The organism is Pseudomonas sp. M5A4_2d (assembly GCF_053345295.1).
Window position 1 is genome coordinate 1 of sequence record NZ_JBKEZW010000011.1, and the last position, 57,671, is coordinate 57,671.

A 57,671-nucleotide genomic window follows, 5' to 3' on the forward strand; every position below is an offset into this window, starting at 1 on the left:
AGGGATGGCCCATTGCGGCGGCCCACGGATTCAAGCCGGAGTGCGGGCATACCGAGCCTGGGCGAGGTACCGAGTGGTGGGGCAAAGCGTTTTTTGGTTACTTTTTTAGGCGTTCCCTTGTAAAAAAGTGACCCGCCGTAAGGGCGAAACCCATAGCAGCCGTTACCGCAGCAACGGATATGTCCTCAATCTACCTAACCCCTCACAGGCTCAAAGCAACACAAAGAGTTACTTAGATACCTATGCGTTTCGCAGGCAAGCCAGCGCCCACATGCTGAATTGTGAACACAGTCAAATGTGGGGGCCAGCTTGCCTGCGATTGAATAACCGCGGTCTTACGCCCTACACCGAAAACCGCGCCACCATCGTGTTCAGATCCACCGCCAACCGCGACAACTCCTGGCTCGCCGCACTGGTCTGATTGGCGCCGGTCGACGTCTGATGCGCCAGATCACGAATATTCATCAAGTTGCGATCCACTTCTCGCGCCACCGCCGCCTGCTGCTCCGAGGCACTGGCAATCACCAGGTTGCGCTCGTTGATCAGGGTAAATGCCGACGCAATTTCTTCCAGCGCCGTGCCCGCCGACTTGGCGATATCCAGCGTGGAGCGCGCCCGGGTATTGCTCTGCTGCATCGAACTGACGGCCTGATCGGTGCCCTGCTGAATGCCGCTGATCATCAGCTCAATTTCCTGGGTCGACTGTTGCGTGCGATGGGCCAAGGCCCGCACCTCATCCGCCACCACGGCAAAACCGCGCCCGGCATCCCCGGCCCGCGCCGCTTCGATCGCGGCATTCAGCGCCAGCAGGTTAGTCTGTTCGGCAATCGAGCGAATCACGTCCAGCACCTTGCTGATGCCATAGACCTTTTGCGCCAATTCTTCGACCTGAGTGGCATTGGCGGTCACGTCCGTGGCCAACGCCTCAATCGACTCCACTGTCTGGTGCACCTGAGCACGCCCGCGCTGGGCGATGCGGTCGGACTCGCGCGACGCCTGCGACGTGGCCACCGCATTGCTCGCCACTTCTTCCACCGCCGCTGTCATCTGGTTGACCGCCGTGGCGGCCTGTTCGATTTCCTGGTTCTGCTGGTGCAGGCCACGGGTCGCATCCTCAGTGACGCAACTGAGTTCTTCGGAAGCCGAAGCCAACTGGTTCGAGGATTCGCCAATACGCCGGATGGTGTCGCGCAGGTTTTCCTGCATGCCCTTTAGCGCCTGCTGCAAGCGCGCCGGCTCATCATTGCCGGTCACGTTGATCTCACCGGTCAGGTCGCCACTGGCGACGCCCTGCGCGACTTTCAGTGACTGTGCCAACGGCAGCACGATGCTGCGGGTCAGCCACACCGCCAACCCAATGGTAATCAGCGCCGTGAGCACGATCATGCCGACCACCCAGGTACGCGATTGAGTGAACACGCTTTGCGCCAGGCTTGCGGCCAGGTTGGCATTGGTTTTGTTCAAAATGACCAGATCATGCAGAGTGCCGGCCATCTGATCGGCCAGTTGATTCATCTCACCGTTGACGATCTTGATCGCATCGTCCAACTGGTTGGCCTTGGAGAGCGTCATCACCTGCTCTTGGCGTTGCAGGTATTGCTGCTCTTCGGTCTTGAAACGATCAAACAGCGTGCGTTCTTCGGGCAGGACGATCAGCCCCTCGTAAAGTGTCTGGGCGTGGGACATGCCATTTTTCAGATCGGTCAGTTTTTGCTCGTTCTGCGCCAGCGCCTGCGGATCACGGTTGACCACCAACCGCAGGGTCAGCGCGCGAACCCTTAACAGATCCTGGCTCATATCCCCCACCGCCATCACGCTAGGCAGCCAGTTGTTCTCCACCTGGTCCGACTGCTGGCGCATGTTGGCCATCTGCAGCAGTGCGAAGCCGCCCAAGGCGAACACCATCAACGCCAACACGCCAAAGCCCAAGCCGGCGCGGGGAGCGATATTCAGACTACGGATACTCATTGCCTGGTTCCTTCCAAATGCGCTGCATCCACCTGCAGCGGGTCTCCTGAAAGCTATCGGCCCTTCAGCCAAATTGCGTAAGACGAAAACGCGATATCAATGTGCCTGCTCATCGCGAGCGTGTTTCGGCAGAATAGCCAGGAAGTTATCGCGCGCAACCTTACGGGCCACGTCCTCCGGCAGCGCGTCCAGGAAAGGATCAAAGCGGCGCATTTCCTTACCGAGCTTATTGAAGCGCCCTACAACATCCGAACCCACCATGAAGCGCTCAGGGAAGCGTTCAACCAGCTTTAACCACTGCGCGCGGGGCTTGCCTGCCTCATCCAGCAAGTACGGCGTGAGCATGCTCCAAGAGAGGTCGATGTACAGATTGGGATAGGCTTGCAACATACGGCTCAAGGTAGGGAGCAAGAAGTCCATCTGCACCTGATGGCGATGGATCTCTTTACTGGTACCCGCATGCGCCCAGATAAAACGCGTGTGCGGGTGGTTGCGCAGCGATGTCTCCACCTCCGGCAGGTACAGTGGGTTGCGTTCGCGCTTGGAGGTGATGTTGGAGTGCAGCATCACCGGCAAATCGTTTTCGGCGGCGAGGTGATAGACGCGCGTCATGGCTTCATTGTTGGCCCGCGGGGTGTCACCTGCCGTCAAGGCCGTCAGGTCGTCGTGCCGTGTGAACACTTCACCAATGCCCTGCCAGAGCCCTGGGTTGAGGTCGAGCATGCGTTGGATATGCGCCGCCGAGTTCTTGTCGTTAGGGTTAAAGCCGGACAAAAACGGATGAAAATGCTGACGCTGCTCAGGGGTGAGTGTGTTCACCGCTGCCGCGACGATCACGTCGGTGGCGCTGTACCAATAGGCATCGGCATCGTCACCCGCGTAGTAACGCGGGCGCTTGGGTTCGTCTTCGTGCCATTTCTTGGCCACAGGAATGCCAGAAATCATCACATGCTCGATGCGATTATCCGCCATGGCCTTAAGCAGCGTGTCCATGCCTGCCGTTTCCTGGAAGAAGTCGACGTAATGCAGGTGCGCATCGCTGTAGGCATATTCGCGGGCCTGCACGACGAGGCTACTGGCAGCGAGCAACAGGGCAAGACTGAGGCGGGTCCAAGGCACGGTAAAATCTCATAGGGGTGAATTGCGGTAGACCTTGCGCGATGCAAACGGGTTCACAGGCAAAAAACGCGGAACACCCCAGTGCCAGCATGTTCTATAACTGCATGACCTTCATCCTGCCAATCTGTGAGGTTTACCATGCCTGTTACCGTCAACACCCTGAACCACGACAACTTTCGCCACAGTGTGAATATCAATAACCACGAACTGTTCACCGACTTACCCAAAAGCCTGGGCGGCGACGACTCGGCGCCCTCCCCCCACGATTATTTCGATGCTGCCCTGGCCTCGTGCAAGGCGCTGACCGTCAAACTGTATGCCCAGAAAAAAGACATTCCCCTCACCGGCGTCACCGTGGAAGTCACCCACGACAGCACCGAGGAGCAAAAAGGCAAATACACGCTCAACGTCAAGTTGACCCTCAAGGGCGTGCTCACCGATGAACAGCGCGACGAGCTGCACCGCGTGGCTGATCGCTGCCCCGTGCATAAACTGATGACCACCGCAGAAGTCACCATCGAGACGAAATTGTCCGAAGGCGCTTTCAGCCAGTAGCGCCATCCACCCGTCGAGCGGGTTATGCTCAGGGCCATCTAACCCGCTCAGACAGGGACGCACCATGACCACCCTCACCGTGATCCGCCCGCGCGCGGAAGATGTCGAAGGCCAGCCGATCCTGCGCCCGTTGCCGTCGCGCGAATGCCGCAGCGTCGGGCCTTTTGTGTTCTTCGACCACATGCTGCTGACGCGTTATGCGCCGGGCACCGGCATGAATATCCGCCAGCACCCGCATATTGGGCTGTCGACGCTCACTTATCTATTTGAAGGTGCCTTGCAGCACAAAGACAGCCTCGGCTCGGACCAGTTGGTGCAAGCCGGCGACGTCAGCTGGATGACGGCCGGCGGTGCGATTGCCCACGTCGAACGCACGCCCGAGGCGATCAAGGCTGAAGGTTTCAGCCTGCATGGCCTGCAAGTGTGGCTGGCCTCACCCAAAGACCATGAGACGGGGCCTGGGCATTACAGCCATCACTCGGCGGCGAGCCTGCCAGTCAGTGACAACCTGGGCGTGCAGATTCGTCTGATCGCCGGTAGCGGCTTCTGTCTCAAATCACCGGTGCCGGTGCTGTCGCCTACGTTGTATGCCGAGGTGCAGATGCAGACGGCCACGACGCTGTTGATCCCGGATGAGCACCAGGAACGGGCGGTGTATGTACTGGAGGGTGAGGCACAGCTGGACGGCGAGGTGTTGGCAGTGAACAGCCTGGTGGTGCTGCCTGCCGGGCAGGCAATGACGCTGTTTGCTGAAAGCGATTGCCGCCTGATGGTATTTGGCGGTGCGCCACTGGATGGGCCACGGCGGATCAACTGGAATTTTGTGGCGAGCGACCCGGCCATGATCGAACAGGCGCGGCAGCGTTGGGCGGCTCGGGATTGGCCGACGGTGCCGGGAGAGTCTGAAAGGATTGAGTTGCCTGTCAGATAGCTATCGCAGGCAAGCCAGCTCCCACATTTAACCGGTGTTCACCAATCAAAATGTGGGAGCGGGCTTGCTCGCGAAGAGGCCAGCACAGGCGCTAAAGGTTTAGCCCTTGAACACTTCATCCAACAAGTTATGCATCGACTGGAACGCCCGCGCAGCGGTCTTCGCGTCGTACATCATCTTGCCCGGCACATTGGCATGCGGGTCAGTGAAGGAATGCACCGCACCGCCGTAGCTCAGCAACTGCCAATCCACACCGGCCGCGTTCATTTCATCTTCAAACGCCGGCAACTGTTCCTTGGGCACCAAGGGGTCGGAAGCGCCGTGCAGTACCAGCACTGAACCTTTGATGTTTTTCGCATCCGCCGGGTTCGGCGTATCGAGAGTGCCGTGGAACGACACGGCGGCCTTCAACGCTGCGCCGGTACGCGCCAGCTCCAGGGAGCAGCAACCGCCGAAGCAGAAACCAAAGGTCGCCAACTTCGAGGTATCGACAGCGGCTTCGGTCTGGCCTTGCAGTTGCTCAAAGGCTGCCTGCATACGCTTGTTCAGCAATGGGCGGTCATTTTTCAACGGCATCATTGCCGCGCCCGCTTCATCGCCATTCGATGGGCGCACGGTTTGCCCATACAGGTCGGCGATCAGCACCACGTAGCCCTTGGCGGCGACGCTTTTGGCAATGTCTTCGGCACCCGCACTCACACCCATCCAGTTCGGTGCCATCAACAGACCCGGCAGCGGGCCCTTATGGCTGGCATCGAATGCCAGGCGGCTTTCATAAGACTGGCCATCAATCTGATAGACCACGGAACGCACAGTGACTTGGCTCATCATTTACTCCAGTTGAGGTGCACTAGAACGAAAAAACCCGCCGAAGCGGGTTTTTCTACAACGGTGTTAAACCGACAATTCAACCAACAGCTTGTTCAGTCGGCGCACGTAGGCGGCCGGGTCTTTCAAGCTGTCGCCAGCGGCCAGGGCCGCCTGGTCGAAGAGGATGTGCGACAAGTCGCCAAAACGCTCTTCGCTTTGCTCGCCGTCGAGTTTCTCGATCAGCGGGTGAGCCGGGTTGAATTCGAAGATCGGCTTGGAATCCGGAACCTTCTGACCGCTCGCTTCCAGGATCTGACGCATCTGCATGCCCAGGTCCTGCTCGCCAATGGCCAGAATCGCCGGGGAGTCGGTCAGACGGTGCGAAACCCGCACTTCGCTGACAGCATCGCCCAGAGCGGTCTTGATCCGCTCAACCAGCCCTTCTTTGGCCTTGGCGACTTCTTCGGCTTCCTTCTTCTCTTCTTCGGAGTCCAGGTTACCCAGGTCCAGGTCGCCACGGGCCACGTCGACGAAGGTTTTGCCGTCGAACTCGCTGAGGTAGCTCATCAACCACTCATCGATACGGTCGGTCAACAGCAGCACTTCGATGCCTTTCTTGCGGAAGACTTCCAGGTGCGGGCTGTTCTTGACCTGAGCGTAGGTTTCGCCGGTCAGGTAGTAGATCTTGTCCTGACCTTCCTTGGCGCGTGCCAGGTACTCGGCCAGCGACACAACCTGCTCACCGTCTTCACCTTGGGTAGACGCAAAACGCAGCAGGCCGGCGATTTTTTCCTTGTTGGCAAAATCTTCCGCCGGGCCTTCTTTCATGACCTGACCGAAGTTTTTCCAGAAGCCCTTGTATTGCTCAGGCTCGTTCTTCGCCAGTTTTTCCAGCATGTCGAGCACGCGCTTGGTCAGCGCCGACTTCATGGAGTCGATGATCGGGTCTTTCTGCAGGATTTCCCGCGACACGTTCAGCGACAGGTCGTTGGAGTCGACCACGCCTTTGATAAAGCGCAGGTACAGCGGCAGGAAGGACTCTGCCTGGTCCATCACGAACACGCGCTGCACGTACAGCTTCAGGCCTTTGGGCGCTTCACGCTGGTACAGGTCGAACGGAGCACGCGCCGGTACGTAGAGCAGCGAGCTGTATTCCAGCTTGCCTTCGACCTTGTTGTGGCTCCAGCTCAGCGGGTTTTCGTAGTCGTGAGCGATGTGCTTGTAGAACTCCTGGTATTCCTCGTCTTTGACTTCAGTACGAGGACGCGTCCACAGGGCGCTGGCACGGTTGACCACTTCCCATTCCTGGGCAGGCGGCTCTTCGCCTTCGGCAGCAGCCTGTTCTTTCGGCAACTCGATCGGCAGCGCGATGTGGTCGGAGTATTTCTTGATGATATTGCGCAGGCGCCAGCCATCGGCGAACTCATCTTCAGCCGCTTTCAGGTGCAGCACGATGCGGGTGCCACGGTCAGCCTTGTCGAGGGTGGCGATTTCGAACTCGCCCTCACCTTTGGAGGACCAGTGCACACCTTCGCTGGCGGCGAGGCCGGCGCGACGGCTGAACACTTCAACCTTGTCGGCAACGATAAAGGCCGAGTAGAAGCCCACACCGAATTGACCGATCAGGTGCGAATCTTTTTTCTGATCGCCCGACAGGTTCTTCATGAAATCTGCGGTGCCGGATTTGGCGATGGTGCCCAGATGGGTGATCGCGTCTTCACGGCTCATGCCGATACCGTTGTCTTCGAGGGTGACGGTCTTGGCGTCTTTGTCGAAGCTCACACGGATTTTCAGTTCGGCGCCACCTTCCAGCAATTCAGGCTTGGACAGGGCTTCGAAACGTAATTTGTCGACAGCGTCAGAGGCGTTCGAGATCAATTCGCGAAGGAAGATTTCCTTGTTGGAATACAGCGAATGGATCATGAGGTGCAGCAGTTGCTTCACCTCGGTCTGGAAGCCCAGGGTTTCCTTTTGAGTTTCCACACTCATGGTCATCAAACTCCAATTGGATGGCAGTGGCCGCGCCCTTAAGGGTTGGCGGCGGGTTGTCATCAAAGTTGGGGGCTAAGACCAGGATTTCAAGGGCGGGCTGTTTCCTCAATCTTGAAATGTGCGCGAGCGGTGGCAATCGGTTCGGCCGGGGTGCTTTGCCAGGCAGTGATTGCCACATTGGCGACGCGACGGCCCTGGCGCCACACCTGGCATTTGGCGTAAGTGTCACGAAACTGGCCGGCGCGCAGGTAATCCAGGGAAAAATCGATGATTTTCGGCAGGCCCGGCGCGCCGGTAAATACCAGCAGGTGCAGCGCCGCCGACAGCTCCATAAACCCGGCAATCACCCCACCGTGCAGCGCCGGCAATATGGGGTTACCAATGTTGTCCTTGTTGGCCGGCAGACGAAACAGCAATTCATCCCCCAACCTTGTGCATTCAATGCCAATCAGCTTGGCGTAGGGGACCAGGTCTAGCAGCGCCTCGTAGTTACCCCGGTGATGGGCCTGTTCGAGGCGGGTCTTGAATCGATGTGTCATGCCTGCTCTCCCTTGAGGGTGCTGCCCAGCCCGTGCGTGCCCTTGAGGCGCTTGCCCATGCGCATGAACGTGCCGACCACGTGGGCGATGGGCTGCTGCGGATCATCCTGGTAGGCGAAGCCGCGGGTGAAGATCACGTCGGTGGTCACCCGATAGCATTGGGCGAAGCCGTACACGGGCTTGTGCGGTTCGGCCGGATGCATGTAGTCGACACGCAGGTCGAGCGTCGGGCACACCTCGAACTCCGGCAAGACACACAGCGTGGCCATGCCGCAGGCAGTGTCCATCAAGGAGGTCAGCGCGCCGCCGTGAATCACGCCGGTTTGAGGATCGCCGACGATGCTCGGGCTGTAAGGCAGGACCAGCGTCATGCCCTCCTCGCTGGCAGCATGGACGGTGATGCCTAATACCTGGCAGTGGCGCAGCGCCGAAACAAAGCGTGTGGCACGCGCTAACAAGGGATTTTCGGTCATGTGTTCAGACTCTTATTAGTGTCGATTAGAGGCGTCTGGGGGCAAGGGCAAAAGTTCCTTGAGCGTCACGTTTTATATATCTTTGAAACAAAAGGAACTAATGCTGGCCGTCTAAGCTCGAAAGGCCAGTAGATATCTTCACTAAGGAGAAACACCCCATGCGCAAGACTTTAGCTATTTCCATGATGCTGGCTGCTGCCCTCGGCCTCGCTGCCTGCGATAAGAAATCCGAAGACAAAGCCCAAGATGCCCAAGCGCATTCTGAGCAAGCTCAGAAGGACATGGCGAAAGCACAGGATAAAGTGAACGACGCTGCAAAAGAAAACGCCGATGCTGCCAAAGCTCAGGCTGATGCGAACGCTGAAAAAGCAAAAGAAGACGGTACCGCTACTCCAGTAGCACCTGCCAAGCCTTAATAGCCTGGCAACTGCTGCAAAAAGGAAGCCCGCTTACATAGCGGGCTTTACTTTGTCTGCTGTTTTTCCAGCGCCGAAAAGTTTAATTAACCTTGGCGCCACGCGTTAAGACACGGCTTCTTTAGCCGGCTCCGTCACCGGCATATCGGTTGGCGTGTAGACCATGACCTGCAGTACGTCCGAATGAAACTCGCGGCGATACAGCACCAACACTACCCCGCTGCTCATCAACATGAATAACCACGGGCTGACAAACCAGGCCAGCATGGTCATGCCAAAGTAATAAGCACGCAGGCCAAAGTTGAACTGGTTGGCCGCCATGGAAATCACCCGCGCTGCCCGCAGGGCGAACGCGTTGCGCTCCTGCTCCGACACATGCCGTTCACCAATCATCGGCGCCGACCCCACCAGCACCGCGGCGAAGTTGTATTGGCGCATGCACCAGCTGAAGGTGAAAAACGCATAGACGAACACCAGTGCCAGGCACAGCAGCTTGATTTCCGACATGCCCTGGGACGCCTGTTGCACCATGGGAATGTCCGCCAGCAACGATACCGCACGCTCGGAAGCACCCAGCACTGTCAGGATACCGGCGAGGATGATCAAGGTACTGGATGCGAAGAACGAGGCATTGCGCTCCAGGTTACCGATCACGCTGGCATCGGCGATACGGTTATCGCGCAGCAACATGCGGCGCATCCAGTCTTCACGATACAGATGCAGCACGCTGGCCAGGCACGCAGTGTCACGGGCCTTCCACGTGGCGTATCGGGTGTAACCGCCCCAGCACAATACGAACCAGAGAGCAGCAAGCAGGTGGATCTGATTGGTTTCGACGAACGACATGCGGGGGCCTTTTGCTCGGTGTGCGGATATTAATGCGATCTAAATGTGGGAGCGGGCTTGCTCGCGAATGCGGTGTGTCAGTCTCCTGGTGCATTACTGATCCACCGCGTTCGCGAGCAAGCCCGCTCCCACACTGACCGTATTCCACACTTTAGGGGTTGTGGCCTCACACACAAAAAAATGCCCCGTATCAATCGATACGGGGCATTTCAGTACAGCGTGAAATCGCGGGTTAAGCGATGGCTTCGCTGCGTTTGCCAAGCATGCGGTCAACCACTACGGCAACGACCAGCGTCATCACCGCCGGCACCAGCCACGCCAGGCCTTGCTCGCTCAGCGGCAGATGTGCCAACTGCGCAGGCATCCAATCCGCCAGGCCCGCGCCCTTGAGCGCATCAATGCAACCAAAGATGAACGACACCAGCATGACCGGGCCGACGATGCGGCCCTGCTCAAGCCAGAAATCTTTGCAGAAGCTCAGGGCCACCAGCACGATGCACGGCGGGTAGATCGCCGTGAGTACCGGGATCGAGAAGGCAATCAGCTTGGTCAGGCCCAGGTTGGACACAAACAGCGAGAACAGTGCGAGGATCACTACCAGCGTCTTGTAGGACAGCGGCAGGACTTTGCTGAAGTACTCGGCACACGCGCAGGTCAGGCCAACAGCGGTGACCAGGCACGCCAGAGAGATCAGCACAGCGAGGAAGCCACTGCCCAGGGAGCCGAACGTGTGTTGCACGTAAGCATGCAGCACGGCAGCGCCATTGCTTGCACCGGCGGCCACGGCATGGCTGCCCGACCCCAGACGGAACAGGCTGATGTACACCAGGGCCAGGCCCACGCCGGCAATCAGCCCGGCGATGATCGCGTAGCGGGTGATCAGCTGTGGCGATTCAACGCCACGAGAACGGATGGCATTGACGATGACGATACCGAATACCAGCGCGCCGAGGGTATCCATGGTCAGGTAACCATTGATGAAGCCCTGGGAGAACGGTGCGGCAACGTATTCCGGCGTCGCGACGCCCACGTCACCGGCCGGCAAGGCAAACGCGGCGATGCCGAGAATAGCCAGGGCGATGATTTTCAGCGGCGCCAGGAAGCGACCTACGGTATCCAGCAGTCGGCCCGGGTAGAGGGAAACAAAGAACACCACCAGGAAATACACCGAGCTGTAGAGGAACAGCGCCAATGGGCTTTCGCCGGTCAGCGGTGCCAGGCCCACTTCAAACGAAACGGTCGCAGTGCGCGGAGTGGCGAACAATGGCCCTACCGCCAGATACGCCGCCGCCGCGAGCAGGCCGCCGGCGATCTTGCCGATCGGGCTGCTCAACGCGTCCATACCGCCGCCGACCTTGGCCAGGGCGATCACGGTGACCACCGGCAGACCGACCGCGGTGATCAGGAAGCCCAGCGCTGCCATCCAGACGTGAGGCCCGGACTGCAAACCAACGATAGGCGGGAAGATGATGTTGCCGGCGCCCACGAACAGGGCGAAGGTCATAAAGCCTAACGCCAGGACATCCTGGCTTTTCAACACTTTCATTTAAGGAAATACCACACTACTGAATCGGAATTTAGAGAGGGATTCCCTGTGGATGAGGGAACTGCTGCCGGTCCTGATGGGGACCGACCGGTCTAGCGCGCAGCTTCCTTTTGGGATGCGGACGCATAAAGAGGCGGCTAGAGTACAGAATTAGGCCGACAAACGCACTGTTGCGGGGCGAACTGTCCGATAAGCGACATCACAATGTCGCGTTTTCATACTTAATTTTGACAATACAACCCCATGTGGGAGCTGGCTTGCCTGCGATGCGGGCGACTCGGTCCATCAGGTAAACCGAGTCGATGCTATTGCAGGCAAGCCAGCTCCCACATGTGAACGGGGCATCCAATCTGATGAGCAATACCCAGAACGCACAAAGGCCACCCGAAGGTGGCCTTTGCTTGGTAAAGCGTCAGCTAAGCGCGAGGCTTACTTGACAGCCCAACCGGTCAGCTCGGACAAAGCCTTGCCGATGTCTGCCAGCGAACGCACGGTTTTAACGCCTGCGTCTTCCAGGGCAGCAAACTTCTCGTCTGCTGTGCCTTTGCCGCCGGAGATGATTGCGCCAGCATGGCCCATGCGCTTGCCAGCAGGGGCAGTCACACCAGCGATGTAGGAAACAACCGGCTTGGTCACGTGTGCCTTGATGTAGGCAGCCGCTTCTTCTTCAGCCGAGCCGCCGATCTCACCGATCATGACGATCGCTTCGGTCTTCGGGTCTTCCTGGAACAGTTTCAGGATGTCGATGAAGTTCGAGCCTGGGATCGGGTCACCGCCGATGCCGACGCAAGTCGACTGGCCGAAACCGGCGTCAGTCGTTTGCTTGACAGCTTCGTAGGTCAGGGTGCCGGAACGGGAAACGATACCGACTTTGCCTGGCAAGTGAATGTGACCAGGCATGATGCCGATCTTGCATTCGCCTGGAGTGATCACGCCTGGGCAGTTAGGGCCGATCAGGACTACGCCCAGCTCGTCACACTTAACTTTAGCGTCCAGCATGTCCAGGGTAGGAATGCCTTCGGTGATGCAAACGATCAGCTTGATGCCGCCGAATGCCGCTTCCAGGATCGAGTCTTTGCAGAAAGGAGCTGGAACGTAGATCACGCTGGCGGTGGCGCCAGTGGCAGCTACAGCGTCTTTCACGGTATTGAACACTGGCAGACCCAGGTGCTCGGTGCCGCCCTTACCAGGAGTAACGCCACCCACCATCTTGGTGCCGTATTCGATGGCTTGCTGGGTGTGGAAACTACCTTGCGAACCGGTAATACCCTGGCAGATAACTTTGGTGTCTTTATTGATCAGGACGCTCATTATTTGCCCTCCGCAGCTTTGACAACTTGTTGAGCAGCGTCGGTCAGGCTGGTAGCCGCGATGATGTTCAAACCGCTTTCTGCCAGTACTTTAGCGCCCAGTTCAGCGTTGTTACCTTCAAGGCGAACAACAACCGGGATTTTAACGCCGACTTCTTTCACTGCACCGATGATGCCTTCGGCAATCATGTCGCAACGAACGATGCCGCCGAAGATGTTGACCAATACTGCAGCGACGTTAGTGTCGGACAGGATGATCTTGAAGGCTTCGGTAACGCGTTCTTTGGTAGCACCGCCGCCCACGTCGAGGAAGTTGGCTGGTTTGCCGCCATGCAGGTTGACGATGTCCATGGTACCCATGGCCAGGCCAGCACCGTTGACCATGCAACCGATGTTACCTTCCAGGGCTACGTAGTTCAGTTCGAACTTGGCAGCGTGCGCTTCGCGCGGATCGTCTTGCGACGGATCGTGGAAAGTTTTCAGCTTAGGCTGACGGTACATGGCGTTGGCGTCGATGTTGATCTTGGCGTCGAGGCAGTGCAGATCGCCGTCAGCCTTGATCACCAGCGGGTTCACTTCCAGCAGGGCCAGATCGTGATCCTGGAACAGTTTGGCCAGACCTACGAAGATCTTGGCGAACTGGGCAACTTGCTTGCCTTCCAGACCCAGCTGGAAAGCCAGTTCGCGACCCTGGAATGGCTGAGCGCCAACCAGTGGATCGATAGTGGCTTTCAGAATTTTTTCTGGAGTGTCGTGAGCGATCTTCTCGATGTCCACGCCACCTTCGGTGGACGCCATGAACACGATGCGACGGCTCGAACGGTCAACGACAGCGCCCAGGTACAGCTCTTTAGCGATATCAGTGCACGATTCAACCAGGATCTTGGTGACTGGTTGGCCATTGGCATCAGTCTGGTAAGTCACCAGACGCTTGCCCAGCCACTGCTGTGCGAAGGCCTTGGCGTCTTCTTTGCTGCGAACCAGCTTAACGCCGCCCGCTTTACCGCGACCACCAGCGTGGACCTGGGCTTTGACAACCCACTCGGTACCACCGATTTTGTCGCAAGCTTCTGCTGCTGCTTCCGGGGTGTCTACTGCGTAGCCCTGGGATACTGGCAGGCCGTATTCAGCGAACAGCTGCTTACCCTGATACTCGTGAAGATTCATGCTTTTTACCGTCTTCGTTAGGTACTGCGCATTCGGCGCTGCGCTCATTATGAGTGCCGCGCCACCTGTGACTGCTGCTTGCGCAACTTGCGGGGCTCAAGGCCCGTAAAGCTGCGCAAGACTGCGTCCAGCGGACATTCCGCGGTGAGTCTTGCGCGCAAGGCTCACGACGGGCAACCGCCGTGGTTTCTTATTATCTCGCTTAGCGCTTCTTGCGGTTGGCGATGTGGATGGCGCCGCCATTCACTGCCAACGCTGCTTCGTGCAACGCTTCGGACAGGGTCGGATGGGAGAAGACCATCATGCCCAGGTCCTCGGCACTGGTGCCGAATTCCATACCGATCGCGCCTTGCTGAACCAGTTCTGCAGCGCTCGGGCCAATCACGTGGACGCCCAATACGCGGTCAGTCTTGGCATCAGCGATGACTTTGACAAAACCACCGGTGTCGTTGGCTGCCATGGCACGGCCAGAAGCGGCAAACGGGAAGGTGCCGACGTTAACTTCAACGCCTTCAGCTTTCAACTGCTGTTCGTTCTTGCCGACCCATGCAATTTCCGGGTGGGTGTAGATAACCGATGGGATCAGGTCGTAGTTCATCTGGGTTTTGTGGCCCTTGATGCGCTCGACAACCATGATGCCTTCTTCGGAAGCCTTGTGCGCCAGCATCATGCCGCGAACCACGTCGCCAATGGCGTACACGCCAGGAACCGTGGTAGCGCAGTGATCGTCAACGTGGATGAAACCACGCTCGTCGATGTTCACGCCGCTGTCGGAAGCCAACAGGTCAGCCGTGACTGGACGGCGACCAACGGCAACAATCAGCTTGTCGAAAGTGATGGTCTGTTCGCCATCCTTGTCGGTGTAGGTCACGACAACTTCTTCGCCGTTAACCTTCGAGCCGGTCACGCGAGCACCCAGCTTGATGTCCAGACCTTGTTTGGTCAGGGTTTTGTAGGCTTCTTTGGACACCGCAGTGTCGGCAGCCAGCAGGAACGTGTCCAGGGCTTCCAGAACGGTCACTTCGGAACCCAGACGCGACCATACCGAACCCAGTTCCAGACCGATTACGCCAGCGCCGATCACGCCCAAACGCTTGGGAACCGCTTGGAATTCCAGGGCGCCGGTCGAATCAACGATCACGTTCTGGTCAACTGGAGCCGGTGGAATGTCGATTGGGCGCGAGCCTGGAGCCAGGATCACGTTTTCGGCTTCGATGACTTCTACCGAGCCGTCTGGTTTGGTGATTTCAACTTTCTTGCCGGCCAGCAGTTTGCCGTGGCCTTGCAGGGAAGTCACACCGTTGGCCTTGAACAAGGTCGCAACGCCGGAAGTGAGGCCTTTAACGATGTTGGCTTTACGGCCGACCATTGCTGGCACGTCCATGGTCACGCCAGCGTGGTTGATGCCGTGGATCGCGAAACCGTCTTGGGCTTCGTGGAATTTCCAGGAGCTGTCCAGCAGCGCCTTGGAAGGAATGCAACCGACGTTCAGGCAAGTACCGCCCAGCGCCAGTTTGCCTTCCTTGTCGGTGTATTTTTCGATGCAAGCAGTCGAGAGGCCCAGTTGTGCGGCCTTGATGGCGGCAACGTAGCCGCCAGGACCTGCACCAATCACTACAACGTCAAATTTCTGCGACATGAAAATAGTTCCTCTATTTAGCAGCAAGCTTTCAAGCCGCAAGCCCCAAGCCCGACTGCCTTATCCGGCAGCCTGTCACTTGAGGCCTGCAGCTGCTTCTATCAGATATCCAGCAGCAGACGAGCCGGGTCTTCCAGCAGGTTCTTGATGGTCACCAGGAAAGTCACGGCTTCTTTACCATCGATCAGGCGGTGATCGTAAGACAGTGCCAGGTACATCATTGGGCGGATCACGACTTGGCCGTTGATGGCCATCGGACGCTGGATGATGTTGTGCATGCCCAGGATCGCAGCTTGTGGCGGGTTGACGATCGGGGTCGACATCATCGAACCGAAGGTACCACCGTTGGTGATGGTGAAGGTACCACCGGTCATCTCGTCGATGGTCAGCTTGCCATCACGGGCTTTCTTGCCGAAGCCAGCGATGCCGCCTTCGATTTCAGCCAGGCTCATCAGCTCGGCGTTACGCAGAACCGGTACGACCAGGCCACGGTCGCTGGACACGGCAACGCCGACGTCGGCATAACCGTGGTAAACGATGTCGCTGCCGTCGATGGAAGCGTTGACTGCCGGGAAGCGTTTCAGCGCTTCGGTGGCCGCTTTCACGAAGAACGACATGAAGCCCAGGCGCACGCCATTGTGGGACTTCTCGAACAGGTCCTTGTACTTCGAACGCAGGGCCATGACTTCAGTCATGTCGACTTCGTTGAAAGTGGTCAGCATCGCCATGTTCGACTGTGCTTCAACCAGACGCTTGGCCACGGTGGCACGTACACGAGTCATCGGTACGCGCTTCTCGGTGCGGTCGCCAGCAGCGAACACAGGCGCAGCGGCAGCTGGAGCAGCAGCCTTGGCAGGTGCGGCGGCCGGAGCGTTTTTCTTGGCTTCAACGGCAGCAACCACGTCTTCCTTGGTCACACGGCCGTCTTTGCCGGTGCCTTTGATGGAAGCCAGATTGATGCCGTTTTCTTCGGCCAGCTGACGCGCAGCCGGTGCAGCGATTGGATCTTCACCAGCGGCAGCTGGAGCAGCGGCTGGAGCGGAAGCAGCAGCAGGTGCAGCAGCGGCCGGAGCAGGTGCAGCAGCGCCGCCTGCTTCGATCGAGCCCAGGATCTGGTTCGACAGGACGGTAGCGCCCTCTTCAGCAACGATCGCGCCCAGCACGCCGTCAGCTTCGGCCAACACTTCCAGAACGACTTTGTCGGTCTCGATGTCGACGATCAGGTCATCACGCTTTACAGCGTCGCCTGGTTTCTTGTGCCAGGTGGCAACGGTGCCATCGGCAACCGATTCCGGGAATGACGGGGCTTTGATTTCGATAGCCATTATCTGTGGGTCCTTAAAATTCGGTTTCAGTCAGCGCGAAGGCGTTAAACAGTGAAAGCATCTTGCAGCAGTTTTTCCTGCTGCTCGGCGTGCATCGACGCATAACCACACGCAGGTGCAGCAGAAGCATCACGACCGGCATACTCAAGGCCAAGGCCTGTCTTGTGGTTGCCGATGCTGCGACGCAAATGATGCTGGCTGCTGTACCAAGCGCCCTGGTTCATCGGTTCTTCCTGGCACCACACCGCATGGGTGAGGTTGGTGTAAGGCGCGATGGCCTCCATCAGGTCGTCTTCCGGGAACGGGTAAAGCTGCTCGATACGCACGATGGCGATGTCTTCGCGGCCTTCGGCACGGCGTTTTTCCAGCAAGTCGTAGTAAACCTTGCCGCTGCACAGGATCAGGCGAGTGACCTTGGCTGCGTCCAGGGTGTCGATTTCTGGAATAACGGTCTGGAACGAACCGTCGGCCAGATCTTCCAGGGTCGAGATGGCCAATTTGTGACGCAACAGCGACTTCGGAGTCAGCACTACCAGCGGCTTGCGCAGCGGGCGGATCACCTGACGACGCAGCAAGTGGTAGATCTGGGCCGGGGTAGTCGGCACGCACACCTGGATGTTGTGCTCGGCGCACAGCTGCAGGTAACGCTCCAGACGGGCCGAAGAGTGCTCCGGACCCTGACCTTCATAACCGTGTGGCAGCAGCATGGTCAGACCGCACAGACGACCCCACTTGTGCTCACCGCTGGTGATGAACTGGTCAATAACCACTTGGGCACCGTTGGCGAAGTCGCCGAACTGGGCTTCCCAGATCACCAGCGCCTGAGGCGTGGTGGTGGAGTAACCGTATTCGAACGCCAGTACGGCTTCTTCGGACAGGAACGAATCGAACAGGTCGAAACGTGGCTGGCCTTCGTAAAGGTGTTGCAGCGGAATGTAGGTGCCCGCGTCTTTCTGGTTGTGCAATACCGCGTGACGGTGCGAGAACGTACCACGGCCGATATCCTGGCCGGTCATGCGGATCGGGTGACCTTCGAACGCCAGGGTCGCGTACGCCATGGTTTCGGCGTAACCCCAGTTGATCGGCAGGCCGCCGGCTTGCATCTTCTGACGGTCTTCGTAGATCTTCGCAACCTGGCGCTGCACAACGAAGCCTTCTGGAATTTCCAGCAGCTTGGCAGACAGTTCCTGCAAGGTTTTCAGATCGAACGAGGTGTCGTGACGCGCAGTCCAGGCGTGGCCCAGGTACGGACGCCAGTCAACGAACAGCTCTTTGTTCGGTTCTTTAACAAGGCTTTTTACGACATGCAGACCGTTGTCCAGCGCGTTGCGGTATTCATCGACTTTCGCCTGAACACGCGCATCGTCAACCACGCCGGCCTTGGTCAGGCTTTCGGCGTACAGCTCACGGGTGGTGCGCTGCTTGGCGATTTGCTGGTACATCAACGGCTGGGTGCCGCTAGGCTCATCCGCTTCGTTGTGACCGCGACGGCGGTAGCAAACCAGGTCGATCACCACGTCACGCTTGAACTGCATGCGGTAGTCGATAGCGAGCTGGGTCACGAACAACACGGCTTCCGGATCATCACCATTCACATGGAGGATCGGCGCCTGGATCATCTTGGCAACGTCGGTGGCGTACTCGGTAGAGCGCGCGTCCAGCGGGTTGCTGATGGTGAAGCCAACCTGGTTGTTGATGACGATGTGAACCGTACCGCCAGTCTTGAAGCCGCGAGTCTGCGACATCTGGAACGTTTCCAGAACCACGCCTTGGCCGGCGAATGCCGCGTCACCGTGGATGGAAATCGGCAGGACCTTTTCACCGGTGGCATCATTACGACGATCCTGACGAGCACGGACCGAACCCTCGACCACTGGAGAAACGATTTCCAGGTGGGATGGGTTGAACGCCATGGCCAGGTGAACTTCACCGCCGGTGGTCATCACGTTGGACGAGAAGCCCTGGTGGTATTTAACGTCACCGGAACCCAGTTCGACCTTCTTCTTGCCTTCGAACTCGTCGAACAGCTCGCGCGGGTTCTTGCCGAAGGTGTTGACCAACACGTTCAGGCGACCACGGTGAGCCATGCCGATCACGACTTCCTTGGTGCCATAGGAACCGGAACGCTGGATCAGCTCGTCGAGCATTGGAATGAGGCTCTCGCCGCCTTCCAGGCCAAAACGCTTGGTGCCCGGGTATTTGGTGCCCAGGTATTTCTCGAGACCTTCAGCTGCGGTCACGCGCTCGAGCAGGTGGCTGCGTACGTCGGCGGACAGCACCGGACGGCCACGCACACCTTCCAGGCGATGCTGGAACCAGTGGCGTTGCTCGGAATCGGTGATATGCGTGAACTCAGCGCCGATGGTGCGGCAATATGTCTGCTGCAACGCTTCGTGAATTTCGCGTAGGCTCGCTTCCTCTTTGCCGATGAACAGGTCGCCGGCACGGAAGGTCGTATCAAGATCGGCATTGGTCAAGCCGTAATGATTGATCGACAGGTCAGCAGGTGCAGGACGCTGCCAGAGCCCCAGCGGGTCAAGCTGGGCCGCCTGGTGGCCACGCATCCGGTAAGCCTGGATCAGTCGCAATACTTCAACTTGCTTCTTCTCATGCTCGCTGCTCACGCTCCCGGCGGAAACCGGCTGAGCGCGGCGCTGGTTCTTTGCCAGCAGCACAAACTGATCGCGAATTGTTGCGTGCGATACATCGGTGGCAGCGTTGCCGTCTGAAGACAACGTCTGAAATTTGGTGCGCCATTCTTCTGGCACAGCGTTAGGGTCGTGCAGGTAGAGCTCATAAAGCTCTTCCACATAGGCAGCGTTACCACCTGAAAGATAGCCGCTGTTCCACATGCGCTGCATCACGCTTTCTTGCATGCTTGGTCACCCTCGATTTGGGGACACCACCGGCGGAAACACCGAGTTTGCTTGCAAAAGGCCAAGTGCAGCGACCAAAACAAGCCACTTAGGATCACGCTGATAGTTCGGGTACCAACCCGAATGCCCCTGCTTGTCTCATTTCTTCAAAATAAGAGCCGCGGCTTTGTAAGTCGCTGCTCAAGTTAAAACTACGGCGCCGGTTGAAGCCTGCGCCGTAGCATTTACGGGCACAACGGTCCTGCTTTGTTACAACGTCAGTTACACGCCGCTTTGCAGCAGCATGTTACGGATGTGACCAATGGCCTTAGTCGGGTTCAGGCCTTTAGGACATACGTTGACGCAGTTCATGATCCCGCGGCAGCGGAATACGCTGAACGGGTCATCCAGCGAAGCCAGACGCTCGGACGTCTTGGTGTCACGGCTGTCTGCCAGGAAGCGGTACGCTTGCAGCAGAGCGGCTGGACCCAGGAACTTGTCCGGGTTCCACCAGAAGGACGGGCACGAGGTCGAGCAGCAAGCGCACAGGATGCACTCGTACAGACCGTCGAGCTTTTCACGTTCTTCAGGGGACTGCAGACGCTCGATGGCCGGAGCCGGCGTGTCGTTCTGCAGGAACGGCTTAACTTTCTCGTATTGCTTGTAGAAGATGCTCATATCGACGACCAGGTCACGGATAACCGGCAAACCTGGCAGAGGACGAACGATCAGCTTGTTGCCTTTGACGACGGCGGACAGCGGCGTAATGCACGCCAGGCCGTTTTTGCCGTTGATGTTCATGCCGTCGGAACCGCACACACCTTCACGGCAAGAGCGACGATAGGAGAAACCTTCGTCCTGCTCTTTGATCAGTGCCAATACATCCAGCACCATCAGGTCTTTACCACCGGTATCGACCTGGAATTCCTGCATGAACGGCGCAGCGTCCTGATCAGGATTGTAGCGGTAAACACTGACTTTCAACATGGCAGCCACCCTTAGTAAGTCCGAATCTTCGGTTCAAAGGTCGGAACTGTCTTCGGCGAGAAGTTCACGGCACGCTTGGTTACGCGCTTGTCACCCGGGAAGTACAGGGTGTGGCACAACCAGTTTTCGTCGTCGCGATCTTCAAAGTCTTCACGAGCGTGAGCACCACGGGATTCTTTACGAACCTCGGCGGCGATCGCAGTCGCTTCAGCCACTTCCAACAGGTTTTGCAGCTCAAGTGCTTCGATACGAGCGGTGTTGAACGCCTGGCTCTTATCGTTGATCTTGACGTTGGCAATACGCTTGCGCAGATCGGCCAGCTGGGCGATACCCTTCTGCATGTATTCGCCAGTACGGAATACACCAAAGTAGTTCTGCATGCAGTTTTGCAGCTCGCGACGCAGGGTGGCTACGTCTTCGCCATCGGTACGCTCGTTCAGAGCGTTCAGGCGCGCCAGGGCGGCCTCGATATTGGCGTCGGTAGCGTCATCGTATTCGATGCCGTCGGTCAGGGCTTTTTCCAGGTGCAGGCCGGCCGCGCGGCCGAACACCACCAGGTCGAGCAGCGAGTTGCCGCCCAGACGGTTGGCACCGTGAACCGACACGCATGCCACTTCGCCTACCGCGAACAGGCCATGAATGATCTCGTCCACGCCTTCAGCGTTCTGAGTGATCGCCTGGCCATGAATGTTGGTCGGAACACCGCCCATCATATAGTGGCAAGTCGGAACAACCGGAACCGGAGCAACCACCGGGTCAACGTGAGCAAAAGTCTTGGACAGCTCACAGATACCTGGCAGGCGGCTGTGCAGCACTTCTTCGCCGAGGTGATCGAGCTTCAGCAGTACGTGGTCGCCATTCGGGCCACAGCCATTGCCGGCGATGATTTCTTTAACCATCGAACGGGCAACAACGTCACGACCGGCAAGGTCTTTCGCGTTCGGAGCATAACGCTCCATGAAACGCTCGCCGTGCTTGTTGATCAGGTAACCACCTTCACCACGGCAACCTTCGGTAACCAGTACGCCCGCGCCGGCGATACCGGTCGGGTGGAACTGCCACATTTCGATGTCTTGTACCGGCACGCCCGCACGCAGTGCCATGCCGACGCCGTCACCGGTGTTGATCAGGGCATTGGTGGTCGAAGCGTAGATACGACCTGCACCGCCAGTCGCCAGAACAGTTGCCTTGGCGCGGATGTAGGTGGTTTCACCGGTTTCGATGCAGATGGCAATCACGCCGACGAATGCGCCGTCCTGGTTTTTGACCAGGTCAACAGCGTAGTACTCGTTCAGGAACGTAGTGCCGGCTTTCAGGTTGCCCTGATAAAGGGTGTGCAGCAGAGCGTGACCGGTACGGTCGGACGCGGCGCACGTACGGGCAGCCTGGCCGCCTTTACCGTAATCTTTCGACTGGCCGCCGAATGGACGCTGGTAGATACGACCTTGCTCGGTACGCGAGAACGGCAGGCCCATGTGGTCCAGCTCGAACACGGCAGCCGGGCCTTCCTGACACATGTATTCGATAGCGTCCTGGTCACCGATGTAGTCGGAACCCTTGACGGTATCGTACATGTGCCAGCGCCAGTCATCGTTCGGATCGGCGGAGGCGATGGCGCAGGTGATGCCACCCTGGGCCGAAACAGTGTGCGAACGCGTCGGGAACACCTTGGTGATCACGGCAGTCTTGTGACCACCCTGAGCCAGCTGCAGCGCTGCGCGCATGCCAGCACCGCCGCCACCAATGATGATGGCGTCGAAGGAAATAGTTGGAATGTTAGCCATGACTCAGATACCCCAAAGAATCTGCACACCCCAGACGAAGTAAGCGAACATCGCGACGCCGCATACTGCCTGGAAGAGGAAACGTACTGCAGTCGCGGACTTGCCCAGCGCCATCGGCGTCAGGTAGTCGGTCGCGATGGTCCACATGCCGACCCAGGCGTGAGCGCCCAGGGCTACAAGTGCCAGCAGACTGAAGATTCGCATCGCATTGTGGGAAAACAGGCCGTGCCATTGCTCATAGCCAATGCCCGGGTTTGCGACGAGGTATCCGATCAGGAAAATGAAATAAGCCGCGAGAACGACCGCAGACACACGCTGCGCCATCCAGTCATAGAGGCCTGAACGCGATAGGTTCGTAACGCTGGTTACCATATCCAAACTCCTGCCAGAACGATCAGCACCACGGAAATGGCGATGATGATTTTCGAGCCCAGGCGGCCGCCTTCCAGCGTCTCACCGATGCCCATATCCATGATCAAGTGGCGCACGCCGGCTACCAGGTGATAAAGCAGAGCGGACAGGAGGCCCCATGCTACGAACTTGGCCAGCGGGCTGGTCAAGCATGCCTTCACCTCGGCGTATCCTTCCTCGGAACCCAGGGATTTGCTCAATGCATAAAGCATGATGCCCAAGCCCAGGAACAGGATGATGCCGGAAACACGGTGCAGGAACGACGTAACGCCGGTGATGGGGAGTTTGATGGTCCTTAGGTCTAGGTTTACAGGTCGTTGGCTATTCACGGCTTTTTTTCACACTGAAGAGCCCCTAACAATCAGGGCAAAGTTGTTGGGGAGTGCACTGGTCAGGTAAGCACCACCCAGGGAGTGCGACCCCCAATGAAAGCAAGCCCAAAAGCCCTTGGCGGTCGGTGGCCGAGTATAGACAGTTAGGCTACTAATGACAACGCGCACACCTCACCCTAATAGCTGATTGCGCTGGCGGGATAAAAGGCGTAAATGGCAGTCAATTTCGACGAAAAAGTACGGTTAAAGCCTTCTGGAGCAAGACTTTAGGCAAATTGACATCTGAATTTATCTCACTATAGTGGTGCGGGCCCTGCGTGGGGGGTCTGTCTGATGATTTGAAGCATAAATAGGAGGCCACATGGCTGACAAAAAAGCGCAGTTGATCATCGAGGGCGCAGCCCCCGTCGAGCTGCCCATTTTAACCGGCACCGTTGGTCCCGATGTTATCGACGTACGGGGCCTGACGGCCACGGGCCGTTTCACTTTCGACCCAGGCTTCATGTCGACCGCCTCTTGCGAGTCGAAGATCACCTATATCGACGGCGACAATGGCATTCTGCTGCACCGGGGCTACCCGATCGAGCAACTGGCTGAGAAGTCGGACTATCTGGAAACCTGCTACCTGCTGCTAAATGGCGAACTGCCAACAGCCGAGCAAAAAGCCCAGTTCGTCAGCACCGTGAAGAACCACACCATGGTTCACGAGCAGTTGAAGACTTTCTTCAACGGCTTCCGTCGCGACGCCCACCCGATGGCCGTCATGTGCGGCGTAGTCGGCGCCCTGTCGGCCTTCTATCACGACTCCCTGGACATCAATAACCCGCAGCATCGCGAAATCTCCGCGATCCGCCTGGTTGCCAAGATGCCAACCCTGGCCGCAATGGTTTACAAGTACTCCATGGGCCAGCCCATGATGTACCCGCGCAACGACCTGACGTACGCGGAAAACTTCCTGCACATGATGTTCAACACCCCGTGCGAGATCAAACCGATCAGCCCGGTGCTGGCAAAGGCGATGGACCGGATTTTCATCCTCCACGCCGACCACGAGCAGAACGCCTCCACCTCTACCGTACGCCTGGCCGGCTCTTCGGGTGCCAACCCGTTCGCCTGTATCGCCGCCGGTATCGCCGCACTGTGGGGCCCTGCCCACGGCGGTGCGAACGAAGCCGTGTTGACCATGCTGGATGAAATCGGCGATGTCTCGAACATCGACACGTTCATCGCCAAGGCCAAGGACAAGAACGATCCGTTCAAGCTGATGGGCTTCGGTCACCGCGTCTACAAGAACCGCGACCCTCGTGCCACCGTGATGAAGCAGACCTGCGACGAAGTGTTGAAGGAACTGGGCATCAAGAACGATCCGCAGCTCGAACTGGCCATGCGCCTGGAAGAGATCGCCCTGACCGACCCGTACTTCATCGAGCGCTCGCTGTACCCGAACGTCGACTTCTACTCGGGGATCATCCTCAAGGCGATCGGCATTCCAACCAGCATGTTCACCGTGATCTTCGCCCTGGCCCGTACTGTAGGCTGGATCTCCCACTGGAAAGAAATGCTCTCCAGCCCGTACAAGATTGGCCGCCCGCGCCAGCTGTACACCGGCTACGAGTCGCGTGACATCACCAAGCTGGAAGATCGCAAGTAAGCCATTAACCGCTTAGTTGCACCGAATAAGGCCTCCTCTGGAGGCCTTATTTGTTTGCGTCAAACGATAGCCTGCGGCACGTGGCCGACGGGCTCGCTGTGGCGAGCGGGCCTGCCCCTAGCTGGACTGCAAAGCAGCCCCACTGTCAGCCTCAACGCACCCTCTAATACCGATCACTTCCACGCGCTCCCCCACTGAAAAACCGCTTTTATTGATGCAGGATTTAAGAAACAGTTTTGTCGTATCCACTCCCAATAAAAGCAAAAAAAAGCCCCGATCTCACGACCGGGGCATTTTTTTTGTAACCGTTACAGCCCTTAGTGGTTAACCGCCCCACTCGCCCCCAGGCCAGTTTGCGAACGCACAAACTGCGGGAAGTACAGTGCACGCTCCTTCTCTGCCGCCGCCGACTTGTCGGTGATGGAGAAGAACCAGATACCGACGAACGCGATGATCATCGAGAACAGCGCCGGGTACTCGTACGGGAAGATGGCTTTTTCGTGATGCAGGATCGAGACCCAGATGGTCGGGCCAAGGATCATCAGGCCGACGGCACTGATCAAGCCCAGCCAGCCGCCAATCATCGCGCCACGGGTGGTGAGGTTTTTCCAGTACATGGAAAGCAGCAGTACCGGGAAGTTACAACTGGCCGCAATGGAGAACGCCAGGCCGACCATGAACGCAATGTTCTGGCTTTCGAACAGGATACCCAGGCCGATTGCCAGCACCGCCAGGGCGATGGTGGTGATCTTCGACACGCGAATCTCATCCTTTTCGTTGGCCTTGCCTTTCTTGATCACGCTGGCATACAGGTCATGGGACACCGCCGAAGCGCCCGCCAGGGTCAAACCGGCAACCACCGCCAGGATGGTGGCAAATGCCACAGCCGAGATGAAACCCAGGAAGATACTGCCGCCCACCGCGTTGGCCAGGTGCACCGCCGCCATGTTGTTACCGCCCAGCAAGGCGCCTGCCGCATCCTTGAACGCCGGGTTGGTGCTGACCAACAGGATCGCGCCGAAGCCAATGATAAAGGTCAGGATGTAGAAGTAGCCAATGAAGCCCGTGGCATACAGCACGCTCTTACGCGCTTCCTTGGCGTCGCTTACGGTGAAGAAGCGCATCAGGATGTGCGGCAGGCCTGCGGTGCCGAACATCAGCGCCAGCCCCAAGGAGAATGCAGAGATCGGATCTTTCACCAGGCCGCCGGGGCTCATGATCGCCTCACCTTTAGGGTGAACCTTGATCGCCTCGGAAAACAGCATATTGAAGTCGAAGTTGACGTGCTTCATCACCATCAGCGCCATGAACGAGGCACCGGACAGCAGCAGGACCGCCTTGATGATCTGCACCCACGTGGTCGCCAGCATGCCGCCGAACAGCACGTACATGCACATCAGGATGCCCACCAGAATCACCGCCACATGGTAATCGAGGCCGAACAGCAACTGGATCAGCTTGCCCGCGCCAACCATCTGCGCGATCAGGTAGAACGCCACCACCACCAGCGAGCCACAGGCCGACAGGCTGCGGATCTGGGTTTGCCCCAGGCGATAGGACGCTACGTCGGCAAAGGTGTACTTGCCCAGGTTACGCAGGCGCTCGGCGATCAGGAACAGAATGATCGGCCAGCCCACCAGGAAGCCGATCGAGTAGATCAGGCCATCGTAGCCGGAGGTGAACACCAGCGCGGAAATCCCCAGGAAGGACGCCGCCGACATGTAGTCGCCAGCAATCGCCAGGCCGTTCTGGAAACCGGTGATCTTGCCGCCGGCCGCATAGTAGTCGGCCGCCGATTTGTTGCGCTTGGATGCCCAGTAGGTGATGCACAAGGTCGCGCCGACGAAGGCGACGAACATCAGGATCGCCGGGATATTCAGCGGTTGTTTATGCACTTCGCCGGTCAATGCTTCCGCCGCCCAAACGGCAGGCGCAAAGACCGAAGCGCCGAGTACAGCCAATAGACGACGGATCATTGCGCAGCCTCCTTGAGAATCGCATTGTTCAGGTCGTCAAATTCGCCGTTGGCGCGTCGTACGTAAATCGCAGTCAGGACAAAGGCCGAAACAATCAGCCCGACCCCAATCGGGATTCCCCAGGTGATGGACGAACCGGGACTGATCTTGGCCCCCAGTATTTGCGGCCCATAGGCAATCAGAAGAATGAAAGCGGAGTAAAGCCCTAGCATGATCGCCGAGAGAATCCAGGCGAACCTTTCCCTTTTTCTCACCAGCTCCTTGAAACGCGGGCTGTTTTGAATCGAGAGGTAAATGCTGTCGTTCATTGTTTTTATCCTCGCAGCACAGCTTTTTTATTATTGGAACGTATCCACTGTATGCGGCTGCAGAACAGGTTCCAGACGACCTTAGTATTAGAACGACATGAGGGTTCGCGCCAACTTTGAACTGATTAAAGTGACAGCTTTTCTCCCGTAAATGACAAAGCCCGTCTGACGAAAACGCCAGACGGGCTTGCAAGGTGCTATTTAGACGCTTCGGAGGTTATTTACCGATCCACTCGGCGACACGCTCAGGGTGCTTGGCAACCCAGTCCTTGGCCGCCGCATCAGGCTTGGCACCCTCTTGAATCGCGAGCATGACTTCGCCGATTTCGTCCTTGGAGGCCCACTGGAATTTCTTCAGGAAGGCGGCGACTTCCGGCGCTTTCTTCTCCAGGCCCTTGCTGCCGATGCTGTTGACGGTTTCAGCAGCACCATAAATCCCTTTTGGATCGTCCAGGAAACGCAGTTTCCACTTGGCGAACATCCAGTGTGGCACCCAACCGGTCACCGCAATGGATTCCTGCTTGTCTTCGGCACGGGTCAGCTCGGCGATCATCGCAGCGCCCGAACTGGCTTGCAGCTTGTAATCCAGGCCATAGGCCTTGATGGCTTCGTCGGTCTTGAGCATTACGCCTGAACCGGCATCAATGCCGACGATCTTGTTCTTGAAGGAGGTGTCGGTCTTGAGGTCTTCGATGGACTTGGCCTTGACGTACTCCGGTACGATCAAGCCAATTTTCGCATCCTTGAAGTTAGGCCCGTAGTCGACCACCTTGTCCTTGTTCTTGGCCCAGTATTCACCGTGGGTCACGGGCAGCCAGGCGGAAAGCATGGCGTCGAGTTTGCCGGTGGCTACGCCCTGCCACATGATCCCGGTGGCGACGGCTTGCAGTTTCACGTCATAACCGAGCTTTTCCTTGATCACCTCTGCCGCCACGTGAGTGGTGGCAACGCTGTCGGACCAGCCGTCTACATAGCCGATGCTCAGGGTTTTGCTGTCGGCGCTGGCCAGTGTGGAGCCCATCGCAACTACCAGAGTGGCAGCTGCGCCCAAGAGTCGTCGCATCTTCATAGTACTTCCCCGAAAGTGCTGCGCCCGACGGATGCCGAGCGACGTCAACCTGTTGTTATGTGGTGCACCGCGCCCCCTTCACGCGCATCGATCCGGCGGCACAGACATCAGTGGAGTGCTGACACTTCGATCATCAACCTGCCGGGGGCTTGGACCTGCTCTGACTGCGACCTCAGGTAAGCAAGAAACGACATCACATCGCCAGCAACCCGGTTTGCAGGACATGCCGCCAAAATCCCGCCCGAACTTTGCATGTCTAAATCATGCTGCCCCACTGGGACGGGCCAAATCCGGGTAAGATGCGCGCCTTTGCTCCCCCAGATAAGCTGACCATGCCCGCGACTGCCCGCTTCCCTGCCCTGCCCTATTTTTTCGCCATGATCCTCGGCGTGCTTGCCCTTGTCGGCTATTGGTACGGCCTTGGCCGGCCGGTGGTGTTGCCGGATGTGGCCAGCGCCAGCCACAAAATGCAATGTGCGTCCTACACGCCATTCGACAAAGACCAATCGCCGTTCGATCAGCCGTTCAAGCTGCGTCCCGAGCACATGGACGCCGACCTGGCCTTGCTGGCCACCCGCTTTGAATGTATTCGCACCTACTCCATGACCGGTTTGGAAGCCCTGCCGGGCATGGCGCGCAAACATGGATTGAAGTTAATGGCCGGCGCCTGGGTCAGCAGTGACCCGGTTGCCACCGAAAAAGAAATCGACGAGTTGATCGCGGCGGCCAACGCAAACCCCGACGTGGTCACCTCGGTCATCGTCGGCAACGAAGCCCTGCTGCGCAAAGAAGTCACCGCCAAGCAACTGGTGACGCTGATCCATACAGTCAAAAGTCAGATCAAACAGCCGGTCACCTATGCCGATGTCTGGGAATTCTGGCTGCAACACCCGGAAATTGCCCCGGCCGTGGATTTCCTGACCATTCACCTGCTGCCGTACTGGGAAGATGACCCGTCCGGCATCGACCAGGCGCTCAAGCACGTGGGTGATGTGCGCCAGACCTTCGGCAACAAGTTCGCGCCAAAAGACGTGCTGATCGGCGAGACCGGCTGGCCCAGCGAAGGTCGCCAGCGCGAAACCGCCGTACCGAGCCGGGTCAACGAAGCCAAGTTCATGCGTGGTTTTGTGGCCATGGCCGAGGCCAACGGTTGGCGCTATAACCTGATCGAAGCCTTTGACCAGCCATGGAAGCGCGCCAGTGAGGGCGCGGTCGGCGGTTATTGGGGGCTGTTTGACGCCGACCGCCAGGACAAGGGCATCCTCGCCGGGCCGGTGAGCAATGTGCCGTACTGGCCGCTGTGGTTGGGCGTGGGCGGGATTATCCTGCTGGGCACCTTGGTCCTCGGCGGCCGCGTTCGCAGCACTCGCGCAGCGCTAATGCTGCCACTGCTCGGAGCGGTCGCCGCCTGCTCAATCGGCACCTGGGCCGAACTGACCCGCGTAACCGCACGCTTCAACGATGAATGGGTGTGGGCAGGCTTGCTGGTCGTGCTGAACCTGCTGGTGCTGGCCCATGCCGCGCTGGCCCTGAGTGCGCGGGACGGTTGGCGCGAACGGGCGTTCAACTGGCTGGAGCAACGCGCAGGCTGGCTGGTGGCAATCGCCGGCTTTGCCGGAGCGGTGATGATGCTCGCACTGGTATTTGACCCGCGGTATCGCAGCTTCCCGAGTGCGGCACTGGTGTTGCCGGCCTTGGTGTACCTGGTTCGCCCGGTAACGGGGCCACGCCGGGAGATCGCGCTGCTGGCCTTCATTATCGGTGCCGGCATTGCGCCGCAGCTCTACCGTGAAGGTCTGCTGAACCAGCAGGCGTGGGGTTGGGCAGTGGTCAGCGTGATGATGGTTGTAGCGTTGTGGCGTTGCTTGCGGGTGCGTAGGGCTTAAGACCGCTTTCGCAGCGGTGCGACGATTCGACAAGCCAGCGCCCACATTTGACCGAGTGCATCCCTTGGAATGCGCTCTAATGTGGGAGCTGGCTTGTCGGACCGCCGAACCGCTGCGATGCAGACACCTCGGTACATCAGGGATACCCAACTGATGCCATCGCAGGCAAGTCAGCTCCCACATTGACCGAGTACAGCCTGAAGAGCCGCACACTCTCTGCCTGATGTACTGAGTTCCAAATGTGGGAGCGGCGGTGCGGCGATTCGACTTGCTCGCGAATACGCTGGGTCAGTCACCAGATGCATCAACTGACACTATCCGAGTTCAGTTTCCAAGATCAGGTCGGCTGGAAGGCCGCTTCAGCTTTGCTTTTGATCTAACCACTCAGGTCGGCTACCAGGCCGCCGTGCTCTGCTTTTGATCTTGATCTGCTGTTGATCCTAGGCGCCCCGTTAACCACGCTGGCCGAACGCAGGTATTACGGAGCGGGTAAACCGGCAGGACGCCGGTTTAGCCGCGACGGGGCAGGGACGGCCCGTCGCGGCGGCCCGCTTCGTGATGCCGGAGTGAGGGCACACCGAGCCTAGGCGAGGTGCCGAGTGGTGGGGCAAGAGCCCTTTGCTTACTTTGGGGCTTTTCCAAAGTGAGTCGCCGTAAGGGCGAAACCAATGTCAGCCGTGACCCAAACAACGGATATGTACTCAGCGCCCCCCCGACAACCACAGCACTCAACCCGTAAAAAAAGATGTGAGATACCTATGCTGCGATGAGGCCCTATCAGGCAACGCGAGGCTTCCTGACCAACCGCAACCCGGCAATCACCACCGCAAACACCGCAAACGTGGTGTTGTACAACGCCAGCGCCGGCAAGCCGAACACCATCGCCAAAACTGCCAAGCCCCACCCCGCTCGACCCGGCACAAAAAACGCCAGCACCGACGCGATCAACGCCGCCCAGCCCAATACCTTGAAGTGGATCATCAACCCCAGGTTCGAACGCAACTGGCATTCCCAGCGACTGGCCTCATCAACGCAGATACCCACCCACCGGCCATCCTCCATAAAACCGTAACGGGCGCCATAACTGGCGGCCAACCATAACGGCAGGGCAATAAGCAGCAGGATCAGTGGCAAACGACGGGACATGGGGCACTCCGATAGGCAAAAACGCCGCTCAGCTTAATGCGCCGGCTGCCGTTAGCAAGGCGCATACACACAATTAGTGTCCATCAATGCGTGGCAACGTGTATCTTCTGGCTGCTATAACCCCGATTCCGACGTTTTTTTCCGACTTTTCGTGCCGAAGGCTGGCACTTCGGTGGCAACGCGGTGGTCATAGCCTGCGAACTTCATTCAGCCCGTTTCCTCTTAGGGATTAAGTCATGCTCCGTTCCTTGCGCTGTGCTGCCTTACTCGGCAGCCTTTTTTTGAGTGCGTCAGCACTGGCCGTCGACATCGACCAGGCCACCTATGGCTTCCCTTTGACCAACCCGTTCGAAGCGACCATCGCCACCACCCCGCCTGACCTTCGGCCCAAATTGCCGACCAACGATGAGATCAACCAGTCTGACTACACCCTGAACATGCGCCCAGAGCGCGAGTTCAGCCTGCCGGACAATTTCTGGGCGGTGAAGAAACTCACCTACCGCATCGCCAAACAAGACCACGCCGCGCCGTTGATCTTCCTGATCGCGGGCACCGGTGCGCGGTTTGACAGCAGCATCAACGAATACCTGAAAAAGTTGTATTACCAGGCCGGCTACCACGTGGTGCAGTTGTCGTCGCCCACCAGCTTCGACTTCATCAGCGCCGCCTCGCGCTTCGCCACTCCGGGTATCACCCAGGAAGACGCCGAAGACATGTACCGCGTGATGCAAGCCGTGCGCGCGCAGAACGCCTCGCTGCCAGTGACCGACTTCTACCTCACCGGCTACAGCCTGGGCGCCCTGGATGCTGCGTTTGTCAGCAAGCTGGACGAGACCCGCCGCAGCTTCAACTTCAAGAAAGTGCTGCTGCTCAACCCGCCGGTCAACCTCTACACCTCGATCACCAACCTCGACAAGCTGGTACAGACCGAGGTCAAGGGCATCAACAACACCACCACCTTCTATGAGCTGGTACTGGCCAAGCTGACCCGCTACTTCCAGCAAAAAGGCTACATCGACCTCAATGACGCCCTGCTCTACGACTTCCAGAACTCCAAGCAGCACCTGACCAACGAACAGATGGCGATGCTGATCGGCACCTCGTTCCGCTTCTCGGCGGCCGACATTGCCTTTACCTCGGACCTGATCAACCGCCGTGGCCTGATCATCCCGCCCAAATACCCGATCACCGAAGGCACCAGCCTCACGCCGTTCCTCAAGCGTGCGCTGCAATGCGACTTCGACTGCTACCTCACCGAACAAGTGATCCCGATGTGGCGCGCACGCTCCGACGGCGGCAGCCTGCTGCAACTGGTCGACCAGGTCAGCCTCTATGCGCTCAAGGACTACCTGCACGACAGCCCGAAAATCGCGGTGATGCACAACGCCGACGACGTGATTCTCGGCCCTGGCGACCTCGGTTTCCTGCGTAAAACCTTCGGCGATCGCTTGACCGTCTACCCGCTGGGCGGCCACTGCGGCAACCTCAATTACCGCGTCAACGCCGACGCCATGCTGGAGTTCTTCCGTGGCTAAATATCTTCTGCTGCTCGCTGCCCTGATGTGCGCGGGCGTCGCCAATGCCGACAACAGCAAGGCCCACGAACCGGTCAAGGTTGACGCTGACGGTTTCAAGGAGCCGCTGACCAAGCTCAAGTTCAACCCGGGCCTGGACCAGCGCGAGTTCGAGCGTTCGTCGCTCACCGCGCTCAATGTCTACGACCCGCTGGAGTCGTGGAACCGCCGCGTGTACCACTTCAACTACCGCTTCGACCAATGGGTGTTCCTGCCGGTGGTTGACGGTTATCGCTATGTCACGCCGAGCTTCCTGCGCACCGGCGTCAGCAACTTCTTCAACAACCTGGGCGACGTGCCCAACCTGTTGAACAGCCTGCTGCAACTCAAGGGCCACCGCTCCCTGGAAACCACCGGGCGCCTGCTGCTCAACACCACCATCGGCGTCGCCGGCCTGTGGGACCCGGCTACCGCCATGGGCCTGCCACGCCAGAGCGAAGACTTCGGCCAGACCCTGGGTTTCTACGGCGTGCCCGGCGGCGCGTACCTGGTGCTGCCGATCTTCGGCCCATCGAACCTGCGCGACACCACCGGCCTGATCGTCGACTACGGCGCGGAAACCGAGGTCAACTTCCTCAACGTGTCCAAGGTCAGCGAAAACCACCCGGAAATCTGGGCCCTGCGCGCCGTCGACAAGCGCTACCAGACCAGCTTCCGCTACGGTCAGATGAACTCGCCGTTCGAGTATGAAAAGGTGCGCTACATCTACACCGAATCGCGCAAGTTGCAGATCGCCGAGTAACACTCGTTGCAGGAGCTGGCTCGCCAGCTCCTGCAATCAGACGCCCCGCCGACACCACTTCTGCCACGTAAACCGCAACTGCAGCACCGCCGCCCTGGCCATCTCCCGATCCTGCTCCGTCAACATCGACGACCGCTCAAGCACGTCCAACAGCGCAGTGCTTGGCGCATCCAGCACCGATACCTGCGCCACGCCAGGCCCACCCTGCTTGAGCACAACCGCCAACTGCCGCAGATAATCATCGCGCACACGGGCCAACGCGCCTTGGCTGCCCGATAAACTCGCGCGCAACTCCAGCAACTCATCGCCCACATCCAGCCCCAGCAACCCATTGTCCCAATGGGTATGACGCTCGGCAGGCAAGGTTTGGCTGTAGCGCGACAGGCGAATCAAGCGATCGGCCATACGCCCGCCAAACCAGCTTTCGGCCTGCTCCAAGGGGCGTGACGTCAGCTGCGCCAAGTCAAACAATGAGGCCTTGAACATCCGCCGATAATGGCGCTCGCCCGGGTTGAGCTGGATCAGGCAAAACACCACTACCGCAATGCCGACGCCCACCAGCGTGGCGATGGCCTTGTTGAGGAAGGCGGCGATGTCGTAGGTCATCAGGTTGCTCGGCCCGACGTTATTGACGAAGAAAATGCAAAACGCCGAGGCGCTGGCTGCCAGTTTTACCCGGCTCATGCACAGCGAGGCGAAGAACAACGGCACACCCAGCGCCACACATAACAGCGGGAAAGCGTCAAACCCGGGCAACACCGCAAAGCGCACAAAACCGGCCACTGGGATCGACAGCGCGATACCCTTGAGAAAATTCAGACTCGACGCCGAGGGATTCTCCCGCGCGGCAAACAGGCTCAACACGACGCCGCTGATCGACACCGCGCCCAGCCCCGAGGGCCAGGCCGTGAACACCCAGAACGCTGCGACCGCCAGGAACGCCAAGGCACTGCGCAAGCCGCCGAGTACGCCCTGCTCGATATCCCGATGCCAGGACATGGCCCCCGGCGCGCCCGGTGGCACCCTGCCCGTCTCGATAGCCGCCAGTGTCAGCGCCCCCACGTTCACCAAACGCAGGACCTGGGCCAACTGCACCAGGCAAAAGTGCGCGTCTGGGCTTAGACCTGGATCGGTAAGCGCCGAAATAAGGCGACGCGACAGTTCAGGTAGCGCCTCTTGCCGCTCTTGCTGCAATGTGGCGGCCACGTCTTCCACCCATGTCGTAACAAGGGACGCGTCATCCAGCATCATCCGTTGCCGGGCCACGCCGCGTGCCGCGCGCAACAAGCCGAGTAAATCGCGACTGAGCACCCGCAACGCCTGGGAGCGGCGCCGGCCCTTGGGGCCTTCAAACCAGGCATGGTCGCGCTGGGCGTCCACCGCCACCAAACGACCCAGCGCCTCCAGCAAGCCCTTGCGCTGATCCGTCCCCAGCAGCTCCGACGCCGCTGCGCGCATTCCCGCCTGCCAGGCGGCGCGTCCTTGAACCGCGAGGGTCTGCTCAACTCGGCGCGGCCATAAGATCGTGCTGGCGATAGACGCGCAGAGGATCCCCAGGCTGATTTCCTGGCAGCGCGCCACCGCCTCATCGAACACGCCCAGCGGCGCGGCGGTCGCGGGCAAGGCAATAATGGCCGTGGTGTAGCCTGCCAACACAAAGCCATAAGAGGCATGATTACGCAGCAGCGACGCTCCCGTGGTGCAGAATGCCAGCCACAACGCCATGCACAGCAGGAACAGCAACGGCGCCTGGCCGAAAACCCCGATCATTACGACCGAAGCCAGGGCGCCTACAAACGTGCCCAGCAGCCGATAGGCGCCCTTGGCCAAGACCATGCCGCTGGTGGATTGGCCGACGATAAACACCGTAGTCAAAGCCCATTGTGGCTGCTGCAGGTCAAAGCAAAAAGCCAGATACAACGCGACCCCGCCGGCGATCATGTTGCGCAAGGCAAACAGCAGATCGACCCGCGAGGGCGCCAGGGTGGCTTGCCAGAAATCCGGGAGTTGAAACGTGGAAGACTTCATTCAATGGGCACATAGATAGCAAGCTAATGATTAGTATCGTATCTATATTCCTGCACATTGCCAATCACGCGCCGCCTGGCTTTTGATTTTAATTTCGAACGCAACCACTCGTCGTATCCTCCAGGCCTCGGCCGACGGCCCTGCCTCATCGTGAGGTTTCAACAGCTGGAAAGCTGCCACCAAAAACCTTGCAAAAGCCATCACTTAGCCATACCTCGTAATCAAGGGTGCCGGCCGTCAAAAAACAGCCTCTAAAGGCTCACTCCTAAACGCTATAACTGTTCCGGCCAAGCAAGCGAATTGGTTGAGCGTGTTCATTGCCAATACCCGGCATTAAACCTATAACTCCCCTACCTCTTTTTCAGAGGCCATACCTCGAATAACCGAGGCACTAAAATACCGATTTAAAACAGCCAAGCATGTTTCATCCGTGGTGAACTTTCGCGACCCTGACGGACAGCCATCCGTGATGGAGTCGCGTCAAACAGTTAGTGACTGCTTTCATAAGGAAATGACGAAATGAAAACACTTAGCGCCCTGCCCGCTCACGTCAAAGACGTCCGCTTATTCTCCGAACAACTGAAAGAAGCCCATAGTTTCTTTGGCGACACACACCTCAAGGATATTCAACTTAAGGACGCCGATAACCCCTACGCCGATACCGATGGGCTGATTGAGTTTATTATCGGCAACGAGTTGATCGAAGACCCGGAGGTCATGAAAAAGATCAGCGAGCTGAAAAAATACTTGATCGGCATGACCTCTGTCGTCACCAATTATGTGCAGCGCAAGGCCGAAGCCGAGGGGGAGCAGTACAAAACCGACGTGGCGCTCTGGAGCCTGGCGCTGTCAAAACTCCCGCTGATGGGCCCGAGCAAAATCGATGAGCAATCCTATTCACGGCATATACGCGGGGTCAGTATTGCCGCCGACTTCGTCAACTTCATATTGGACATCGTCGCCTCGCAAGGCACCAGTGCCCTGAAGAGTTTTGAGAAGTTTATGGCCAAGCAGGGCGACGCCTTGCGTTTCGGCGTCGAAAACAACAAAGACTTCTACAAAACCATTACCGTGGGTGTTTCCGTCGAAGTGTTCAAGGTGGGCACCACTATCGTCTATATTCCAAAAATCAAACAGTACCGCGTCAACTTTGATAGAAATAACTCGAAATTCTCATCCGCCTGCGCCAGTGCCGAGTTTGTCGACATCAACTTCTCCTATAAATACGGCGCCAACGTCTTTGATTATGAAGCGCTTGAAGACCCTGCGATCAAAAAAGACTTCGAAGAGTTTCTGCGCAAACAACGTAAATCCCAAATTGAAGAAGCGTCAACGTTCTTCGATGATGATTTCCCGGTAAAAAAACCAACCTCTACGCTTGCCAGCAAAGCAGGCTAGTTATCTGAGGCACGCTGCAACAGCGCAACGGCCAATGAGGGCTGAGACCTTCATTGGCCGTCTTGGTCATTACTGCGCAGTTTGCCATCCCCCGCCCAGGCTCTGGATCAACGCCACACTCCCCTGACTCAACTGCCCTTGGGTATCGCGCAAATTCTGCTCTGCCTGCAACAACACCAGCTGTTGGGTCAGCACTGTCTCCCGGCTGACCGTCCCCGCACGCAACTGCGCTTCCTGGCTCCCAAACAGCTGCTGATTGCGCTGGTAGACCTGCTGGAAGGCATCTGCCTGGGTTTGCAGATGATTAATCGCGGACAGATTGTCTTCGACGTTCTGCAAAGCACTCAGCACCGTTCCGCGATAATTCGCGGCGATCTGATCGTAGCTGGCCTCAGCCTGTTTGACCGCCGCCTCCCGCGCACCGCCATCAAAAATCGTCTCGGCCAACGCCGGCCCCAGGGTCCAGATCCGATTAGGCAAGGAGAACAACCCACCCAAGGCACTGCCGCGATAGCCCACCTCGGCCGTCAGGTCCAGGGAAGGAAAGAACGCTGCTTCGGCCACGCCGATCCTGGCATTGGCCGACGCCGCCGAGCGTTCTGCCGCGACCACATCCGGGCGCCGTTGCAGCAAGGTCGAAGGCAAGGTCAACGGCGGCCGCGGCACCACAAAGGTGAAATCCGTGCGCGGTGCCACGCTGAACTCGCTGGGCGCCACACCCACCAGCACCGCCAGCGCATGCTCGTATTGCTCGCGGTCACGCAACGACGTCTGCAAGCCGGCAATCGAGGTGGTCAGTTGGTCCTGAGCCACCAGCAATTGGTCATTGGTGGCGACGCCCTGAGTGAACTGCGCCTGGATCATGTCCAGCAGTTGCTGGTTGATCGTCTGCTGCTGTTGCAACAGACGCACGTCGATGTCCATCTGGCGTAGCGCCAGATAATTGCTCGCCACGCTGGAGCTGATGGACAACCGCACCCCCGCCAGCAATGCATCCGATTGCTGGGCCGTGGCCTGGCTCGACTCAATGCCTCGGCGCACCAGGCCCCACAGGTCCGGCTCCCAGCTGGCGGTCAGGGTGGCGCTGACACTGTTTTGTACGCCACCCGTGGTCGTGCCGGACGTGGTGCTGGTGCCCGAGCCGCTGCCGCTCGACCCGCGTGAACCCGACAACCCGACGCCAACCGTCGGCCACAACCCGGCGCGACTCGAGGCCACTTGCGCCTGCGCCAATCGGTAGGCCGCTTCGGCCGCAATGATCGACTGGTTGGCCTTGGCCGAGCGCGCCACCAGGTCATTCAGTACCGGGTCCTGATAGGCCAGCCACCACTGGCTGTCCATTGCGCCGCGAGGGTTGGAAACCGCACGTTGCCACTGCGCGCCTTCCTTGAACGACTGCGGCAGCGCCATGGCAGGTTTCTGGTAATCCGGCCCGACCATGCAACCGCCCAGCATCAGGCCAACCAACAACACACTGAATCTGAATTTCATGACCTTGCTTCCTTGTGCCGTCCCAGGCGTTGAGACGCCCGGTCGAGCCAGAGGTAAATCACCGGGGTGGTGTAAAGCGTGAGCACTTGGCTGAACAACAGCCCACCAATAATCGAAATCCCCAAGGGCCGACGCAATTCCGAACCGTAGCCCGAGCCGAGTACCAGCGGCAGCGCGCCGAGAATCGCCGCCAGCGTGGTCATCATGATCGGTCGGAAGCGAATCAGGCAGGCACGACGAATCGCTTCCTTGGCGCTGAGGCCGAACTCACGCCGTTCTGTGATCGCGAAATCGATCATCATGATCGCGTTCTTCTTCACGATGCCGATCAACAGAATCACCCCCACCAGCGCGATGATCGACAACTCGGTGCCGGTCAGCAGCAAGGCAATCAACGCGCCGACACCCGCCGAGGGCAAGGTGGAAAGGATGGTCAGCGGGTGCATCAGGTTTTCATAAAGAATGCCCAGGACGATGTACACCGAGAGCAATGCGGCAACGATCAACAGCGGCTCACTGGCCACCGAGGACTGGAAGACCTGGGCCGTGCCGGCAAACTGGCCGGTGACGCTGGCCGGCATGCGCAGCTGTTTAACCGCGTCCTCCACCAGTGCAGTGGCCTGGCCGATCGACGTGCCGGGGGCCAGGTTGAACGAGACGGTCACCGCTGGAAAGGTACCTTGGTGGCTGATGGAAATCGCCGTGCGCGAGACGCTGTTATCCGCCAGTGCGGACAGCGGCACCAAGGTGGTTTGCCGGGTCAGGTTCGGCGCCACGGTGGTGCCTTTGGCCGCCACTGCCGCGCTGCCTGTCGGCACATAAATACCCTTGAGGGCCGAAGGGTCGCTCCAGTACTCCGGCGCGATTTCCATCACCACATGGTATTGGTTGGCGGCGCGGTAAAGGGTCGAGACCTGGCGCTGGCCGAACGCGTCATAGAGCGTCTGGTCCACCGCCGACATGCCCACGCCAAGCCGCGCGGCCGTATCGCGGTTGATGGTCACATTGGCCAGCAGGCTGTTGTCCTGCTGGTCGGTATTGAGATCGGTCAACTGCGGCAGTTTGTGCAACACCTCCACCACCTTGGGCACCCACTCATCCAGGGATTGCTGATCGTCGGCAGTCAGGGTGTATTGGTACTGTGCACCGCTTTGTCGACCGCCCACGGTGATGTCCTGGGCAGCCTGCAAAAACAGCTTGGTCCCGGGCAAGTCGCCCAGGCTGTGGCGGATCTGGCCGATCACGTCGGTGGCGCTGTCTTTGCGCTGGTCGATCGGCTTGAGCAGCACGAACAGCTGCGCACTGTTGACCGCTCCACCCCCGCCGCCACCGCCGCCGACAAACCCGGCCGCGGTTTCAACATTGGGGTTTTGCATCACCTTGTGGTTGATCGCGGTGAAGTCCTTTTGCATCGCCCCGTAGGAAATGCTCTGCGCGGCAATGATGCTGCCTTGCAGGCGCCCGGTGTCTTCCTGGGGAAAGAAGCCCTTGGGCACCAGCACGTACAACACGCCCGCGAGCACGATCACCAACACCGTGACCAGGCCCATCAGGATCGAGTGATCGACCACCCAGCCCAGGGTGCGGTCATAAAACCGGTGAAAGCGTGAGTCCGGGTGTTCGTCGCCCTCGCAAATCTCCTTGGGCGCGCGCAACAGCACGCTGGCCAACATGGGCGTCACGGTCAGCGAGATCACCATCGAGATGACGATGGCCACCGAGAGTGACACCGAGAACTCGCGAAACAACCGCCCGACGATCCCGCCCATCAGCAATAACGGGATGAACACCGCGACCAGTGACACGCTGATGGTCAACACCGTGAACCCGACTTCCTGCGCCCCTGCCAGCGCGGCGTCCACCCGCGTCTTGCCGCGCTCCAGGTGACGCATGATGTTTTCCACCACCACGATGGCATCGTCGACCACGAAGCCGGTGGAAATGGTCAGCGCCATCAGCGACAGGTTATTGAGGCTGTAGCCGAGGAAGTACATTGCGCCAAACGTGCCGAGCAACGACAACGGCACCACCACGGCGGGCACCAGCGTGCTGCGCCAGTCACGGAAGAACCCGAAGGTCACCAGGGTCACCAGTAGGATCGAGGCCAGCAAGGTCACTTCCACGTCGTGCAACGACGCGCGAATAGTGGTGGTGCGGTCCATCAGCAGGCTGAGCTTGATCGATGCCGGGATCGAGCTTTGCAGAAACGGCAGCGAGGCTTTCACCGCATCCACCGTGTCGATTACGTTGGCGCCCGGCTGCTTGAACACCACCAGCAGCACTGCCGGCTTGCCGTTGGACAAACCGAAGTTGCGCAGGTCCTGCACGTCTTCGCGCACGTAGCCCAGGTCGGAAATGTGGATCAGGTCGCCGTTGTGCGCCTTGACCACCAGCGGCCCGTAATCATTGCTGTCGAGCAACTGGTCATTGGCACCAATGCCATAGGAGCGATCACCCACCGCCACATTGCCCTTGGGCAGGTTGGCGTTGGACGCGCTGATCACCTGGCGCACCTGCTCCAGGCTGACCCCGTACCGGTTGAGCCGGTCCGGGTTCAGCTCCACACGCACCGCCGGCAGCGCGCCGCCGCCCACGGTTACATCGCCGACGCCGGTGGTCTGCAACAAGCGTTGCTCGAGCACTGTCGAGGCCGCGTCGTACATCTGCCCCGGTGTGGCGCTGTCGGAGGTCAGGCTGATGATCAGGATTGGCGAATCCGCCGGGTTGACCTTGCGGTAGGTCGGGTTGCCGGACAAGTCACTGGGCAGGTTGCTGCGTGCGGCGTTGATCGCCGCCTGCACATCCCGCGCCGCGCCGTCGATGTCGCGGCTGAGGTCGAACTGCATCGTGATGCGCGTTGAGCCCAGGCTGCTGGCCGAGGTCATTTGCGTGACCCCGGCGATCTGCCCGAACTGGCGCTCCAACGGCGTAGCTACGGAGCTGGCCACGGTGGTCGGGTCGGCGCCGGGCAGCGAGGCGCTGACACTGATGGTCGGGAAGTCCACTTCCGGCAGCGGCGCCACCGGCAAAAGGTTAAAGGCCAGCACCCCAAACAAGGCCAGCCCGGCCGCCAGCAGCGTGGTGGCAATGGGCCTATGGATAAACGGCGCGCTGAGGTTCATCGCATCAGTCCACGGCAACCAGGCGGCGACTGAAACGCTGCTCCAGCCCGTGCATCGCGAGGAAGATCACCGGCGTGGAAAACAGCGTGAGCAACTGGCTGAGCAACAGTCCGCCGATGATCGCAATGCCCAAGGGGTGGCGCAGCTCCGAGCCAATCCCGGTGCCCAACGCCAGCGGCACCGCACCGAACAACGACGCCATGCTGGTCATCAGGATCGGCCGAAACCGCAGCTCCGCCGCCTGGCGAATCGCCTCCAGCGGGCTCAAGCCGCCTTCGCGCAACAGCTCCAGCGCGAAGTCGACCATCATGATGCCGTTTTTCATGACGATGCCGATCAGCAACACAATGCCGATCAAGCCAATGATGTCGAACTGCGTGCCGGTCAGCAGCAACGCCAGCAAGGCGCCAAGCGCCGCCGACAGCAGGGTCGAGAGGATGGTCACCGGGTGCACGAAGCTCTCGTACAGGATGCCCAGCATCAGGTACACCACCACGATGGCCGCCAACACCAGGAACACCTGGTTGGACAACGACGCCTGGAACGTCGCCGCGGCGCCTTCGAGGTTGGCTTGCACCGACAGCGGCAGGCCGACGTTGGCTTCAATGTCCTGCAACCTCGTCACCGCCGCGCCCAGCGTCTGCCCGGGGGCGAGGTTGAACGACACATCCGCATAGGGAAACTGCCCCAGCCGGTTGATGGTGACCGGCGAGCGCACCACCTCCAGGGTCGCCATGCTCGACAGCGGCGCCACGCCGCCTGTGGGAATGTCCACGTACAAACCGGTGAGCAAATCCGGCAAGTTGCGCGGTGGGTGGTCGGTGGCGATCACCACGTGGTACTGGTTGAGCTGGGTATAGATGGTCGACACCTGGCGCTGGCCGAACGCGTCATACAGCACATCGTCGATGGCCTGCGGCGTAATACCCAGCCGCGAGGCGGTGGCGCGGTCGAAGGTCAGCTTGATCTGGTTGCCGAACTGCATGGCCTGGCTTTGCACGTCGGCAAACATCGGGTCGTGTTTGATCGCGGTGAGCAACTTGGTGGTCCACTGCTCCAATTCAGCCGGGTCGGTGGCTTGCAGGCCAAGGCGGTAGCTGGTGGTGGACACGGTGGCGTCCAGAGTCAGGTCCTGCACCGAGTGCAAATACAGGCGAATACCGGCGTCATCGGCGTTGGCATCCGCCAGCCGGCGGATCACGTCGGTGGCGCTGTCACGCTCGCCACGCGGCTTGAGGTTGATCAGCAAATTGCCCTGGTTGATGGTCGGGTTGGTCTGGTCGATGCCGACGAACGACGACAGGCTTTGCACTGCCGGGTCCTTGAGAATGCGTGCAGCAAGGCGTTGCTGTTCGACTTGCATCTGCTGGAACGAGACGGTCGGCGACGCCTGGGAAATGCCCTGGATCAGGCCGGTATCCTGGTCGGGAAAAAAGCCCTTGGGCATGATCACCAACGTGAACAGGGTCAGCGCCGCAGTCAGCACTACCGAAATCAGCGTCAAGGTGCGGTGCGCCAAGACCCAATCCAGGCCGCGCACATAATGGCTATTGATGCGGTCGAAGAAATCCGCGCGGCGCTCCTCATGCCTGGACTTGAGCATGCGCGCGCACATCATCGGCGTCAGCGTCAGGGAGATAAAGGCCGAGATCACGATGGTCACCGCCACGGTCATGGCGAATTCACGGAACAGTCGCCCGACCACGTCGCCCATGAACAGCAGCGGAATCATCACCGCAATCAGCGCGATGGACAGCGAGATGATGGTGAAGCCGATCTGTTCCGCGCCTTTGAGCGCCGCTTGCAGCGGGGTGTCACCGGCCTCCAGGTAGCGGGTGATGTTTTCGATCATGACGATGGCGTCGTCCACCACAAACCCGATGGCGATGGTCAATGCCATCAGCGTCAGGTTGTTGAGGGAAAAGCCCAGGGTATAGGCCACCGCCAACGTGCCGATCAGCGTCAACGGGATGGTCACCGCAGGAATGATCGTGGCCGGGACATTACGCAGGAAGATGAAAATCACGATCACCACCAGCAGGATCGCCAGCCCCAGCTCGTACTGCACATCGGTGACCGAGGCACGAATAGTCTGGGTGCGGTCGGTCAGCACGGCGACCTTTAACGTGCCCGGCAGGCTGGCGCGCAACGTGGGCAGCAATTGCTGCACACGGTCGACCACGTCGATCACGTTGGCGCCTGGCTGACGCTGGATATTCAAGACGATCGACGGGGTGTCGTTGGTCCACGCGGCCTGGCGCGGGTTCTCCGGGCCTTGGGTGGAACTGGCGATCTGCGACAGGCGAATCGGTGCGCCATTTTTGTAGGCGATCACCAGGTCGCGGTATTCCTCCGCCGATTGCAGCTGGTCGTTGGCACCGATGGAATACGCCTGGAATTTGCCGTCGATATTGCCTTTGGCCTGGTTAACGTTGGCCGTGCCGAGGGAGGTGCGCAGGTCATCCAGGGACAGGCCGAGGCTGTTCAGCGCCGAGGTATTGGCCTCGACCCGCACCGCCGGGCGTTGGCCGCCGCTGATGGTGACCAGGCCGACGCCGGTGATCTGCGAGATTTTCTGCGCCAGGCGTGTGTCGGCCAGATCTTCAACCTTGGTCAGCGGCAATACATCGGAGGTCAACGACAGGGTCAGCACCGGCGCATCCGCCGGGTTGACCTTGCTGTACACCGGCGGGTACGGCAGGTTCGCCGGCAGGAAGGTGCCCGCCGCATTGATCGCCGCCTGCACTTCCTGTTCGGCCACGTCCAACGACAGTGACAAGTCAAATTGCAAAGTTACTACCGAAGCGCCGTCGGAGCTGGTCGAGTTCATCGACTTGAGCCCGGGCATCTCGCCGAGCTGGCGCTCCAGCGGCGCGGTGATCGAGGAACTCACCACGTCCGGGCTGGCGCCGGGGTATTGGGTGAACACCTGGATGGTCGGGTAATCCACCTCCGGCAACGCCGACACCGACAGCAAGTGGTAGCCCAACAGGCCCAGCAGCAACACCGCGACCATCATCAGCGTGGTGGCGACCGGGCGTTCGATAAAGGGCCGCGAAATGTTCATGCTCGGCAGCTCCTCACTGGGCGACGACCTTCACCGCCGAGCCATCATCCAGTTTGTCGGCACCCTCGGTGATGACCTGCTCCCCGGCTTTGACGCCATTGTCGAGCACCGCCGAAACGTCCCCGGTGGACGGGCCGGTCTTGATCGTGCGCAGGCTGGCCTTGTTGCCGTTGATCACAAACACGAAATCCCCCTTGCTGCCATGCTGGATAGCGCGGGTGGGCACCACAGCGATCTGGCGCAAGGTGTCGGCCTTGAGCCGCGCGTTGACGAACTGGTTGGGAAACAGCGCCGTACCCGAATCATCGAACTGCGCCTTGACCTTGATCGTGCCGGTGCTGGTGTCCACCTGGTTGTCCAGGGCCAGCAACGTGCCGGTGGCGAGCAGGGATTTTTTGTTGCGGTCGTAAGCCAGCACCGTGACGCTGCCATGGGCCAGCGCCTGGTTGATCGCGCCCAGGTCGTCCTCGGGCACGGCAAACACCACGGTCGCCGGGTTCATCTGGGTGATGACCACGATGCCGGTGGTGCTGGCGGTGGTCACATAGTTGCCGGGGTCGACCAGGCGCAAACCGACCACGCCATCCACCGGCGAGGTGATGGTGCAATAGCTCAATTGCACGTCGAGGTTTTGCACATTGCCTTGGTCGGCGGCGACGGTGCCCTGTTGCTGCTGAACCAGCGAGGCCTGGGTATCGAGGGTTTGCTGGCTGGTTGAGCCGGCCTTGACCAGGTCGCGATAACGCGCCAGGTCGCGCTGGGCGTTGCTCAATACAGCCTGGTCATGAGCCAGGGTGCCCTTGGCCACCGCCAGTTGCGCCTTGAGTGCTCGGTCGTCGATACGGGCGATGACCTGGCCTTTGCTGACGTGCTGACCTTCCTTGAACGCCACGCTGCTGAGAATGCCATCAACCTGGGTCACCACCGTGACACTGCGGGTGGGGGTGACGGTGCCGAGGGCGTCGATGTACACCGGCACATCCTGCAAGGCCACCGGCACGACTGCGACCGGCTCGCCGGGGGACGGTGGCTTGCCTTTATGGCCGCCGCCAAAGTAGTGCATACCCAGGCCAATCAACAGCGCGATCAGCAACAACACGCCAACTGCCCAGGCGAACGTACGTCGTCTGCTTTTCTCCACGGTTTCTCACTCGAACGCCGAATACTGGACGGGACGACCGGCAAAATAACCGTGTCGTTGACCTGAACTCTAGCAGTGCGCCCGGGCTATGCCTGTACTGCCGTGAATACGTTCAGCATCAAGACAGACAAAGTCAGCTGCAACGCCCCATGTACAAGGGGTACGGCGAGATTCTTGAGCGCCGCGCAAGGCCGGTGCTACCATGCCCGACCGCCTGTCTTGGCAAGGATATTCCTGGTTTATGAGCACCATTCGCGAGCGCAATAAAGAAATGATCCTGCGGGCGGCGAGCGAGGAGTTTGCCGACAAGGGCTTCGCCGCGACCAAAACCAGTGATATCGCCGCCAAGGCCGGGCTGCCAAAGCCCAACGTCTATTACTACTTCAAGTCCAAGGACAACCTCTACCGCGAGGTGCTCGAAAGTATTATCGAGCCGATCCTGGCCGCGTCCACACCGTTCAATCCGCAGGGCGAACCTTCGGTGGTGTTGAGCAACTACATCCGCTCGAAAATCCGCATCTCCCGCGACCTGCCGTTTGCCTCCAAGGTATTCGCCAGCGAAATCATGCACGGCGCCCCGCACCTCACCGCCGACCAGGTCGAACAGCTCAACGCCCAGGCCAAGCACAATATCGATTGCATCCAAAGCTGGGTGGATCGCGGCTTGATCGCCGCCATTGACCCCAATCACTTGATGTTCAGCATCTGGGCGGCGACGCAGACGTATGCGGATTTTGACTGGCAAATTTCAGCAGTGACCGGGAAAGCCAAGCTGGATGACGCCGACTACGAGGCGGCGGCGCAGACGATTATTCGGTTGGTGCTGAAGGGGTGTGAGCCGGATTGAGACACCGAGGTGCCAGTGCCATTCGCGAGCAAGCCCGCTCCCACATTTGATCTGCGCCAGACATAATTTGTCGGAACGCCACAAATCCCCTGTGGGAGCGGGCTTGCTCGCGAAAGCGCCCTCCCAGACACATCCTGCCAAAAGCCTGACGATCAGCACCGGCCGCTGAGATCTAGCCTCTCAGAAACCTACCTGAAGAGAGGCCAAGGAATGCCTGATTTAGCTACTTCACATCGCCTGCGCGTCGGGCGGTTCAGCGAACCGAACCGTATCTACCTGATCACTACCAACACCCACGAACGCATACCGATATTCAATGACTTTCATCTGGGTCGCTTGGTGGTCTGGCAATTCAGGCTCGCTCAATACCAAAGGCTGGCAAACTCCCTGGCATGGGTGGTGATGCCAGATCATTTTCACTGGCTGATCGAACTGCAGAAGGGCTCGCTGGGGGACCTAATGTGCCAGGTGAAATCCAAAAGCACCCGAACAGTGAACGGCGTTACTGGACGCAAAGGCAGGCTTTGGCAAACCAGCTTTCATGATCGTGCACTGCGCAAGGAAGACGACTTGGTGAAAATGGCCAGGTATGTGGTGGCCAATCCGCTGCGGGCTGGTTTGGTGAAGCGGATTGGCGACTATCCGTTGTGGGATGCGGTTTGGGTATAGAGCCGAGGCCGAGCCGCCGCCTTCGCGAGCAAGCCCGCTCCCACATTTGACCGTGCCCACAAATGTAAATATGTGAACCCTATCAAATGTGGGAGCGGGCTTGCTCGCGAAGAGGCCGTTACAGTCACCGAATAATCAGGCAGACACCCCCGCATCCGCCAACAACCCCACCCCCTCAATTGCCGTAATCGCGCACTGCTCATCAATATCCGACGTGTCCCCGCTGATCCCGATCGCCCCGAGCACTACGCCCTCCTGATCCCGAATCAACACCCCGCCCGGCGCGGGCACTACGCTGCCCTGCCCCAGGCTGTTCAACGCCGCGATAAACGCCGGGCGCTGCTGCGCGTCCAGTGCCAGCAAACGTGAGCCCTTGCCCAGGGCAATCGCGCCCCAGGCCTTGCCGATGGCGATTTGCGGGCGCAGCAGGCTGGCGCCGTCTTCGCGCTGCAGGGTGACCAAGTGTCCGCCGCTGTCGAGCACCGCAATGGTGAGCGGCGCGGCTGAAATGGTGCGGCCTGCGGTGATGGCCTGACCGGCCAGGCTGACTGCGATTTTCAAGGTTAAAGCGCTCATAGCTGCCGTCCTTATCTTGTTATGGGTAAATCGGTGGAGGTCTGATTGATCAGAAGCTCGATCAAACAAATAGAACACAATGACATTTGTTTTTGTATACAATATTTTCGCACAAAGGCCCCATACGTCGAAAAAAGCCGTTCCGACGAACGCAAAGGTCAGTGAATGAAATGGATTGACCTGCGCCGCTCGCCATGAATACACTTTGAACAGACACCACTTGTATACAATTACAAAACGCAAGAGGCACCAAAACCATGAGCAAAATGAGAGCAATCGAAGCCGCTGTCCTGGTGATGCGCCGTGAAGGGGTCGACACCGCCTTCGGTATCCCGGGCGCCGCGATCAACCCGCTGTATTCGGCCTTGCAGAAGGTCGGTGGCATCGATCACGTCCTTGCTCGCCACGTTGAAGGCGCCTCGCACATGGCCGAGGGCTACACTCGCACCAAGGCTGGCAACATCGGCGTGTGCATCGGCACTTCGGGCCCGGCGGGCACCGACATGGTCACGGGCCTGTACAGCGCCTCGGCCGACTCGATCCCGATTCTCTGCATCACCGGCCAAGCCCCGCGTGCACGCATGCACAAGGAAGATTTCCAGGCGGTCGATATCACCAGCATCGTCAAGCCGGTGACCAAGTGGGCGACGACCGTCCTCGAACCCGGCCAGGTGCCCTACGCGTTCCAGAAAGCCTTCTATGAAATGCGCTCCGGCCGCCCAGGCCCGGTGCTGATCGACCTGCCGTTCGACGTGCAGATGGCCGAGATCGAATTCGACATCGACGCCTACCAGCCACTGCCGCTCGCCAAGCCATTGGCCACGCGCATCCAGGTCGAAAAAGCCCTGGCGCTGCTGGACCAGGCTGAACGCCCCTTGCTGGTCAGCGGGGGTGGCGTGATCAACGCCGACGCCAGCGAACTGCTGGTGGAGTTCGCCGAACTGACCGGCATCCCGGTGATCCCGACCCTGATGGGCTGGGGCACGATCCCGGACGACCACCCGCTGATGGTGGGCATGGTCGGCCTGCAAACCTCGCACCGTTATGGCAACGCGACGATGCTCAAGTCGGACGTGGTGCTGGGCATCGGTAACCGCTGGGCCAACCGCCACACCGGTTCGGTGGAGGTGTACACCGAAGGGCGCAAATTCATTCACGTGGACATCGAGCCGACGCAAATCGGCCGCGTGTTCACGCCGGACCTGGGCATCGTCTCCGACGCCGGTTCCGCACTGACGATGTTCATTGAAGTGGCCCGCGAGTGGAAAGCCGCCGGCAAGCTCAAGGACCGCAGTGCCTGGCTGCATGACTGCCAGCAGCGCAAGGCCACCCTGCACCGCAAGACCCACTTCGACAACGTGCCGGTCAAGCCGCAACGGGTGTACGAAGAGATGAACCAGGTGTTCGGCAAAGACACGTGCTACGTCAGCACCATCGGGCTGTCGCAGATTGCCGGCGCGCAATTCCTGCACGTCTACAAGCCGCGCCACTGGATCAACTGCGGCCAGGCCGGCCCGCTCGGCTGGACCATTCCAGCAGCACTCGGCGTGGTCAAGGCTGACCCGAGCCGCAAGGTGGTGGCGTTGTCCGGCGACTATGACTTCCAGTTCATGATCGAAGAACTGGCCGTGGGCGCGCAGTTCAAGCTGCCGTACATCCACGTGGTGGTGAACAACTCCTACCTGGGTTTGATCCGCCAGGCCCAGCGCGGTTTTGAAATGGACTACTGCGTGCAGCTGTCCTTCGACAACCTCAACGCTCCGGAACTCAACGGTTATGGCGTGGACCACGTCGCCGTCGCCGAAGGCCTGGGTTGCAAGGCCCTGCGGGTGTTCGAGCCGGCCCAGATCCAGCCGGCCTTACGCAAGGCCCAGGAAATGATCGAAGAATTCAAGGTTCCGGTGATCGTTGAGATTATTCTGGAACGCGTGACCAATATTTCCATGGGCACCGAGATCAACGCCGTCAACGAATTCGAAGATCTGGCACTGGTTGGCAACGATGCGCCGACCGCCATTTCCCTGCTCGACTAAGGAGAACCCTATGCCGCGTTTTGCCGCCAACCTGTCCATGCTGTTTACCGAACAGGACTTTCTTGCCCGTTTCAAAGCGGCTGCCGATGCTGGCTTTCAAGGTGTCGAGTACCTGTTCCCGTACGAATTCAGCTCCGCCGAGATCAAGGCGCAGCTGGACGCCAACGGCCTGACCCAAGTGCTGTTCAACCTGCCGGCCGGTGACTGGGCCAAGGGCGAACGCGGCCTGGCGTGTCACCCGGACCGCGTCGAAGAGTTCCGTGCCGGGGTCAAGCTCGCCATCGCCTACGCCCAGGTGCTCGGCAACACGCAGATCAACTGCCTGGCGGGCATCCGTCCGCAGGGCGTTGACGACGAAACCCTGGAAAAAACCTTTGTCGCCAACCTCAAGTACGCCGCCGACAAGCTGCAAGCGGTGGGCATCAAGCTGGTGATGGAAGCGATCAATACCCGCGATATCCCGGGCTTCTACCTGAACAACACTGCGCAGGCCCTGTCGATTCGCGAGCAGGTGGGCAGCGCCAACCTGTTCCTGCAATACGACATCTACCACATGCAAATCATGGAAGGTGACTTGGCTCGGACCATGGCTGCGCACCTGGGTGAAATCAACCACATCCAGCTGGCCGACAACCCGGGCCGCAACGAGCCGGGGACCGGTGAGATCAACTACCGCTTCCTGTTCGAGCATTTGGACCGCATCGGTTATTCGGGTTGGGTTGGCTGCGAATACAAGCCGCTGACCACCACCGAAGCAGGCCTTGGCTGGCTCAAAACCCACAACGCCATCTGATTGAACAAACACGGGACCAATGTGGGAGCGGGCTTGCTCGCGAAAGCGGTGTATCAGTGGACATCAATGCTGAATGTCAGACTGCATTCGCGAGCAAGCCCGCTCCCACAGTGGACCGCCCATGTTTAGAAGGCCGTGCCAGGCCCATACACCTAATAACAAGAGGATTTTGATCATGGCTAAAATCGGATTTATCGGCACCGGCATCATGGGCCAACCCATGGCCGCCAACCTGCAGAAAGCAGGTCACCAACTGTTCCTGTCCGAACACCACGGCAAGGCCCCGCAAGCGCTGATCGACGCCGGCGCCGTGGCCCTGGCCAGCCCGCAGCAAGTGGCGCAGGAAGCCGAATTCATCATCGTGATGGTGCCGGACACCCCACAGGTCGATGACGTGCTGTTCCGCGCCGACGGTGTCGCCGCCGGGTTGTCGCCGAACAAGGTGGTGATCGACATGAGTTCGATCTCCCCCACCGCCACCAAGGCCTTCGCCGCCAAGATCAACCAGACCGGCGCGCACTACCTCGACGCCCCCGTATCCGGTGGTGAAGTCGGCGCCAAGGGCGGCACCTTGAGCATCATGGTCGGAGGCGAACCGCAGACGTTTGAACGCGCCCTGCCGCTGTTCCAAAGCATGGGCAAGAACATCACGCGGGTCGGCGGCAATGGCGATGGCCAGACCGCCAAAGTGGCCAACCAGATCATCGTCGCACTGAACATCCAGGCCGTGGCCGAAGCGCTGCTGTTCGCCTCGAAAAACGGCGCAGACCCGGCCAAGGTGCGGGAAGCGCTGATGGGGGGCTTTGCTTCCTCGAAGATCCTCGAAGTGCACGGCGAGCGGATGATCAAGGGTACTTTCGATCCGGGCTTTCGCATCAACCTGCACCAGAAGGATTTGAACCTGGCGCTGGCCGGTGCCAAGGAGCTGGGAATCAACCTGCCAAACACCGCCGGTACGCAGCAAGTGTTCAGCACCTGCACAGCGATTGGCGGCGGCAATTGGGACCACTCCGCGCTGATCAAGGGCCTGGAGCATATGGCCAACTTTTCGATTCGCGATAAATAAGCCACACCGCTCCCACCTTTGAAATGCGGTCGAATGTGGGAGCGGGCTTGCTCGCGAAAGCGGTAGGTCAGTCAGCATGGATGTTGAATGAAAGACTGCATTCGCAAGCAAGCCCGCTCCCACCTTTGATTGCATTCCAAGTCTGAAATTGATCCATCTCTAATAACAAAAATCCCCGGGAGCCCGCTTATGTCGGTCGATCCGCAACACCTGCTTCGCGAGCTGTTTGCCACAGCCATCGACGCCGCCCACCCCCGGCATGTCCTTGAACCTTATCTGCCCGCTGACCGCAGCGGCCGTGTGATCGTGATCGGCGCCGGCAAAGCCGCAGCCGCCATGGCACTCGTCGTCGAGAACTGCTGGCAAGGCGAAGTCACCGGCCTGGTGGTCACCCGCTACGGTCACGGCGCGCCGTGCAAAAAAATCGAAGTGGTCGAAGCCGCCCACCCGGTGCCGGATGCCGCCGGCCTGGCGGTGGCCAAGCGCGTACTGGAACTGATCAGCAACCTGGGCGAAGACGACCGCGTGATTTTCCTGCTGTCCGGCGGTGGCTCGGCCTTGCTGGCCCTGCCCGCCGAAGGCATCACCCTGGCCGACAAGCAAGCCATCAACAAAGCCCTGCTTAAATCCGGCGCGACCATTGGCGAGATGAATTGCGTGCGCAAACACCTCTCGGCCATCAAGGGCGGCCGATTGGCCAAGGCCGCATGGCCAGCGACGGTGTACACCTACGCGATTTCCGACGTGCCAGGCGACCAGGCCACCGTCATCGCTTCCGGCCCCACCGTCGGCGACCCGAGCACGTCGCAACAAGCCCTGGCGATTCTCAAGCGCTACGGCATCGACGCGCCCGCCTCGGTGCGCAGCTGGTTGCAGAACCCGGCTTCGGAAACCGTCAAACCCGGCGACCCGGTGCTGGCGCGCAGTCACTTCCAGTTGATCGCCCGCCCGCAGCAATCCCTGGAAGCGGTGGCGGTGAAAGTACGCCAGGCCGGGTTCAGCCCGCTGATCCTCGGCGACCTCGAAGGCGAAGCGCGGGACGTGGCCAAGGTCCACGCCGGCATCGCCCGGCAGATCGTGCAGCATGGCCAGCCATTGGCGGCGCCGTGCGTGATTCTGTCCGGCGGTGAAACCACCGTCACCGTGCGCGGCAATGGCCGTGGCGGGCGCAACGCCGAATTCCTGCTCAGCCTGACCGACAGCCTCAAAGGCCTGCCCGGCGTGTACGCCCTGGCCGGTGACACCGACGGCATCGACGGTTCGGAAGACAACGCCGGCGCGATCATGACCCCGACCAGCTACGCCCGCGCTGAGGCCTTGGGCCTGTCGGCCAGTGACGAGCTGGATAACAACAATGGCTACGGCTATTTCGCGGCGCTCGACGGTTTGATCGTTACCGAGCCGACCCGCACCAACGTCAATGACTTCCGCGCCATTCTGATTCTTGAGACTGCCAACCATGACGCCTGACAAGAAGGTCAAAATCCTCGCCACCTTGGGCCCGGCCACCGACGGTATCGATGACATCCGCGAGTTGGTGGAAGCCGGGGTGAATATCTTCCGCCTCAACTTCAGCCACGGCGACCACGCCGATCACGCCCAGCGCTACCAGTGGATTCGCCAAGTGGAGCGCCAGCTGAATTACCCGCTGGGCATTCTGATGGACCTGCAAGGGCCGAAGCTGCGGGTCGGGCGCTTTGCCGAGGGCAAGGTGCAACTGGTGCGCGGCCAGGCCCTGCGCCTGGACCTGGACCCGACACCGGGCGATCAGTGCCGGGTCAACCTGCCACACCCGGAAATCATTGCAGCGCTGGAGCCGGGCATGGACCTGCTGCTGGACGACGGCAAGTTGCGTTTGCGCGTCATCACCAAACATGCCGAGGCCATCGACACCACCGTGCTGAATGGCGGCGAACTGTCTGACCGCAAAGGCGTGAATGTCCCACAAGCCTTGTTGGAACTCAGCCCATTGACCGCCAAAGACCGCCGCGACCTGAGCTTCGGCCTGGAGCTGGGCGTGGACTGGGTGGCACTGTCATTCGTGCAACGCCCGGAAGATATCCGAGAGGCCCGCGAGTTGATCGGCGACAAGGCATTTTTGATGGCCAAGATCGAGAAACCCTCAGCCGTGCTACGCCTGCAGGAAATCGCCGAACTGAGCGACGCGATCATGGTGGCCAGAGGCGACCTGGGTGTTGAAGTGCCCGCCGAAAGCGTGCCGCAAATCCAGAAAGACATCATCAGCACCTGTCGCCAATTGGGCAAGCCGGTGGTCGTGGCCACGCAGATGCTCGAATCCATGCGTTTTTCCCCGGCGCCGACCCGCGCCGAAGTGACGGATGTGGCCAATGCGGTGGCCGAAGGCGCGGACGCGGTGATGCTGTCGGCGGAAACCGCCTCGGGCGAATACCCGCTGGAAGCCGTGCAGATGATGAGCAAGATCATCCGCCAGGTGGAAAACGGCCCGGATTACCAGACGCAACTGGACGTGAGCCGGCCCAAGGCCGATGCCACGGTGTCGGACGCGATCAGCTGCGCGATCCGGCGCATCAGCAGCATCCTGCCGGTGGCGGTGCTGGTGAACTACAGCGAGTCCGGCAGCTCCAGCCTGCGCGCGGCGCGGGAACGGCCGGTGGCACCGATCCTCAACCTTACGCCGAACCTGTCCACGGCCCGCCGTTTGAGCGTGGCGTGGGGCGTGCATTCGGTGGTCAATGATCGGCTGCGCCAGGTGGACGAGGTGTGTTCCACCGCGCTGGAAATTGCCCAGGCCCAAGGGATGGCGCAGCGCGGGGATACGCTAGTGATTACCGCGGGAGTGCCGTTTGGGCAGCCGGGGTCGACCAACTCGCTGCGCATCGAGACCTTGATTTAGCGCCTGTAAGGGCCTCATCGCGGGCAAGCCCGACTCCCACATTTTGATGTGCAATACATTCAAATGTGGGAGCTGGCTTGCCTGCGATTGGGGGCGACTCGGTCTCACTGACTAAACCACCATGCACAACCCAACCTGCCCCGACTGGGCCGAAGCCCTGCTCAATGGCTTCAGCCAGATCTTCCTGCAGCGCCAGCCGCTGTGCGGCCTGCTGTGCCTGCTAGCCATCCTGATCGGCGCCCCGGCCTTGTTTGGCGGGGCGTTGTTGGGTGGCGTAGCGGGGTTGCTCACGGCCCAGCGCCGGGGCTATCCCAAAGCTGAACGTCAGGCTGGCCTTTATAGCTATAACGGTGTGCTGCTGGGCTTGTTGATCAGCCAGCATTTCGCCTGGTCGGCCTTGTTGCCGCCGCTGATCCTGGCGTGCGGCGGCCTGAGCGCGATGCTCACACGGCAATGGTTGAAACATGCCACGCAAGCGGATGACTTGCCCGCCTATACCGCGCCTTTTGTCGGCCTCGCCTGGTTGCTGCTGGGCACAGTGCCTGCAGGCACCTTCACCTTGAGCGAACCCGGCACCCTCGGCGTGCTCACTGCGCCCTTCACCGGGCTCGCGCAAATCATGCTGCTGGACCAGCCACTGGCCGGCGCCCTGATTGCGTTTGGGCTGTTGCTGGCCGACCGTCGTGCCGCGCTGTGGGCGCTGATCGGTGCCGCCAGCGGCGTGCTGATCGCCCTGCTGATGGGCGAAACCAGCAGCGCCCTTCTCGGCCTGCACAGCTATAACCCAGCATTGGCCGCGCTGGCGTTGAGCCAGACGCGCCGCCAGCCTTGGTTGCCGCTGCTCGGCATCGGCCTGGCAATCACGCTCACGCCGGGGTTCAGCGCCCTGCAACTGCCGGCGCTGACCGCGCCGTTTATCCTCGCCTGCTGGCTGGTACGCGCCAGCCAGCGATTGTTCAAAGCCCGCGTGGACAGCCCGTTCGAATCCCCCTAGGCTTGCCCGATATTCGATTTAGGCGGGTTTTATGGACAGTAACAACGACTGGCGTCAGCGCCTCTACGTCATGGTTTTCCAAAGCGATACAGCGGCCGGGCGCCGCTTTGACGGCATTTTGTTGCTGATCATCCTCGCCAGCATTGTGATCGTGATGCTCGACAGCATCGACCAGGTTCACCAGAACTACGCGAATCTGCTGGCCTATATCGAGTGGGGCTTCACGGTGATCTTCGCCATCGAGTACGGCTTGCGCCTGTATTGCTCGCCCAAGCCGTTGCGCTACGCCTTCAGTTTTTATGGGCTGGTGGATTTGTTGGCTATCGTGCCCGGTATCCTTGCGCTGTATTACAGCGATGCGCAGTACCTGCTGATCATCCGCATCATTCGGATGCTGCGGATTTTCCGTGTGCTCAAGCTCAGCCCGTATCTCAAGCAAGCCAACTACTTGATGGCGGCGCTGCGCGGCAGCAAGCAGAAGATCGTGGTGTTCCTGCTGAGCGTGTGCACCCTGGTGACGGTGTTCGGCACCTTGATGTACGTGATAGAAGGCCCGGAACACGGATTTACCAGCATTCCCAAGGGCATCTATTGGGCAATCGTGACCCTTACCACCGTAGGCTTTGGCGACATCGTGCCGAAGACCCCACTGGGCCAGGTGATTTCATCGCTGGTGATGATCACGGGTTATTCAATCATCGCCGTGCCCACCGGGATTTTCACCGCCGAGCTGGCAAGTGCCATGCGCGGTGAACAACTGCAACACGATTGCCCGGTGTGCAAGAAAGACAGCCACGAGCCCAACGCGGCGTTTTGCTCACGCTGTGGCAGTAACTTGTTTCATAAAGTGGAATAAGCAAAGTTCGTTTTAATCTTTAAGCGTCTATGCGGGCCCGGCTATAGTCGATGGCAAATTGCCCCTACTCAATCAACAACCTTCTCGAACAACAAGGAATGAGCAGTGAAAAAACTTGTTAGCGCGTCTCTCCTGGCCGCCGGCCTTGCCCTGGCGGGCGCCGTTCAGGCCGCCCCCGTCACGCTGCTCAACGTCTCGTATGACGTCATGCGCGACTTTTACAAGGACTACAACGCCGCCTTCCAGAAGCACTGGGAAGCCGAGCACCCGAACGACAAGCTGACCTTGCAAATGTCCTTCGGCGGCTCCAGCAAACAAGCCCGTTCAGTGATCGACGGCCTGCCGGCTGATGTCATCACCATGAACATGGCCACCGACATCAACGCCCTGGCGGACAACGGCAAACTGGTGCCGGACAACTGGGTGACCCGCCTGCCGAACAACAGCGCGCCGTTCACCTCCGCCACGGTGTTTATCGTGCGCAAAGGCAACCCCAAGGCCCTGAAAGACTGGCCGGACCTGCTCAAGGATGGCGTGCAAGTGATCGTGCCCAACCCGAAAACCTCGGGTAACGGCCGCTACACCTACCTGTCGGCCTGGGGTTATGTGCTGAAGAACGGCGGTGACGAAGACAAGGCGAAGAAATTCGTCGGCGAGTTGTTCAAGCACGCACCCGTGCTGGACACCGGCGGCCGTGCCGCCACCACCACGTTCATGACCAACCAGATCGGCGACGTGCTGGTGACCTTTGAGAACGAAGCGGAAATGATCGCCCGTGAATTCGGCCGTGATCAGTTCGAAGTGATCTACCCAAGCGTCTCTGCCGAGGCTGAGCCGCCGGTTTCCGTGGTGGACAAGGTTGTCGAGAAGAAAGGCACCCGCGTCGCCGCCGAGGACTACCTGAAATACCTGTGGTCGCCGGAAGGTCAGGAAATCGCGGCCAACAACTACCTGCGCCCGCGTGACCCACAGGTGCTGGCCAAGTACACCGACCGTTTCCCGAAAGTCGACTTCCTGTCGGTCGAGAAGACCTTTGGTGACTGGCGCACCGTGCAGAAGACCCACTTCAATGATGGTGGGGTGTTTGACCAGATCTATTCCGGTCAGTAATAACTGAACAAACACGGTAAAAAAGTGGGAGCGGGCTTGCTCGCGAAAGCGGTGGTTCAGTCGATTGATTCGGTGACTGACACTCCGCCTTCGCGAGCAAGCCCGCTCCCACATTGGGCTCTCTGCCAGCCAGTTACATCGGCGGCGTCACGCCATCCTTGCCGGCAGAAATCGCCTGGGCGGTGATCGTCCCATCCGCCGCTTGCGCCGCAAACAACACCACCTTCACTCCCGGTTTAAGCAAGCTG

General features: G+C 59.6%; 46 protein-coding genes (1 of these 46 running past the window's edge). 18 read left to right on the forward strand and 28 right to left on the reverse strand.

The genetic code is table 11. The features are described from left to right. Positions 1–342: 342 nt before the first annotated feature. Entirely contained in the window at positions 343–1,968 is a 1,626-nt protein-coding gene (locus ACLBW8_RS23230) for a methyl-accepting chemotaxis protein (protein ID WP_064451618.1), read from the reverse strand. A gap of 96 nt (positions 1,969–2,064) precedes the next feature. Further along, positions 2,065–3,087 carry an amidohydrolase family protein gene (locus tag ACLBW8_RS23235; protein WP_221294317.1) on the reverse strand — a complete coding sequence of 341 codons (1,023 nt, stop codon included), beginning with the start codon at positions 3,085–3,087 and terminating at the stop codon, positions 2,065–2,067. 138 nt (positions 3,088–3,225) lie between these two features. Here ACLBW8_RS23235 and ACLBW8_RS23240 point away from each other — a divergent pair, with 138 nt between their 5' ends. Next, complete coding sequence (locus ACLBW8_RS23240) at positions 3,226–3,642, forward strand: OsmC family protein (RefSeq protein WP_064451616.1); 417 nt, start codon at positions 3,226–3,228, stop codon at positions 3,640–3,642. Between the two features lie 64 nt (positions 3,643–3,706). Continuing rightward, on the forward strand, positions 3,707–4,573 hold the full coding sequence (locus tag ACLBW8_RS23245) for a pirin family protein (protein ID WP_447806419.1): 867 nt from the start codon (positions 3,707–3,709) through the stop codon (positions 4,571–4,573). Positions 4,574–4,672: 99 nt separating this feature from the next. Here ACLBW8_RS23245 and ACLBW8_RS23250 read toward each other — a convergent pair whose 3' ends face one another. The 4 genes from ACLBW8_RS23250 to ACLBW8_RS23265 all read right to left on the reverse strand — a co-directional run bounded on the left by ACLBW8_RS23250 (position 4,673) and on the right by ACLBW8_RS23265 (position 8,387). Beyond that, positions 4,673–5,401 carry a dienelactone hydrolase family protein gene (locus tag ACLBW8_RS23250; protein WP_221294315.1) on the reverse strand — a complete coding sequence of 243 codons (729 nt, stop codon included), beginning with the start codon at positions 5,399–5,401 and terminating at the stop codon, positions 4,673–4,675. A gap of 66 nt (positions 5,402–5,467) precedes the next feature. Further along, entirely contained in the window at positions 5,468–7,372 is a 1,905-nt protein-coding gene (gene htpG / locus ACLBW8_RS23255) for a molecular chaperone HtpG (RefSeq protein WP_221294314.1), read from the reverse strand. Between the two features lie 89 nt (positions 7,373–7,461). Continuing rightward, positions 7,462–7,914, reverse strand: a complete 453-nt coding sequence (locus ACLBW8_RS23260) for a PaaI family thioesterase (protein ID WP_064451613.1) — start codon at positions 7,912–7,914, stop codon at positions 7,462–7,464. Next, positions 7,911–8,387 carry a PaaI family thioesterase gene (locus ACLBW8_RS23265; RefSeq protein WP_064451612.1) on the reverse strand — a complete coding sequence of 159 codons (477 nt, stop codon included), beginning with the start codon at positions 8,385–8,387 and terminating at the stop codon, positions 7,911–7,913. Before ACLBW8_RS23265 ends, ACLBW8_RS23260 begins: the two co-directional genes overlap by 4 nt. A 158-nt stretch (positions 8,388–8,545) precedes the next feature. On the opposite strand from ACLBW8_RS23265, the gene ACLBW8_RS23270 reads away from it, so the two are divergent. Beyond that, a complete protein-coding gene (locus ACLBW8_RS23270; protein WP_053255236.1) occupies positions 8,546–8,803 on the forward strand; it encodes a hypothetical protein in 258 nt (85 codons plus the stop codon). A 105-nt stretch (positions 8,804–8,908) separates the two neighbouring features. Here ACLBW8_RS23270 and ACLBW8_RS23275 read toward each other — a convergent pair whose 3' ends face one another. From ACLBW8_RS23275 to sdhC, 11 genes are all read right to left on the reverse strand, one after another. After that, positions 8,909–9,649: a DUF599 domain-containing protein gene (locus ACLBW8_RS23275; RefSeq protein WP_064451611.1), complete on the reverse strand. Its 741-nt coding sequence runs from the start codon at positions 9,647–9,649 to the stop codon at positions 8,909–8,911. Positions 9,650–9,881: 232 nt separating this feature from the next. After that, entirely contained in the window at positions 9,882–11,195 is a 1,314-nt protein-coding gene (brnQ, locus tag ACLBW8_RS23280; RefSeq protein WP_064451610.1) for a branched-chain amino acid transport system II carrier protein, read from the reverse strand. A 429-nt stretch (positions 11,196–11,624) separates the two neighbouring features. Then, the gene (gene sucD, locus ACLBW8_RS23285) at positions 11,625–12,506 is read right to left on the reverse strand and encodes a succinate--CoA ligase subunit alpha (protein WP_003210566.1); all 882 of its coding nucleotides are present in this window, start codon (positions 12,504–12,506) and stop codon (positions 11,625–11,627) included. Next, on the reverse strand, positions 12,506–13,672 hold the full coding sequence (gene sucC / locus ACLBW8_RS23290) for an ADP-forming succinate--CoA ligase subunit beta (RefSeq protein ID WP_064451609.1): 1,167 nt from the start codon (positions 13,670–13,672) through the stop codon (positions 12,506–12,508). The genes sucD and sucC overlap by 1 nt, the downstream gene beginning before the upstream one ends. Positions 13,673–13,874: 202 nt before the next feature. Next, a complete protein-coding gene (gene lpdA / locus ACLBW8_RS23295; protein WP_447806420.1) occupies positions 13,875–15,311 on the reverse strand; it encodes a dihydrolipoyl dehydrogenase in 1,437 nt (478 codons plus the stop codon). A 101-nt stretch (positions 15,312–15,412) separates the two neighbouring features. Then, complete coding sequence (gene odhB / locus ACLBW8_RS23300; protein ID WP_221294312.1) at positions 15,413–16,636, reverse strand: 2-oxoglutarate dehydrogenase complex dihydrolipoyllysine-residue succinyltransferase; 1,224 nt, start codon at positions 16,634–16,636, stop codon at positions 15,413–15,415. Positions 16,637–16,680: 44 nt separating this feature from the next. Further along, positions 16,681–19,512: a 2-oxoglutarate dehydrogenase E1 component gene (locus tag ACLBW8_RS23305; protein ID WP_064451606.1), complete on the reverse strand. Its 2,832-nt coding sequence runs from the start codon at positions 19,510–19,512 to the stop codon at positions 16,681–16,683. A 261-nt stretch (positions 19,513–19,773) separates the two neighbouring features. After that, complete coding sequence (locus ACLBW8_RS23310) at positions 19,774–20,478, reverse strand: succinate dehydrogenase iron-sulfur subunit (RefSeq protein WP_003172807.1); 705 nt, start codon at positions 20,476–20,478, stop codon at positions 19,774–19,776. 11 nt (positions 20,479–20,489) lie between these two features. Further along, positions 20,490–22,262, reverse strand: a complete 1,773-nt coding sequence (gene sdhA / locus ACLBW8_RS23315; RefSeq protein WP_064451605.1) for a succinate dehydrogenase flavoprotein subunit — start codon at positions 22,260–22,262, stop codon at positions 20,490–20,492. Positions 22,263–22,265: 3 nt separating this feature from the next. After that, positions 22,266–22,634 (reverse strand): succinate dehydrogenase, hydrophobic membrane anchor protein, encoded by a 369-nt coding sequence (gene sdhD, locus ACLBW8_RS23320; protein ID WP_003172805.1) that lies wholly within the window; start codon positions 22,632–22,634, stop codon positions 22,266–22,268. Beyond that, complete coding sequence (gene sdhC / locus ACLBW8_RS23325) at positions 22,628–23,002, reverse strand: succinate dehydrogenase, cytochrome b556 subunit (RefSeq protein ID WP_003172804.1); 375 nt, start codon at positions 23,000–23,002, stop codon at positions 22,628–22,630. The genes sdhD and sdhC overlap by 7 nt, the downstream gene beginning before the upstream one ends. Before the next feature lie 364 nt (positions 23,003–23,366). Between sdhC and gltA the strand changes: the two genes are divergently transcribed. After that, positions 23,367–24,656 (forward strand): citrate synthase, encoded by a 1,290-nt coding sequence (gene gltA / locus ACLBW8_RS23330; RefSeq protein WP_014717728.1) that lies wholly within the window; start codon positions 23,367–23,369, stop codon positions 24,654–24,656. A gap of 317 nt (positions 24,657–24,973) precedes the next feature. On the opposite strand, the gene ACLBW8_RS23335 is transcribed toward gltA, so the two are convergent. From ACLBW8_RS23335 to ACLBW8_RS23345, 3 genes are all read right to left on the reverse strand, one after another. After that, positions 24,974–26,632, reverse strand: a complete 1,659-nt coding sequence (locus ACLBW8_RS23335; RefSeq protein WP_064451603.1) for a cation acetate symporter — start codon at positions 26,630–26,632, stop codon at positions 24,974–24,976. Then, on the reverse strand, positions 26,629–26,940 hold the full coding sequence (locus tag ACLBW8_RS23340; RefSeq protein WP_064451602.1) for a DUF485 domain-containing protein: 312 nt from the start codon (positions 26,938–26,940) through the stop codon (positions 26,629–26,631). Before ACLBW8_RS23340 ends, ACLBW8_RS23335 begins: the two co-directional genes overlap by 4 nt. 217 nt (positions 26,941–27,157) lie before the next feature. After that, on the reverse strand, positions 27,158–28,009 hold the full coding sequence (locus tag ACLBW8_RS23345) for a glycine betaine ABC transporter substrate-binding protein (RefSeq protein ID WP_447806421.1): 852 nt from the start codon (positions 28,007–28,009) through the stop codon (positions 27,158–27,160). Positions 28,010–28,341: 332 nt separating this feature from the next. Here ACLBW8_RS23345 and ACLBW8_RS23350 point away from each other — a divergent pair, with 332 nt between their 5' ends. Continuing rightward, entirely contained in the window at positions 28,342–29,895 is a 1,554-nt protein-coding gene (locus ACLBW8_RS23350; RefSeq protein ID WP_447806422.1) for a glycoside hydrolase family 17 protein, read from the forward strand. Positions 29,896–30,672: 777 nt separating this feature from the next. On the opposite strand, the gene ACLBW8_RS23355 is transcribed toward ACLBW8_RS23350, so the two are convergent. Further along, entirely contained in the window at positions 30,673–31,041 is a 369-nt protein-coding gene (locus ACLBW8_RS23355; protein WP_064451600.1) for a hypothetical protein, read from the reverse strand. A gap of 236 nt (positions 31,042–31,277) precedes the next feature. Between ACLBW8_RS23355 and ACLBW8_RS23360 the strand changes: the two genes are divergently transcribed. Both ACLBW8_RS23360 and ACLBW8_RS23365 read left to right on the forward strand, forming a co-directional pair. Next, a complete protein-coding gene (locus ACLBW8_RS23360) occupies positions 31,278–32,576 on the forward strand; it encodes a hypothetical protein (protein WP_064451599.1) in 1,299 nt (432 codons plus the stop codon). Continuing rightward, a complete protein-coding gene (locus ACLBW8_RS23365; protein ID WP_064451598.1) occupies positions 32,569–33,357 on the forward strand; it encodes an MlaA family lipoprotein in 789 nt (262 codons plus the stop codon). Before ACLBW8_RS23360 ends, ACLBW8_RS23365 begins: the two co-directional genes overlap by 8 nt. 36 nt (positions 33,358–33,393) lie before the next feature. Here the strand turns inward: ACLBW8_RS23365 and ACLBW8_RS23370 are convergent, their stop codons facing one another. Continuing rightward, the gene (locus tag ACLBW8_RS23370) at positions 33,394–35,385 is read right to left on the reverse strand and encodes an FUSC family protein (RefSeq protein ID WP_447806423.1); all 1,992 of its coding nucleotides are present in this window, start codon (positions 35,383–35,385) and stop codon (positions 33,394–33,396) included. 519 nt (positions 35,386–35,904) lie between these two features. Here ACLBW8_RS23370 and ACLBW8_RS23375 point away from each other — a divergent pair. Next, entirely contained in the window at positions 35,905–36,783 is an 879-nt protein-coding gene (locus ACLBW8_RS23375; protein WP_447806424.1) for a hypothetical protein, read from the forward strand. 69 nt (positions 36,784–36,852) lie between these two features. Here ACLBW8_RS23375 and ACLBW8_RS23380 read toward each other — a convergent pair whose 3' ends face one another. Genes ACLBW8_RS23380 through ACLBW8_RS23395 form a run of 4 tightly spaced genes read right to left on the reverse strand, consistent with a single transcriptional unit; the run spans position 36,853 to position 45,604 of the window. Further along, entirely contained in the window at positions 36,853–38,274 is a 1,422-nt protein-coding gene (locus ACLBW8_RS23380) for an efflux transporter outer membrane subunit (RefSeq protein WP_262667433.1), read from the reverse strand. Further along, entirely contained in the window at positions 38,271–41,396 is a 3,126-nt protein-coding gene (locus ACLBW8_RS23385; protein WP_447806425.1) for an efflux RND transporter permease subunit, read from the reverse strand. The genes ACLBW8_RS23380 and ACLBW8_RS23385 overlap by 4 nt, the downstream gene beginning before the upstream one ends. Before the next feature lie 4 nt (positions 41,397–41,400). Further along, entirely contained in the window at positions 41,401–44,463 is a 3,063-nt protein-coding gene (locus tag ACLBW8_RS23390) for an efflux RND transporter permease subunit (protein WP_447806426.1), read from the reverse strand. Between the two features lie 13 nt (positions 44,464–44,476). Continuing rightward, positions 44,477–45,604, reverse strand: coding sequence for an efflux RND transporter periplasmic adaptor subunit (locus ACLBW8_RS23395; RefSeq protein WP_221294310.1), 1,128 nt, complete (start codon positions 45,602–45,604; stop codon positions 44,477–44,479). A gap of 241 nt (positions 45,605–45,845) precedes the next feature. Between ACLBW8_RS23395 and ACLBW8_RS23400 the strand changes: the two genes are divergently transcribed. Together ACLBW8_RS23400 and ACLBW8_RS23405 are read left to right on the forward strand one after the other, a co-directional pair. Then, positions 45,846–46,451 (forward strand): TetR/AcrR family transcriptional regulator, encoded by a 606-nt coding sequence (locus ACLBW8_RS23400; protein ID WP_064451591.1) that lies wholly within the window; start codon positions 45,846–45,848, stop codon positions 46,449–46,451. A gap of 210 nt (positions 46,452–46,661) precedes the next feature. Further along, positions 46,662–47,120, forward strand: coding sequence for an REP-associated tyrosine transposase (locus ACLBW8_RS23405; protein ID WP_262667429.1), 459 nt, complete (start codon positions 46,662–46,664; stop codon positions 47,118–47,120). Between the two features lie 135 nt (positions 47,121–47,255). Here the strand turns inward: ACLBW8_RS23405 and ACLBW8_RS23410 are convergent, their stop codons facing one another. Further along, a complete protein-coding gene (locus ACLBW8_RS23410; protein ID WP_221294308.1) occupies positions 47,256–47,696 on the reverse strand; it encodes a GlcG/HbpS family heme-binding protein in 441 nt (146 codons plus the stop codon). Between the two features lie 257 nt (positions 47,697–47,953). Here ACLBW8_RS23410 and gcl point away from each other — a divergent pair, with 257 nt between their 5' ends. From gcl to ACLBW8_RS23450, 8 genes are all read left to right on the forward strand, one after another. After that, entirely contained in the window at positions 47,954–49,729 is a 1,776-nt protein-coding gene (gene gcl / locus ACLBW8_RS23415; protein ID WP_447806427.1) for a glyoxylate carboligase, read from the forward strand. Positions 49,730–49,739: 10 nt separating this feature from the next. Then, the gene (hyi, locus tag ACLBW8_RS23420; RefSeq protein WP_064451588.1) at positions 49,740–50,522 is read left to right on the forward strand and encodes a hydroxypyruvate isomerase; all 783 of its coding nucleotides are present in this window, start codon (positions 49,740–49,742) and stop codon (positions 50,520–50,522) included. Positions 50,523–50,697: 175 nt separating this feature from the next. Then, positions 50,698–51,588 carry a 2-hydroxy-3-oxopropionate reductase gene (locus ACLBW8_RS23425; RefSeq protein ID WP_447806428.1) on the forward strand — a complete coding sequence of 297 codons (891 nt, stop codon included), beginning with the start codon at positions 50,698–50,700 and terminating at the stop codon, positions 51,586–51,588. A 189-nt stretch (positions 51,589–51,777) separates the two neighbouring features. Beyond that, positions 51,778–53,058, forward strand: a complete 1,281-nt coding sequence (locus tag ACLBW8_RS23430; protein ID WP_064451586.1) for a glycerate kinase type-2 family protein — start codon at positions 51,778–51,780, stop codon at positions 53,056–53,058. Beyond that, positions 53,048–54,463, forward strand: coding sequence for a pyruvate kinase (gene pyk, locus ACLBW8_RS23435; RefSeq protein WP_064451585.1), 1,416 nt, complete (start codon positions 53,048–53,050; stop codon positions 54,461–54,463). Before ACLBW8_RS23430 ends, pyk begins: the two co-directional genes overlap by 11 nt. A gap of 121 nt (positions 54,464–54,584) precedes the next feature. Next, positions 54,585–55,457 carry an urea transporter gene (locus ACLBW8_RS23440; RefSeq protein WP_447806429.1) on the forward strand — a complete coding sequence of 291 codons (873 nt, stop codon included), beginning with the start codon at positions 54,585–54,587 and terminating at the stop codon, positions 55,455–55,457. 31 nt (positions 55,458–55,488) lie between these two features. Next, positions 55,489–56,313, forward strand: a complete 825-nt coding sequence (locus tag ACLBW8_RS23445; protein WP_064451583.1) for an ion transporter — start codon at positions 55,489–55,491, stop codon at positions 56,311–56,313. 105 nt (positions 56,314–56,418) lie between these two features. Next, positions 56,419–57,423 (forward strand): sulfate ABC transporter substrate-binding protein, encoded by a 1,005-nt coding sequence (locus ACLBW8_RS23450; protein WP_064451582.1) that lies wholly within the window; start codon positions 56,419–56,421, stop codon positions 57,421–57,423. 133 nt (positions 57,424–57,556) lie between these two features. On the opposite strand, the gene ACLBW8_RS23455 is transcribed toward ACLBW8_RS23450, so the two are convergent. Next, positions 57,557–57,671 carry the end of a DUF5666 domain-containing protein gene (locus ACLBW8_RS23455; protein ID WP_064454889.1) on the reverse strand. The gene runs 500 nt beyond the window's last position, so the window shows 115 of its 615 coding nt (coding positions 501–615); its start codon lies off the right edge, out of view — the gene reads right to left on this strand; it ends in the stop codon at positions 57,557–57,559.

Excerpts from the sequence above, each read along its gene's own strand:
- ACLBW8_RS23305 (WP_064451606.1), bottom strand. The coding sequence starts at position 19,512 with ATGCAAGAAAGCGTGATGCAGCGCATGTGGAACAGCGGCTATCTTTCA.
- ACLBW8_RS23265 (WP_064451612.1), bottom strand. The coding sequence starts at position 8,387 with ATGACCGAAAATCCCTTGTTAGCGCGTGCCACACGCTTTGTTTCGGCG.
- ACLBW8_RS23275 (WP_064451611.1), bottom strand. The coding sequence starts at position 9,649 with ATGTCGTTCGTCGAAACCAATCAGATCCACCTGCTTGCTGCTCTCTGG.
- gltA (WP_014717728.1), top strand. The coding sequence starts at position 23,367 with ATGGCTGACAAAAAAGCGCAGTTGATCATCGAGGGCGCAGCCCCCGTC.
- gcl (WP_447806427.1), top strand. The coding sequence starts at position 47,954 with ATGAGCAAAATGAGAGCAATCGAAGCCGCTGTCCTGGTGATGCGCCGT.
- ACLBW8_RS23260 (WP_064451613.1), bottom strand. The coding sequence starts at position 7,914 with ATGACACATCGATTCAAGACCCGCCTCGAACAGGCCCATCACCGGGGT.
- ACLBW8_RS23270 (WP_053255236.1), top strand. The coding sequence starts at position 8,546 with ATGCGCAAGACTTTAGCTATTTCCATGATGCTGGCTGCTGCCCTCGGC.
- ACLBW8_RS23380 (WP_262667433.1), bottom strand. The coding sequence starts at position 38,274 with ATGAAATTCAGATTCAGTGTGTTGTTGGTTGGCCTGATGCTGGGCGGT.
- ACLBW8_RS23385 (WP_447806425.1), bottom strand. The coding sequence starts at position 41,396 with ATGAACCTCAGCGCGCCGTTTATCCATAGGCCCATTGCCACCACGCTG.
- pyk (WP_064451585.1), top strand. The coding sequence starts at position 53,048 with ATGACGCCTGACAAGAAGGTCAAAATCCTCGCCACCTTGGGCCCGGCC.
- odhB (WP_221294312.1), bottom strand. The coding sequence starts at position 16,636 with ATGGCTATCGAAATCAAAGCCCCGTCATTCCCGGAATCGGTTGCCGAT.
- ACLBW8_RS23350 (WP_447806422.1), top strand. The coding sequence starts at position 28,342 with ATGCCCGCGACTGCCCGCTTCCCTGCCCTGCCCTATTTTTTCGCCATG.
- ACLBW8_RS23410 (WP_221294308.1), bottom strand. The coding sequence starts at position 47,696 with ATGAGCGCTTTAACCTTGAAAATCGCAGTCAGCCTGGCCGGTCAGGCC.
- ACLBW8_RS23345 (WP_447806421.1), bottom strand. The coding sequence starts at position 28,009 with ATGAAGATGCGACGACTCTTGGGCGCAGCTGCCACTCTGGTAGTTGCG.
- ACLBW8_RS23240 (WP_064451616.1), top strand. The coding sequence starts at position 3,226 with ATGCCTGTTACCGTCAACACCCTGAACCACGACAACTTTCGCCACAGT.
- ACLBW8_RS23340 (WP_064451602.1), bottom strand. The coding sequence starts at position 26,940 with ATGAACGACAGCATTTACCTCTCGATTCAAAACAGCCCGCGTTTCAAG.
- ACLBW8_RS23425 (WP_447806428.1), top strand. The coding sequence starts at position 50,698 with ATGGCTAAAATCGGATTTATCGGCACCGGCATCATGGGCCAACCCATG.
- ACLBW8_RS23250 (WP_221294315.1), bottom strand. The coding sequence starts at position 5,401 with ATGAGCCAAGTCACTGTGCGTTCCGTGGTCTATCAGATTGATGGCCAG.
- hyi (WP_064451588.1), top strand. The coding sequence starts at position 49,740 with ATGCCGCGTTTTGCCGCCAACCTGTCCATGCTGTTTACCGAACAGGAC.
- brnQ (WP_064451610.1), bottom strand. The coding sequence starts at position 11,195 with ATGAAAGTGTTGAAAAGCCAGGATGTCCTGGCGTTAGGCTTTATGACC.
- ACLBW8_RS23405 (WP_262667429.1), top strand. The coding sequence starts at position 46,662 with ATGCCTGATTTAGCTACTTCACATCGCCTGCGCGTCGGGCGGTTCAGC.
- htpG (WP_221294314.1), bottom strand. The coding sequence starts at position 7,372 with ATGAGTGTGGAAACTCAAAAGGAAACCCTGGGCTTCCAGACCGAGGTG.
- ACLBW8_RS23335 (WP_064451603.1), bottom strand. The coding sequence starts at position 26,632 with ATGATCCGTCGTCTATTGGCTGTACTCGGCGCTTCGGTCTTTGCGCCT.
- ACLBW8_RS23440 (WP_447806429.1), top strand. The coding sequence starts at position 54,585 with ATGCACAACCCAACCTGCCCCGACTGGGCCGAAGCCCTGCTCAATGGC.
- ACLBW8_RS23245 (WP_447806419.1), top strand. The coding sequence starts at position 3,707 with ATGACCACCCTCACCGTGATCCGCCCGCGCGCGGAAGATGTCGAAGGC.
- ACLBW8_RS23310 (WP_003172807.1), bottom strand. The coding sequence starts at position 20,478 with ATGTTGAAAGTCAGTGTTTACCGCTACAATCCTGATCAGGACGCTGCG.
- sucD (WP_003210566.1), bottom strand. The coding sequence starts at position 12,506 with ATGAGCGTCCTGATCAATAAAGACACCAAAGTTATCTGCCAGGGTATT.
- sdhA (WP_064451605.1), bottom strand. The coding sequence starts at position 22,262 with ATGGCTAACATTCCAACTATTTCCTTCGACGCCATCATCATTGGTGGC.
- ACLBW8_RS23430 (WP_064451586.1), top strand. The coding sequence starts at position 51,778 with ATGTCGGTCGATCCGCAACACCTGCTTCGCGAGCTGTTTGCCACAGCC.
- ACLBW8_RS23370 (WP_447806423.1), bottom strand. The coding sequence starts at position 35,385 with ATGAAGTCTTCCACGTTTCAACTCCCGGATTTCTGGCAAGCCACCCTG.
- ACLBW8_RS23390 (WP_447806426.1), bottom strand. The coding sequence starts at position 44,463 with ATGAACATTTCGCGGCCCTTTATCGAACGCCCGGTCGCCACCACGCTG.
- sdhD (WP_003172805.1), bottom strand. The coding sequence starts at position 22,634 with ATGGTAACCAGCGTTACGAACCTATCGCGTTCAGGCCTCTATGACTGG.
- ACLBW8_RS23445 (WP_064451583.1), top strand. The coding sequence starts at position 55,489 with ATGGACAGTAACAACGACTGGCGTCAGCGCCTCTACGTCATGGTTTTC.
- ACLBW8_RS23230 (WP_064451618.1), bottom strand. The coding sequence starts at position 1,968 with ATGAGTATCCGTAGTCTGAATATCGCTCCCCGCGCCGGCTTGGGCTTT.
- ACLBW8_RS23375 (WP_447806424.1), top strand. The coding sequence starts at position 35,905 with ATGAAAACACTTAGCGCCCTGCCCGCTCACGTCAAAGACGTCCGCTTA.
- ACLBW8_RS23400 (WP_064451591.1), top strand. The coding sequence starts at position 45,846 with ATGAGCACCATTCGCGAGCGCAATAAAGAAATGATCCTGCGGGCGGCG.
- ACLBW8_RS23355 (WP_064451600.1), bottom strand. The coding sequence starts at position 31,041 with ATGTCCCGTCGTTTGCCACTGATCCTGCTGCTTATTGCCCTGCCGTTA.
- sucC (WP_064451609.1), bottom strand. The coding sequence starts at position 13,672 with ATGAATCTTCACGAGTATCAGGGTAAGCAGCTGTTCGCTGAATACGGC.
- ACLBW8_RS23360 (WP_064451599.1), top strand. The coding sequence starts at position 31,278 with ATGCTCCGTTCCTTGCGCTGTGCTGCCTTACTCGGCAGCCTTTTTTTG.
- lpdA (WP_447806420.1), bottom strand. The coding sequence starts at position 15,311 with ATGTCGCAGAAATTTGACGTTGTAGTGATTGGTGCAGGTCCTGGCGGC.